The organism is Streptomyces sp. NBC_00207 (assembly GCF_045160965.1).
Lineage (GTDB): Bacteria > Actinomycetota > Actinomycetes > Streptomycetales > Streptomycetaceae > Streptomyces.
Genome location: NZ_CP130715.1, coordinates 1286813 through 1342726 on the forward strand (window position 1 = coordinate 1286813; position 55914 = coordinate 1342726).

A 55914-nucleotide genomic window follows, 5' to 3' on the forward strand; every position below is an offset into this window, starting at 1 on the left:
CGGACCGTGGGGCTCGCCCCGCGGATCGCCTTCGCCGACCAGCGCACCACCGCCCGCACCACGGACATCGTGATCAACGCGACGCCCGGCAACAGCTCCCTGGAGCGCCTCACCGACCTGCGCACCGAGCTCTCCGGAAAGATCCTCATCGACGTCTCCAACGCAACCCACGACGCCGCCGACGGCCTGCCCGGCGACCTGTGCTATCCCGGCAGCAGCCTCGCCGAGAAGCTCCAGGCCGCGCTCCCCGACACCCATGTGGTCAAGACCCTCAACACCATGCTTTTCATGGTCATGACCGCTCCCGAGTCCCTGACCACCCCGCCCACCGCCTATCTCTCGGGCGACGACGAACAAGCGAAGAGGACCGTCACCGGCCTGCTCGGCGACCTGGGCTGGCAGCCCGAACGGATCGAGGACCTCGGCGACATCACCACGGCCCGCGCCACCGAGGCCATGATCCTGGCCGTGCCCCACATCCTGCGCCGGCACGGCTTCAAGCCCTTCGCCGTCTCTCTCGCCCGCTGACCCGGTTGCGAAGTGCTTCCTGCCCGGCCTGTTGGACGGGCACCGGGGCGTGTCAGACTCCGGACGAGGGCGTGGCGGGCAGTGCCCCCACGCCCCGCTCCGTCGCACCCGCTCCAGTACTGGCGGCCGCGCCCCTCCTGCGTCGCAGGAGTCGGCGTCCGTGCTGCCACTCACACCCGGGGAGCGAGCGGTGTGCGGGCCGGTTTACACACCGTGCCCGCGGGGCGTGATCGTCCGGTAATCCGGTCTTCCTACCGTCTTGGACGTGGGGATCTTCCCACTCCTGCCGCAGCTCACCCGGCTTGTGCCGGGCGAGGTCGGCGGTCCTGGGGAAGGAGTCTCGGTGACGACGCCGGATGCGAAGGCGGAGAGCGTACGGACGGTCTGCTCGTACTGCGGAGTCGGCTGCGGCATCGTGCTCGACATCGGCCGGGACCCCGCCACCGGCCGGCGGACCGCCAAGAAGACCTCCGGGGACAAGCTCCACCCGACGAACTTCGGGCGGCTCTGCACGAAGGGCTCGACCAGCGCCGACATGATGGCCGCCACCGGGCGGGCCGCCACGGCACTGGTCCGCGCCGGGCGCGGCGCCGCGCCCGTGGAGACGCCGGTGGACTCGGCGATCGCGTCCGTGGCCGGGCGGCTGCGCGCGATCCTCGACGAGCACGGCCCCGACGCCCTGTCCTTCTACGTCTCGGGCCAGATGTCGCTCGAGGCCCAGTACCTGGTCAACAAGCTGGCGAAGGGCTTCGTACGGACGAACCAGATCGAATCCAACTCCCGCCTGTGCATGGCGAGCGCCGGCTCCGGCTACAAGCTGTCCCTGGGCGCGGACGGGCCTCCCGGCTCCTACCAGGACTTCGACCACGCCGAGGCCTTCTTCGTGATCGGCGCGAACATGGCCGACTGCCATCCGATCCTGTTCCTGCGGATGATGGACCGGGTCAAGGCGGCCGGCGCGAAGCTCATCGTCGTCGACCCGCGGCGCAACGCCACGGCCGACAAGGCCGACCTGTTCCTGCAGATCAAGCCGGGCACGGACCTGGCTCTGCTGAACGGGCTGCTGCACCTGCTGGTGGCGAACGGGCACACCGACGAGGCGTTCATCGCCGAGTTCACGGACGGCTGGGAGGAGATGCCCGGCTTCCTGGCGGACTACCCGCCGGCGAGGGTCGCGGAGATCACGGGGATTCCGGAAGCCGACATCCGGCAGGCCGCGCAGTGGATCGGCGAGGCGCGTGAGTGGATGAGCTGCTGGACGATGGGGCTCAACCAGTCCACGCACGGCACCTGGAACACCAACGCCCTCGTCAATCTGCACCTCGCCACCGGGACGATCTGCCGTCCCGGCTCCGGACCGTTCTCGCTCACCGGCCAGCCCAACGCGATGGGCGGACGCGAGATGGGCTACATGGGCCCCGGCCTTCCCGGGCAGCGGAGCGTCCTCGTAGCGGAAGAGCGCGCCTTCATCGAGGACCTGTGGGGCATCGAGGCCGGCACGCTGCGCACCGAGGTCGGGCGCGGGACGGTGGAGATGTTCGAGCAGATGGCCACGGGCGACATCAAGGCGTGCTGGATCATCTGCACCAATCCGGTCGCCTCGGTGGCCAACCGCAGGACGGTCATCGCCGGTCTGGAGGCCGCGGAACTGGTCATCACGCAGGACGTGTTCGCCGAGACCGAGACGAATGCGTACGCCGACGTGGTGCTGCCCGCCACGCTGTGGGCGGAGTCCGACGGCGTCATGATCAACTCCGAGCGGAACCTCACCCTCGTCCAGGGCGTCGTCGACCCGCCCGGGCAGGCGCTGCCCGACTGGCAGCTGATCGCCCGCGTCGCCTGCGAGATGGGCTTCGCCGAGGCCTTCACCTACGCGAGCGCCGAGGATGTCTTCGAGGAGCTCAAGCGGGCATGGAATCCCAAGACGGGCTGGGACCTGCGCGGAGTCAGCTACGGGCGGCTGCGCGAGACCCCCGTGCAGTGGCCGGCCCCGTCCGCGGACGGCGGCGACCGCAACCCGATCCGCTACCTCAACGACGGCATCAGCCAGACCCTGCTGGAACGGGCGGACGGCACCCGGCCCCGGCTCGCGTTCCCCACGGCCACCGGTCGCGCCCAGTTCTTCGGCCGCCCCCACCTGCCGGCCTCCGAGCTCCCCGACGACGACTTTCCGTTCGTCCTGAACACCGGTCGCCTGCAGCACCAGTGGCACACCCTCACCAAAACCGGAAAGGTCGCCAAGCTGGGCAGGCTCAACCCGGGGCCGTTCGTCGAACTGCACCCCGACGACGCCGCCGCCCTGGACGCCGAGGACGGGGACCACATCGAGGTCGCCTCCCGGCGCGGCCGCGCCGTCCTGCCCGCCGTCGTCACGGACCGCGTACGGCCGGGGAACTGCTTCGCGCCTTTCCACTGGAACGACCTGTTCGGGGAGTACCTCAGCATCAACGCCGTCACCAACGACGCCGTCGACCCGATCTCGTTCCAGCCCGAGTTCAAGGCCTGCGCCGTGGCGCTGCGCGTGGTGGCCGCGCCGGAGCCGAATGAGACCGCTGCCGAGTCCGAAGCCACCACCGAACCCGTACCCGTGGCCGCTTCCGCGCCCGTCCCGGCGCAGCAGCCGCAGGCGGGAGGCGTGGCAACCGCCGTCGCCGCCCTCACCACCCTCTTCGCCCTGACCGATGTCACCGGACCGGCTCTGGAGGAACGGGAGCGCACGTACCTGTCCGGTTTCCTGTCCGGCGTTGCCATGGCGCCGCCCGGAGGGGTCCCCGTACTGCCTGCGACCGCGCCCTTCGCCCCCGCCACGGCCCTGTGGGTGGACGGAGTGCTGGCCGGCATGTTCTCGCGCGCCACGGCCTCCACCGCGCAGGCCGCGGCGACCCTCCCGGCGGCCCCCGACCCGGTGGCCGATTCCGTTCCCGTAGCAGCCACATCCCGGAAGCTGATCGTGCTGTGGGCTTCGCAGACCGGGAACGCCGAGGAGTTCGCCGCCACAGCGGCCGCTCGCCTCAGCGAGCTCGGCCATGCCCCGGTCCTGCTCTCCATGGCGGACGTCGCCCCCGGGCAGCTCGCCGCCGATACCGACCTGCTGATCGTGACCAGCACCTTCGGCGACGGCGACAGCCCCGACAACGGCGCCGGTTTCTGGCAGGGTCTCGCCGCTCCCGACGCCGCCCGCCTGAACGGCCTCCGCTACGCCGTGGTGGCGTTCGGCGACTCCGGCTACGACGACTTCTGCGGCCACGGCCGCCGCCTGGACGAGCGCCTCGCCGAACTCGGCGCCGACCGACTGCACCCTCGTATCGATTGCGAACCCGACTACGAAGAAGCCGCCGCGCAGTGGCTCGACCAGGTCTCCACCGCTCTCGCTGCAGCCGTCGACCCGCAGTCCGCCACAACCACGGCGAGCCCAGCACCCGCGACGGTCGCTGCCGCGGGGGCGACTCTCCCTCCGGCCCGGTCCGGCGCCGCATCCACCGCCACCCGGCCCGCCACATCCGGCGGGTACTCCAAAGCGTCTCCGTTCGCGACCCTCCTGATCGGGAACCGGCTGCTCAGCCTGCCCGGATCACAGAAGGAGGTGCGGCAGTTCGCCTTCGACACCCGCGGCGGCGAGCTCGCCTACGAGGCCGGCGACGCCCTCGGCGTGTGGCCGGTCAACGGCTCCGGGCTCGTGGCCGAATGGCTGGCCCTCACCGGTCTGGACCCCGACGAGCCGATCGCCCTTCCCGACAGCGACGACATGCTCTTGGAAGAGGCCCTGCGGACCCGCTTCGACATCGCCCGCATCACCCCGGACCTGCTCAGGTTCGTCTTTGCCCGCACGGGAGACCGGGATCTCCAACGGCTGCTGCGCCCGGACAACAAGGGCGAGCTGGCCAAGTGGAGTTGGGGCCGGCAGGCCGCGGACGTCATCGGCGCCTTCCCCGTCCGGGCCTCGGCCGCCGAGTGGACCGGGGTCCTCAAACGACTCCAGCCGCGCTTGTACTCCATCTCCTCCAGCCCGCTGGCGCACCCGGGCGAGGTCCGCCTGACGGTGTCCGTCGTCCGCTACGCCAACGACACGGGCCGGGACCGGAAGGGCGTCTGCTCCACCTACCTCGCGGACTGCGCCGACGACGGCCCCGTCCAGGTGTTCGTCCAGCGCTCACCGCACTTCCGCCCGCCCTCCGGCTCCGCCACACCCATGATCATGGTCGGTCCCGGCACCGGCGTCGCACCGTTCATCGGCTTCCTGGAAGACCGTCGAGCCCAGGGGCACACCGGCCCCAACTGGCTCCTCTTCGGCGAACAGCGCGAGGCCACCGACTTCTACTACCGCCAGGAACTGGAGGGCTTCCTCGCCTCCGGTCACCTGGACCGCCTCGATGTCGCCTTCTCCCGCGACCAGCGCAACAAGATCTACGTGCAGGACCGGATGCGCGAGCACGGCCCGCGCCTGTGGCGGTGGCTGCAGGACGGCGCCCACTTCTACGTCTGCGGCGACGCCGGCCGCATGGCCAAGGACGTGGACCGGGCCCTGCACGAGATCGTCGCCACGCACGGCGGCATGGACGAGGAGTCGGCTGCCGCGTACGTACGACAGCTGGCCGGCGACAGACGCTACGTCCGGGACGTCTACTGACCGACCCCACGTCGGCGCGAGGTTGTCGCTACGTCCAATTTCCCCTGCGCATGCGCTGCGACCCTTGGGGTTTCTGACAAGCATTTGCCAGGTGATTGTCGAATTTTCACCGCAGATGCAGGATGAGACCTGAAGGTGTCCGGTGGAGGAGGCGGCAGGTGAGCGACCGAGAGCAGGGCGATAGGCTCCGCAGCTGGCTTCGGGGCATCGAGGTCTTCGCAGGGCCTCTTCCCGACTTCGCGCCCGAGCAGGCCCCGGAGGACCCGGTGCGTCTGTTCCTGTCCTGGCTGTCCGACGCCGTGGCGGACGGGTTGCGCGATCCGCACGCCATGAACCTGTCCACTGTTGACGAGGCCGGCGATCCCGACGCACGTGTGCTGATCCTCAAGGGCGTGGACGGTGGCGGCTGGCAGTTCGCCGGGCACGGCTTCAGCCCCAAGGGGCACCAGTTGGCCGTGCACCCGCGGGCAGCGCTCACCTTCTACTGGCCCGAGCACGGCCGTCAGGTCCGCTTGCGCGGGCCGGTGACGCCCGGGTCCGCGCAGGACAACGCCGAAGACTTCGTCGCCCGGTCGGCCACCGCACGCGCCGAGGGCCTGCTGGCCCGCCAGAGCCAGTACCTGGCGGACCCGGCTGAACGTGATCAGGCCCTGGAGAAGGCGCTGGCGATGGTCGAGAAGGAACCGTCGCTCGTCGACTCCGCCTGGACGCTCTACACCCTGTCGCCGATGGAGGTGGAGTTCTGGCAGGGAGCGAAGAACCGCGTCCACACCAGGCTGCGCTACGAGCGGACCCCGAACGGCTGGGAACGGCTCCGACTCTGGTCCTGAGCCCCCATCCCCCATCCCCATCCCCTCATCCCCGTCATCCGTCCCCCATGCCCGGCCGGCACAACCGCGGGCGTGCGGGCACCCCTCCCCACCATCCCTGCTCACAAGGCGAGGTGACCCATGACGACACGTACCCAGGACGGCAGCGCCGGCGACGTCGACTACGGCGCGATCGGCGGCGGGTACTCCGCGTACCGCCGGCCGGACGAGCAGATCGCCCGGTTCATCGCCGGGGCCCTGGGTGACGCCCGTACGGTGCTCAATGTCGGCGCGGGCGCCGGGTCGTACGAGAGCGCGGCGCGCACGGTGACGGCGGTCGAGCCGTCCGAGTCGATGCGCGCACGGTGACGGCGGTCGAGCCGTCCGAGTCGATGCGCGCCCAGCGGCCGGCGCGACTGGCCGGGGCGATCGACGCCGTGGCCGAGGATCTGCCGTTCGCGGACGGGGTGTTCGACGCGGCGATGACGCTGTTCAGCGTGCACCAGTGGTCCGACGTACGGGCGGGCCTGCGCGAGATGCGGCGCGTCACCCGCGGCCCCGTCGTCATCCTGACCTGCGACCCCTCCCTCGTACGCGACTTCTGGCTGTACCGGTACGCGCCCGAGGTGCTGGACACCGAGGCCCGCCGCTACCCGACCGTGGAGGGGCTGGCGTCGGCCCTCGGCGGCACGGGCGTCGTGCAGACCGTGCCGATCCCACTGCACTGCACGGACGGGTTCAACGAGGCGTACTACGGACGCCCCGAGATGCTGCTGGATCCGGCCGCCCGTCAGGCGTGCTCGGCGTGGAGCTTCGTCGACGACCGGGTCCGCGAGCACTTCGACCACTCCTTGCGCAGCGATCTGAATTCCGGCGCCTGGGACGCGGAGTTCGGCCATCCGCGCCATCAGTCCACCTACGAAGGGTCGCTCGTCATCGTGCGCGCGACCCCCTGACCCAGCAGTACGAGAAAGAGACACGACACGATGGCGATACCCGACCGGATGGACGAACGCCTGCGGGCACTGAACCTGGTGGAAGGCCAGCGGAAAGCCCAAACCCTGTTCGCCGAGGCCACCCGCCGGGGGCTGATGGCGGCCGGCCGCAGCGAGTACGAAGTGACCGACCGGATCGGGGACCTGGCCAGGGAGCTGTGGGGCACACGCGTGCGGTGGCCCGGACGCATCGTCCGCTCCGGCCCGCACGCCGTGCTCCCGAGCGGCGAGGAACCGTCCACCGACCGTGTCATCGGCGCGGGCGACACGGTCACGGCCCACTTCGGCCCGCTCCTCGCCGGGCACGGCACGGACTACACCCGTACCACCGTGCTCGGCGACGACCCGGCCAGGCTCCGGCTCCGTGAGGACCTGCCGGCGATCTTCGCGGCGGGCCGGGCGGTGTTCCGTTCGGATGCGCGGATCACGGGTCGGCAGCTTTACGCCGAACTCGGGGCCCTCGCCGACAAGGCGGGCTGGAGCCCGGGCCGGCCGGCACGCGGGCCACCTGGCGGGCGAGGCGCCCGCCGCGAACCCGATGTGCGCGCGGCCGGACGCCTGCATCGGGCCGGACAACGACCAGCCGCTGCGCCGCACGACATCGGACGGGTGGCGGGCCCACTGGCTCCTGGAGATCCACCTGGTCGACGAGCATGCGGGCTTCGCCGGCTCGCACAAGGCGCTCCTCGATCTGGTGTGAGGCTCCGCAACGGTCGGCTCGGCGTGAGAACCAGTGGCGCCGGACCGCCGTCGCTCCGGTCGGGCGCGGGCGTCAGCCTTCCAGGAGTGCCTGGGCTACGTAGGCTCCGGGGCGGATGCCGCCCGGTACGGCGAACAGCGCGGACGTCTCGTGGACCAGGTAGCGGCCGAGGGCGTCGCCACGGGAGAGCCGTTGCTGGACGGGGATGAAACCGGTGCGCGGATCGGGCTGCCAGGCCATGAACAGCAGGCCGGCGTCCGGAGTGCCGTCCGCGCGCAGGCCGTCGTGGTACGACCAGCTGCGCCGCACCATCGTGGCGCCGTTGTTGGAGTCGGGGGCGGCGAGCCGGATGTGGGCGTTGGTGGCGATCACCGGGACGCCGTCGGACCGTGCGGCGGAGAGGTCGACGGGGGTGCGTTCGGTGCCGCCTGTCAGCGGGGCGCCGTCGGCGGCGCGCCGCCCCAGGGCCTGTTCGCGGTGGGTGGGCGGCAGGGTGTCCCAATGGTCCAGGAGCATGCGGATGCGCCGGATCACCACGTACGAGCCGCCCGCGAGCCATGGCGGGACGTCCGGCCCGTGGAGCAGGGCGCGGGCGGGCTCGGGGTTGTTCGTGCCGTCGATCTGTCCCATCAGGTTGCGGCGGCCGTCGGCGGCCGTGAAGCCGGTCATGGCCCAGCGGAGTCCGGCCTCGCCACGCGCCAGGCGCTGGAGGGTCCGCAGGGTGTGCGCGGTGACGAAGGCGTCGTCGGCGCCGATCTGTACGAGGAGGTCGCCGTCGCTGCGGGCGGGGTCCAGCTGGTCCTCGGGGAAGGCGGGCAGCGGCGCGAGGGCCTCGGGGCGGGCCGCCGCCAGGCCGGTGCGGTCGAAGAAGTTCGGGCCGAACCCGAAGGTGACCGTGAGCCTGGCCGAGGCGCTGCCCTCCAGCGCCCCGGTCTCGGCGGCCCGGGAGCCGGGCGGCTCCAGCTCGGGGGGGCACGGCCGCGCCCCGGGCCAGGTGCTCGGCGGCGGACGTCCAGCGCAGGAGCAGCGCGGCGGCGCGTCCTCGGTCGGTACGGGTGCCGAAGTCGAAGGCGGCCACCCGGACGTGCTGCTGGCGGGACGTCAGGATTCCCGCCTGGTGGGGTCCCTGGAAGGGGATGACGGCGGCCGCGGTTGCCCGGCCGTCGCTGCGGAGCGCCGCGGCGGTGACGGTCGCGCCGCCGGCCAGGGCCGCGAGACCGCCTCCGGCGAGCAGGGCCCGCCGGGAGACCCGTCGGCGGGCCGTCGCGACCGGGCTGCCGGTCAGCGCCGGTGACGCGGCAGGGGCGGCGAATCCCTCTTCGTCAGCGGAGCTCTGCAGTGGATCCAGTCCGCCCTTCGCTGTGGCCTGCTCGTCAGCCGCCGACACCTTCAGGCTCCGCCCGCGGCGTCGACAGTGGTGTCGACCGTGCCGACCCAGAGCTGGTTCAGCTCGGAGACGTAGCGTCCGCCCTTGGTGTCCTGCGGGACCACGAGGCGCGGGCCCTGCGCGTCGTCGAATGGCTTGCCGTCCTCCGAAACGGCCAGCAGGATCTCGGACTTGGCGAAGCCGGGGTCGAGTTCCGCCCAGGCGAAGACAGCCCGGTAGTCCCCTCCGCCGGTCGCCGCGACGACACCGCGCAGCTGGCCGTTCTTCTTCGACGCGTCGAAGCGGGGCTGGGCGTCCTTGAGGACGTCGTGGAGCAGGACGCCCTGGTAGGTGTGCTTCTGCTGTCCCTTGGCACTGCTGTACTCGACCTCCACGGACTTCTGGGGCAGGCCGCGCAGCGAGGCGAGGGTGACGGTGTACGGCTTGTCGACCTGGCCCGCGACGCGCACTTCCCCCGGCTTCTGGGCAGGTGCCGGGGACGCCGCGGTCGAGGGGCCCGCGCCTGCGGCGGGTGACGATTGCGCGGGCGAGCCGGTCGCCTTCTCCGGGGTGCTGTCGCCGCATCCGGCGAGCACCAGGACCGCGACCACGGCGACTGCGGGCAACGATGCACGACGGTTCACGACGAGACTCCTCTTCTCAGGCTGGGCGGCCCCGATCGCAGCCCGGGGCGATCGACGGTGACCGCGCGGTTGCATGCCTGATCGCGTAGCCCAGCTGGCAAATGCATGGAGAAAGATATCGGACAAACGGCATCTGCCGATGGCTACCTGAAGGTTCTGCGGAACCTCCAGGCGGGGAACGGCGCCATGGTCGGAATCGACCACGGGTCGGCGATGTTGCGGCAGCCGTCGTAGTGGGTGGTCAGGTCAGCATGACCAGCACCATCACCGGCCGCAGCCGCCCACAGCGGAGACGGAGGGAGAAAAATCCTGACGGCACGTCAATTCCTGTTGCCGGACGCGAAGACGTACACGGTCTTACGCAACGCCCGCTGCAGCACCGAACGCATGGATGACGGCGCTTCTGTCATCGACGGCCGTTACGGTGGCCCGCATGAACGAGAACACCTACTGGACCTCTGCGCCGGACCGGATCGTGCGCGGCTCGATGAGCCTGTGCCATCTGACAGTGTTCGAGGGGCCGTTCAACGTCGACGCCCGTAACCTGCCCCCCAACGACCCTGCGCGCGCACGCGCGTTCGTCGAGTCGTTCGAGGGCATCGAGGCCGTCCTGGAGGACCTCGGGCCGCGCTCCGCGCAGACCCCGCTCCCCTCGGCAGCACGGTCCGATCTGGACATCGTGCACGCTGCCGCGTGGGGCGGCATGTTGAGCATCGCGACCCCCGCCTTCGCGACCGACGGCAACGACGAGCCTCTCCGGTCGGCGGCGAAGGAGTTGCGGGAGCGGTTCCCGGATGCGCGGATCGTGGGACGGGTCTCCTACCACGGGGGGATGGAACACACGGAGAACATCGTGTGGTTGCCGGACGGAGCGATGTTCCACGCATCGGGATGGCCGGATGACGAGCCGTTCGTCATCTCGGGCGATCCGCGTGCGGTGATCGCGTCCCTGGATCTCAGGGGGTGGATGGTGGACAACGCCGGCGTCGACCTGGACGCGCCCGCGAACGAGGTCTACTGGGCGGGCCTGGGGGGCTTGGCGCTCGGGCATTCGGATCCGTGGGGGTGGGAGGAGATGGAGACGACGGCGTTCCGTGTGCGGCACTCCGAAGACGCGGTCAGGGACATGGAGGGCCTGTACTTCGTCTAGGTGTGGGTCTCGGGACCTTGGTTACGCGAAGTCCTCGAAGGTGAGCTGCTGCGGGATGTCCGCGAGTGGTTCGGGCGGCTGGCCGAAGACGATCTGGTGGCGTCCCGTTATGCCTCTCCACCTTCCCGTTCGTGCGCGGCGTGTACGGCCTGGTCCGCTTGTGCTTCGTACCGGTCGCGCCGAAGGCGTCAGCCCAGGTCGTAGACCGGTAGCACGCGCCGTTCTCGGTGAGGCAGCCGCGGATCTGTGTGATGCCGTGGGCGGCGAAGAAGGAATCGGCCGGTTCCAGAAGGCGACCGCGGCGACGACCTTCTCATCGTCCAGGGCCGCGGTGTAGGCGAGCCGGGAGTGGCCGTCGAGCGCCGAATGCAGGTACGCGTATCCGACCTTGCCGGTTCCGGGACCGGTGCATTGGGAGGCGCGGGCGGACTCGGCGCCGACGCCGTGCATCCGCCAGCCGCCGCCGATCGGATGCGTCCGAGCTTCTTGATGTCGACGTGGACCAAGTCGCCGACCCTGTCGTGCTCGTAGCGGATGACCCCGCGCAACTGCTCGCCGGTCGGTGGATCCAGGTCCCGGAGCCGGCCCAGTCCTCGCCTCACCAGAATGCGGTGCACGGTCGCCGGCGCGAGTGTGACGCCGTGCAGCCGCTGTAGGTCGGCGGCGAGCCGGGCTGGTCCGTGCTTGGTCTGCCGCCGCAGCGCCTCCACCAGGTCGGCGATGTCCTCGGGCGTGCGGGCGGGACTGGTGGCGGGGCGGGAGGAGTGGTCGAGAGTCCGTTCTCGCCGTGCGCGCGCCAGCGGGCGTACCACTTCGCCAGGCAGCAGCGGGAGATCCCGGCTCCCGCAGCGACGTGCCCGATCGGAAGTCCGGCGGCGACCCGCAGACCAAGCGCAGGCATCCTTCGGGGGGCAGTGGTGCGTTCCGATGTCCCCTGCTGGTGGCGCTCCTGGACTCGGCGGCCGCATTCACCGGGAGCCCTGGGATCTCAGGGCTCCCGCGTGAGCGGCTGTGCGTGGCGTCAGCGTGCGAACTTTTCCATGGCCGCCGGGGTGACGGGGGTGAAGAAGTTGACGAGGTTGCCGTCGGGGTCGCGGAACAGCAGCGACCGGTTGCCCCAGGGCATCGTGGTGGGCTCGTTGACGAAGTCGGTCACGAAGCCGGTCAGGTTCTGGTGAACGCGGTCCACGTCGTCGACGAGGAACTCGGTGATCACGCTGTGGTTGTCCGCCGGGCGCGCAGAGTCCGGGGCGAACAGCGGGACGGTGCGGGTGCCGGCGATCGCGAGGGTGGCGCCCGAGGTCTGGAGTTCGGCGAAGTCCTCGGTGGCCCACGTCGCCCGCGCCCCTGTGGCTCGCTCGTAGAAGTCGACGAGGCGTGCGACGTCGCCGGTGATGATGCGGATCGAGACGAAGTTCATGGGAATCTCCTTGGCTGTGCTGGAGGCGTGCTCGTCGCAGGCTAGGAGAAATAGTGGACAGAATCGGTCCTGTATTCGCGTTAGGCTGCCAACATGCCTCGACCAACCGGCCGCGTGCTGACACTCCTGGAGCTGCTGCAGTCGGGCGGCATCCGGACGGTGGCCGAACTCGCCGACCGGCTCGGCGTCGAAGGGCGCACCGTGCGCCGGTATGTGAATCAACTGATCGACCTCGACGTGCCCGTGGAATCGGTGCGCGGCCGCTACGGCGGGTACCGGCTGGCTCCCGGGTGCCGCTTGCCTCCGCTCATGCTCAGCGACGACGAGGCGCTGGCCGTGGTGCTCGGCCTGGTCGCGGGCCGCCGAGCAGGGTTGACGACGACGGAGCGCACGGCAAGCGAGACGGCGTCGGCGAAGATCCGGCGGGTACTGCCCAAGCACATCGCCCGTCGGCTCGACACACTCCTGGCAGCGCTCGCCTTCACGGATGCGCCCGGCGAGTTCGACACCCCCGACGCTGGGGTCCTGCTCACGATCGCCGATGCGGTGCGCCACTACCGACCGGTCTCGATCCGCTACACCGACCGTGACGGACGGCGAAGCGAACGCACGCTGCACGCGTACGGGATCGTCGCCCATGCGGGCCGGTGGTACGTCACGGGCAGGGACGCCCAGATCGGCAAGGACCGAACCTTCCGGCTCGATCGCATCGCAGACGCGCGGACCCTGCCCGGCTCATTCGCAGCGCCAGTGGGTCCCGGTCCGGAACAGCGCGTGTTGTCCGGGTTCGCCACGGCCGAGTACCAGCATGAGGTGACCTTGCGGATCCACGGGACAGTTGAGCAGATCCGCGCCCACCTTCCGGCCAGCGTCGCGAGCCTGGGGGAGCACGAGTCCGCGGCCGGCGAGGACCGTGCGACCGAGCGCTGGCTGCGCGTCGAGCTGCGGGCGGAGCGGCTCGACTGGGTACCCCCGGTACTCGCCTCACTCGACCGGCCGTTCGTCATCGAGCGCCCCGATGAACTCCGCGACCTCGTCATCGCGCTCGCCGATCGCCTCACGTCCTACGCCGCCGAGCCTGACCGCGAGCAACCACTGTCATGCGATGGCATATCTAGGCGTGAGTCGGCGGGTTCCCCTGGGACCGAGGGTCCCAGCGTGTGAACTGTCGGCCTGCGCAATGGTGTTGACAGTTCACCGACACGCTTTAACTCGTCTTTACTTGTGGTGGGCGGGGGCTATGGTGGTCGAGTGGCGCGTACATGTCACAGGGGCCCACGCGCCGCCCACCCATCAGCCGCGCGCCTGTCCCTAGACCCAGACCTCGTCCTCGTTGCGGTAGTGGGGCCATGACCTCCAGGATAGTTGGCCCAGGGGACCCGCTACGGATCAACCGCGGTGGTGTCCAGGTCGATGCCCAGAACCCCGCCGCTGACCGAGCCGTCGGCGGAGGCCGCAGAGGAGGAGCGGATGCTCCTGCCTACCGTGACCGCCCGCCCCGAGACCCTGGCTCGGATGCGGTGGCTCCACGATGGCGACTTCTCCGCCCCCACGCACGCCGCCCTGATCGTCGGAAGACCGCATTACCGGGCCCGCCCTGCGGGCACGGCGTGTAAACCGGCCGTGAGTGGCGTTCAAGGCCCCTGTCATCGGCCATCGGCCGTCGCCAGCCGCCCGAAAACCAGTGGAACCGTGCTTCCGTGGTCCGTTACCGTGCTCGCACCCGCAGTCGCCCCAGGCAAGGACGTGCCGTTGTACACCAAGTGAGACCCCCCGAGCGCTGAACCGTCGCGCGTCGCACCTGTGCGCCGTGCTCCCTTTCGCTGCGGTCTTCTCACTGGAACCGGTGTATCTCCATGTCCCGAACCTGGGTGGTCGTTCCCACCTGCCTGCCGATCGATCTCCGCCGTTGCCACAGGTGCCCCTCCGGGCGCTTCCGGACACACGGCACATCTCGCGTCAACGCCAACCACAAACTCCTCGACGCCTGGCTCCTCGCCCTGTGCACCGGGTGCGGAGACACCGCCAAACCTGCCATCCTGAACCTGCTGCCCGGCAACGCTTCCGGACCGGCCGCCGAACTGCTCCACGTGCCGGTCCTACGGCGCCGCGGCCTGGGTGTCACGGGTCGAAGCGACCGTCCGGCGTGGCAGTCGCCGTACGGTCCGCCGTCGCACCGGGCGCACCGCGGCAGGTGGGCCCCCGTGCCGGGCGTGGCCAATCCTCGCTCCTCCTTGCCGCGCGAATACCTGTGCGGCCGGTGCGACTGATCGTCGAAGGTTTCGGCTGTGCGCTAGCCGAGGTCGGCAGGCTGCTCACCGAGGGGAACCTCGTGTCGACGGTCCGCCTGAACGGCTAGCGCTCGGGCGATTTCACCTTCAGGCTCAATGACTGAGTGATGGAGCGGGAGTGGCCCCACCTCCCTGCGAGCTGCCGGATTGCTCCTTCTCCAAGCTCGTTGTGAGGTAGGGCCGGGCCGGCACGTGTGGTCGATGACGACCTTCGGCGGGAGGGCCAGGTCGTGGAAGGGGGACTCGTCGGAGTCCATCTGGTAGCCCGCCGTGTTCGGGTGGACCAGCAGGTCGCCGACTCGGGGCGCGGTTCGGAACGGGATCTTCCGCCACGTGAGCATGTCCGACTCCAGGCAGGTGGCCGCCCCGACGCTCGCCGGGAAGGTGCCGACCGGGCCGACCGTGTCCTGCGCGAGGAGGAAGGGGTCGGGCAGGTACTCGCTGTTGAACCACTGCTCGGACAGGCTCAGGCTCGTGCCGTCCACCGTCAGGATCCGGTAGCCGTCCCGGTCCTTGACTCCCTGGATGCGGAACACCGTGGCGCCGGCCTGGTGGAGCAGGGCCCGGCCGGGCTCCAGGAGGAGTTGGACGCCTGCATCCCTGAGAAGGGCCGCGAGGGGCTGTTCGCAGCTCTCGGTCCGGGTGGCCAGGAGGGCGGCGAGGGCCTCGGCGCCTGCCACCGGGGAGTGGTACGGGTAGAAGTCGCCGGTGTGGAAGGTCTTGCCGGCGTGGTGATGGCCGCAACACCGTGCTCCGGTAAGCGAACGCCGCACGCTGGCAGGACACCATTCATGAGAACCGGGCCCGGCCCAGCAGACTGGACCCCTACAAGCCCTACCTGGAGCGGCGATTCGCCGAGGGATGCACCAGCGTCACCCGACTGCACAGAGAGCTGGTTGCCGAGCAAGCTCCCGTCACCTACGGCATGGTCCGCGCGCACATCGCCACATTGCGTGGGGCTCCGTCCGCCGCACCGCCTCGGCCGCCGACGGTGCGACAGGTGACCGGCTGGCTCACCCGGCACCCCACGACCCTGGCCGACGAAAACCGGGCTGGCCTGAAGGAGGTCCTGGCCCGCTGCCCCGAACTGGACACTGCCGCCGGACACTGCCGCGACTTCGGCGAGATACTCACCGATCGCCTCGGCTCCACCCTCCCCACCTGGATCGACGCAGTCGACGCCAGCCAGCTACCTGGCCTCAGCGGCTTCGCACACCACCTGCTCCGAGACCTCGACGCCGTGACAGCCGGGCTCACTCTCGACTGGAGCTCCGGCAGCATCGAGGGCGCCGTCAACCGCATCAAGAAGATCAAGAGGCAGCTCTACGGTCGGGCCGGATTAGAACTACTCCGCAAGATGATCCTGCTCCAGTGACACCCCGCAACGACTCCCTAAGATCTGTTCCAGAACCAAGAACTGGCAACGGTCCCGGGGTGCTGACCGCTCCTGAACCCGCCCGCTCTGAAGCCGTGATCCGCCCCGCTATGACCGGCCTGATGGCCCGCCGCCTCACCGGGGAAGCCACCATCTCGTGGTGTGACGCGGTATAACCGGATCACATACCAATTACGGGATGAAACATCGGGAGGAAGCGACCTCTGAGAGTGCTTGCCCCTGCCATCGCTCAAATGAAGTCGGAGGCGTGACCGTACGCCCAGTGGCGGAAGGTGCGAGCTGGAGTTCCCGTTATCTGGTCGAGTGTGAGGTAGGCATCGTCCTCCGGGGCCCTCGTGTCATGGGGATCATCTGTGATGCCTTCGATGCCGTCGTAGCTTTCGAACCCGAACAGGAAGTCTGCGTTCGCAGCCGCGAAGCCCCCTTGGGCTCGGTAGAAGTCGCGGGCGTGTTCGGCGGAGACCTCATCGAGCATGATCTGTTCTCCGATCGCCTCTGCGATCACTGCAACCTGTTCGCGTTTGGTGAGACTTTCCGGTCCAATGATCGTGTCGATCCGTCCGAGGCGGTGTGGGTCGAGCAGGTTGGCCAGGACGACGTCGGCAACGTCGGCCTCATGGATGGGATGCCCGATCTGATCAGGAAAGGGCTCCACAGCTCGGCGACTTACCTTGATCGCTGGTCCCCAAATGAGGAGTGAGTTTGTCGCAAACTCACCGGGACGCACGATGCTCCAATCCAGTCCTGAGTCCATGACGGCCTGCTCGACGACGGCGTTGTACGTCGTGTCGTAGCCGGCCGTTACGGCGGCGGAGGAGACCACAACCACGTGCTCGACGCCCGCCTGTTTTGCGCGAGAGACGACCGCCTCAACGGTCTCAGGGACCGCGATCAGGACGAGTTGCGCGGCACCGTCGAATGCGTGCCTCAGTGTGGACGGGTCGTCCAGGTCGCCGAAGACCACGTCCGCACCTTCGGGGAGTGAGGCACGTTGCGGGTGTCGCGAGATTCCGCGCACCGTGTGACCGGCATCAAGCAGCCCTGCGACGACCGGGTGGCCGATCGTCCCAGTGGCCCCGGTGACAACAATGGGAGGGGGCTTCTTTAAGTGAGACATAGTTTCTCACTATAAGACGTCGACGTATCATGATGCATCCGAGAAGCGGCCGCAGTCCGGACATGCAAAGCCGGTCGCGCGGCCTCTCGCCGCCACCTCGATCGTCCCGAACGCGGCCGTCACCGCCTCGACATCCACCTCGTCGATACCGGCGAATACCAGTGAATCCCAGAACGGTGCAGCGGTCTGCATGACCAGCACCATCACCGTCCACAACCGACCCGCTGCAGCGGCCGAAGAACGCCTGAGGGAGCGTCAATTCTGATCGTCGGACGCCAAGGCGTACGCGGTCTCACACGAACCCGACTCCTCGCACTCGAACATCGGGGTAGCGCTCCGCGACGACTCCCCAAGATCTGTGCCAGAACCGCGTTTTGAGACCGACGGTGGCCCGGCATCGAGAGAACACCGCCAAGAACTGGCAGCACCTACTTGTCGGCAGACGCGCGCCCTACCGTACTTGTCCGCGTTCCTGGCGACGCAGACGCAACGTGTGCGGCGGGCAGATACAGCGGGTCGGCGAAGCCTCTTCCCGGGCTCTGCCGGAGGCCTCCCGGGCAGCCCCGGGCCCTGCGAGGATGCTCGTCATGGAAGTAGCACTGACGCGACAGGAAGTCTCGGACGCGGTCAGCGGCCAGGGATGGCGCCTTCTGCTGGGCACCTTGCGAACGTCTGTATCGGTCGGGTCGCTGGCGATGGCAACGGAGGTGGCGACAACTGCCGTCACAGCATGCGGTGACGATGCCGACAGGCACCTTCACATCGACCTCCGGCCCCGAAAGGTCGTCCTCACCCTGCAATCGTCGGACCACGCCGCGGTGACCAACGGCGAAATCGAGCTCGCGCACCGGATCTCCGCTGCCGTTCATGAGAGGGGACTCAGGACGGAACCCGACATCGGTACAGCGGCGCCGCGGTCGGTGCAGCTCCTGGAGATCGCGATCGACGCACTCGACGTCGCCGCGATCCGGCCGTTCTGGCGGGCGGTCCTGGGCTACGCGGATGAGGCGGGAGCCGACGGGCCCCACGATCCGCTCGTCGATCCCCTCGGGCAGGGCCCGGCGGTCTGGTTCCAGCAGATGGAGCTCGCGCGTCCGCAGCGCAACCGCATCCACGTCGACGTCAGTGCCCCGCACGACGAGGCACCCCGACGGATCGAGGCCGCGCTGGCGGCCGGTGGCCGACTCGTCTCCGCGGCCCATGCCCCGGCCTTCTGGGTACTCGCCGACCTCGAAGGCAACGAGGCCTGTGTGTCCACCTGGCAGGGCCGGGACGGCTGACCCACACCCCCCCGTCCGACGGGCACCCCACGGGATATGCCTGGGGCCGCTTGGCTTGATGCAAGAAGCGAACCGCTGTCAGAGCTCGGGCTCTGGCACAACTTCTGTGGACCTGCCGCGATGCGGCAGGTCCGTGCGCTGGACCAAGTCCAGGTCGGCTGCAGTGCCGACGGGATTTGAACCCGCGGACAGATGGGAGCAGGTCCGCCCCGTCTCCGTCAGTCGCCGTGGGAGGGACCTCGCCCACGTCGATCGCAATGGGCCGCTCTGCCACGGCACCGCAACCTGCGGGAATGCGCGCACTCCCGCTGCGACTCAGGGTAGAGACACCGTTCGCTGCGGACGAAATCTTTATCCGGGAAGCCGGAGACCACTGCCATGGGTCCACAGAGGTTGTGCCAGTGGCAGTTTGGGTTCTGGCTCACTTTCCGTGGAGGGCTGACTGAGTGTGATGTCAGTGGAGTGTGGTGGGATGGCCGGACTCTGCTGCCGTGACCTGCTGGGAGACCGACCTCATGCCCGTGTACTCGTCTCTCACTCACGCCCTGGCCGCGGCCTTGGTCGATGTCCTGTGGTTCATCGAGGGAAGTGAAGACGAGCAGGTGGATCCGGACGACGCCGTCAAGGTCCTGGAGGGTGTCGCCCACCTGGTCAGCAAGCTGTCGAGCGACCAACGGAGCGAACTGATCGATCTGCTCGGGACGATGACCGAAGCCGAGTCCGACCCCGCGCGGCGGGAGTTCCTGGAAGGGTTTCCGGAAGGCTTCGGGCTCCTTGATGATGCGGTCTGACCTGTGCATCACGAGTAGAACAGGACACACCAGGCGCCAGATGTTCGGCCGAGCCGGCTTCGACCTGCTGCGCAAACGAATACCGCTGGCGGGCTGAGCTCGACGTCGTTACATACTGATCCAGCAGTACAGCCGGTGACCGCGAGCAGCCGCCCTCTCTGCAAGGGCAGCGAGATCTTCCAGGAAGCCCATGAGTCCGCTTGGGTCCGACTGAGCGTTGAAGACACCCGACGCGGACCAAGCACGTGCCACTTCGCCCAACTGCTTCCGGTCGAAATGGGCGAGCGAGTCACAGAATGAATCAGTGAGGGACAAGCTGACCACCTCGCTGTCACCCACCATTCCGACCAAATGACTGTCTGCGCAGCCCGTCGCCCAGCGGCACACTGCCGGCGACGACGCGCCCAGAGTCCGGCCGGGCGCAGGACGGCTCGGAACCCCTCGGCCCGGGAGCCGAGCGCAAGAAGGCCGCACACGCCCTGGTCCACGAGTTGCTCGCCCAGGGCCACTCACGCCGGGCGATCGCCCGGCACCTGTGCTGGGGCCTCAATACCGTGCTCCGGTACGCGAGCGCCGTAGGCTGGCAGGACACCATCCGCGAGAACCGGCCCCGGTCCAGCGGCTGCACCCGTACAAGCCCTACCTGGAAAGACGATTCGGCCGACATGCCGCCCCGGCCTCCGAGGGTGCGGCAGGTGACCGGCCGACTCACCCGCCACCCCACCGCCCTGACCGAGGAGGACCGTGCCAGCCTCAAAGACGTTCTGGCACGCTGTCCCGAACTGGACGCGGCCGCCGGGCATGTCCGCGACTTCGGCGAGATACTCAGCGGCCGCCTCGGCGCCACGCTCCCTCGCTGGGTCGACTCAGTCGATGCCAGCCAGCTACCCGGCCTCACCGGCTTCGCACTCCACCTGCTCCGGGACCTCGACGCCGTGACAGCCTGGCCCTGGACTGGAGCTCCGGCAGCATCGAGGGCGCTGTGAACCGCATCAAGAAGATCAAGAGACAGCTCTACGACCGAGCCGGATTAGAACTACCCCGCAAAATGATCCTGCTCCAGTAACTCCACGCGACGATGCCGACCTGCCCCTGGTCGGTGCTTTCTGGGCACCTGCGTACAGCCCGTGGTCGCCGCCGGAAGTCTTGGCCCCGGTTGAGTCTCCCGTGGGGGGAGACATCAAGCTGGGGGCATGGACAGCGACACGCTCTATTCCATCGGAGAACTCTCCCGCCGGACCGGCCTGACGGTGAAGACCATCCGGTTCTATTCCGACAAGGGCATCGTCCCGCCAACCGACCGGAGCCCGGCGGGTTACCGGCTCTACGGCCTCGACGCACTCGCGCGCCTGGACCTGGCCCGCACGCTGCGTGATCTCGGGCTCGATCTGGCGACCGTGCGCAAGGTGCTGGACCGGGAGGCATCCATACCGGAAGTCACGGAAGCACACGCCAACGCCTTGGACGTGCAGATCCAGACTCTCCGCCTGCGCCGGGCAGTACTCCGCGCAGTCGCCAGACGCGGCCCCACCACCAAGGAGATGGACCTCATGCACCGACTCGCCACGCTCTCCCAAGCCGAACGACGCCGACTGGTATCCGAATTCATCGATGACGCCTTCACAGGTCTTCGCGCGAACCCCGAGTTCGTGACCTTGATGCGATCCGCCATGCCCGAGCTCCCCGACGATCCCACGCCCGAACAGGTCGAGGCCTGGGTGGAACTCGCCGGACTCTGCCAGAACGCTGACTTCCGTGCCGCGATACGCCGCACAGCTGAGGACCAGGCGGAAGAGCCTTCCCAGCAGGACATCAGCACTCTGCACGATGCCCTCAACCAAGCGATGCGTGAGCGAATCGCCGAGGCCGTATCCGCCGGCCTCCTGCCGGCCTCCGCCAAAGGTGCATCCCCTACCGACGCGCTGGGCGGCCTCTACGCCGACGCATACGAGCGTGCCGACGAAAGCGATCTGCGCCGCTGGCTCCTCGCCCGCCTGCAGACAACCGCCGACCCACACGCCGAGCGCTACTGGCAGCTCCTGGCAACGATCAATGGATGGCCCGCATCACCGACGCTCGCTCCCGTCTACTACTGGTTCACCGCCGCCTTCGCCAAGAGCGCTGACGACCATCACAAAGGTCTGATGCGATGAGGACGCGCGACCTGAAGTTCGGCTTGTACGCAGACGAGCAGGGGCTGACATGGGTCAAGGAACTCGTTGAGGACGCTGTGGGCTCCCGGACCGCCCGGATCATCAGTGAGACCGTCGCACACACCTTTATCGGGGGCGAGCTGTCGACCAGTGGCGTGTACGGCTTTCTGGCGGAACAGTGGGCTGTGGAACACCCTGCGCAGAGCAGCGGAGCACGGGAACTGATCGAGCTGCGCGTCCACTTGGTGTGCTCCCTGCGGACATGGCGGGCGATCCGCAAGACAGTGATCAAGACTTTGTGTCCAGAGGGAACGGCGCCCCACGCCTGCCGTGTTCCGTGGATGGCTGCCTGAAGTGGTTCGCGGTGCACGGTGTTGCACGAGATGGCCGCCGTGTGGATCGCGGTTACACCAATTCCGGTCCCGCAGGCCCTATCACCGCGGGGCAGGACAGGCAAACGGCCTGGCCATAGCCATCAGCGCTGGGCGGATCGTCACCGCGCCGCGGGCTGACGCCAACGTCCAGGCGTGAGTCGTACGGCGTTGGCGAGGTCGTGACAAGGAGATCGCTGGTGCTCCCCTACCCTCTGCACCGCTCCCCAAGATCTGTGCCAGAACCCGACTCTCACCGATAGAGCCAACTTGCCAACCATCGCGCTCAAGGGCCGGATGGCTGGTTCTGGCCGCGCTTCCGTGACGGCTACGTCAGGCTCAGTGAGCCGACCGTCGCGCGTCGAGCCAGCGCGCCTGGGCGACATTGCCGGGGCCTATGGTCAGGCTCGCCCTGGCCGCCTCGTAGAAGCCGTCTCGGCGGTAGTCAGCGCGTTGTACCGTAGCGCCCCAGTCGAAGTCCTCACCGGCCGTGCCGCGTGCTGCCAGTCCAAGTGACATCACCGCCATCCGCCACTCTCGCGCAGCCGCCACCGTGTTGGCGTCGCCCATCAGCAGCACTGCCTCCCACGCCTTGGTGTGCTGAGCGTCCGCTTGCGCCAATAGCTCGAGTCCTGTTGTGCGATCGATCGGAAGTGAGCGCGACTCGGGTCGGGACGGCGCCGTGACTCGGGTCGCGAGTAACTGGACCTCTTTGAGCGTGCGAGCGCATTCGGCATAGGCGTCCAGTCGACGCTCATCCCACCGCGCTGACAGGGCGCGATCCCATTGCGCCCTGTCGTTGAGGCGCGTCGTCAGGAGTGTTCCGATGGTGCCGATGAGGACGCCGATCAGTGCCGGCAACTGACTGAGGAAGGTAGTCACCTCCGTAGCGTGCCCAACCTGAGGTGTTCCGGGAAGGCTCGGCTCGCGGCCGCCCCCGAGTACCTCCAGTGGTAGAGTCCCGAACCGCTCAAGCCATCACGCGGCGGCCGCACGGTCTCGGCGCAGGGCACTTCTCTGACGTAGCCATTACGGAAGCGCGGCCAGAACCGGATAGCTCGCTCGGTCACACAAACGCTCAGCGACGGACCCGGGGCATGCCCAGGCCGATCCAGGAGATGATCTCCCGCTGGATCTCGTTGTTGCCGCCGCCGAAGGTGAAGATGACGGCGCTGCGGTAGCCGCGTTCGAGTTCGCCGTGCAGGACCGCGCCGGCGGAGCCGTCCTTGAGGGAGCCGGCCGCGCCGACGATCTCCATCAGCCAGGCGTACGCGTCCCGGCGGGCCTCGGAGCCGTACACCTTGACCGCGGAGGCGTCCTGCGGGGTGAGGGTGCCGGCCTGGACGGCGTTCACCATCTGCCAGTTGAGCAGCTTCATCGCGTCGAGCCGGGCGTGCGTGCGTGCGAGGCGGCCGCGGACCCAGCCGAGGTCGATGACCCGGCGGCCGTCGGCGAGTTTGGTCGCGGCGGCCCAGCGCTGGACGTCGTGCAGGGCGCGGATGGCCATGGTGCCGTGCGCGGCCAGGGTCACGCGTTCGTGGTTGAGCTGGTTGGTGATCAGGCGCCAGCCCTTGTTCTCCGCGCCGACCCGGCGGCTCGCGGGGACGCGGATGTTCTCGTAGTAGCTGGCAGTGGTGTCGTGCGAGGCGAGGGTGTTGATCAGGGTGCAGGAGTAGCCGGGGTCCGAGGTCGGCACGAGGAGCATGGTGATGCCCTTGTGTGCGGGGGCGTCCGGGTCGGTGCGCACGGCGAGCCAGACCCAGTCGGCGGTGTCGCCGTTGGTGGTCCAGATCTTCTGGCCGTTGACGACGTACGTGCCGTTCTCCTCGTCGCCCTCGCGGACGGCCTTGCACTTGAGCGCCGCGAGGTCGGTGCCGGCGTCGGGCTCGCTGTAGCCGATGGCGAAGTCGATCTCCCCTGCGAGGATCTTCGGCAGGAAGTACGCCTTCTGCTCGTCGGTGCCGAACTGCATGATGGTCGGCCCGACCGTGTTGAGGGCCATCAGCGGCAGCGGTACGACGGCCTGCGCGGCCTCGTCGAAGAAGATGAACTGGTCCATCGGGGACATCCCGCGGCCGCCGTACTCCTTGGGCCAGCCGACCCCGAGCCAGCCGTCCGCCCCGAGTCGGCGGATCGTCTCGCGGTAGTACCGCTTCTGGGCGGCCGGGTCCTCGTAGCGGGCGTAGACGTCGTCCGGGACGAGCTCGGCGAAGTAGGCACGCAGCTCAGTGCGCAACTGCTGCTGCTCAGGCGTGTATTCGAGGTGCACGGCCCCTCCGGGAGTCTCGCGGTCCAGCCGGTTCGCTGTGGCGGCGGTCAGAGTAGAACCAGTTTCAGAAATTCGGAAGGGCCGGGGATCCGCGGGAGGGCCGGGGATTCGGGGACCCGCGTGCCGGCGGTTCCGCGGCGCCGTTCATACTCTCGGCTATGACGAGCCCACGGAGCAGAGCGGAATTCTTCGTCGAGCCCGAGCGGGACGGCCGTTTCAGCGGCCCCGCGACCGGCGACGAACGGCGCATGCTGGTCGCCTTCCTGGCGGACCACCGTGCAACTCTGGAACTGAAGTGCGCAGGCCTGGAAGGGGAGTTGGCGCGGCGGTCCGTGGAACCGTCCACGCTCTCCCTGCTGGGACTGGTCCGGCACCTCGCCGATATGGAGCGCCGCTGGTTCAGGAACGTCCTGGCCGGGCAGGACGCGCCGCCGTTGTACTCCTCCCCGGCCGATCCGGACGGGGACTTCGACGGCGCCGAGGCCGACCCCGCGGCCGTCGAGGCGGCCTGGGAGGCCTGGCGCCGGGAGGTGGCCTTCGCCGAACGCTTCGTGACCGAGGCGCCCGACCTCGACGTCGAGGCCGTGGACGATTGGCGCGGGAAGGTGTCCCTGCGCTGGGTCCTCATCCACATGGTCGAGGAGTACGCCCGGCACAACGGGCACGCCGACCTGCTCCGCGAGCGGATCGACGGAGCCATCGGCATCTGATCCACCGGCATCTGATCCACCGGCATCCGAGCCATCAGCATCCGGGCCATCGGGCACCTCGCCGTGCTCCCGCCGCGCTGATCCCCCTGCCCCGCCGGGCCCGGCCGGATGAGCACCCCGATGCGCTCCTCCGGCCGGGCACCGAGGAACCGGCCGTCCTCCGGCACCGCCGCCCTCAGGAAGGCTGGACCTCGTCGAAGAGGGCGAGGGCTTGGGAAGGGTCCGGGCTCACGAGGCGTTCCAGACCGGCCGTCGTGATCTGCGCCCACCTGCCGGCCCGTTCCCACATCCGTTCCTCGAAGGCGCGGACGGCCTCGTCCAGATCTCCAGGGCCGGGGGCGGCGGCGATGGACCCGGCGAGTTCGGCGCCTTCCAGCATCGCGAGGTTCGCGCCCGCCCCCAACGGGGGCATCAGGTGGGCCGCGTCGCCCAGTAGCGTCACCCCGGGGACGTGGGCCCAGGTGTGGGACACGGGAAGGACGTAGAGGGGGCGGTGGACGAAGGCCGCGCCGTGGCGGAGGAGTTCGAGGACGGGGTCGGCCCAGCCGTCGAACAGAGCCAGCAGGCTTGACCGCACGGCCTCGGCGTCGGCCGGGTCCAGGCCCGCGCGCTGGTTCCGGCCCGTATGCCGGTCCGGGTTCGTGTGCCAGTCCAGCGGCACGCGGAACTGGGCGTACACCTTGACGTGGCCGCCGCTGTTGCGCTGGGCGACGAGCGCGCGGTTCACGCCGTACACGGCCACGGAACCGTCGCCGACCAGCCGGGCGAGATCGGGGTGACGGGTGTCGACGTCGTCCAGAGAGGTCTCGACCAGGGTGACTCCGGTGTACTGCGGCGTCGCGGCCGAGACCGCCGGGCGGACCCGGGACCAGGCGCCGTCCGCGCCGATCACGAGGTCGAACGCCTCCTGCCGCCCGTCCGCGAAGTGGACCAGCACGCCGTCCCGGCTCGCCGGCACCACCTCCGTCACGCCCCGCCCCCACTGGACGTCCAGGGGCCCGAGTAACAGGTCACGGAGCTGCCCGCGGTCGATCTCGGGATTGGCCCGGTCACCCGGCCGGGGTTGCCAGTCGCGCAGGACGGTCCCGTCCGGGTCCAGGATGCGCATGGCCTGCCCCTCGGGGCGGGACAGCGCCTGGAACTCCGCCAGCACCCCCGCCTTCTCCAGCGCGAGCTGCCCCAGCCCCTCGTGCAGGTCCAGCGTGCCGCCCGCGGGGCGGGCGTCGCGGGCGGGATCGCGTTCGAGGACGGTGACAGGGCGACCATGGCGGTGCAGGACGCGGGCGAAGGCGAGGCCGGCGGGGCCACTGCCGATCACGGCGATACGAGGTCTCATGCCGATACAACGTACGGCCCCGCACCGGGCCGGTCCGCCCTGTCACCGAACCGGGACGACGGCGTGAGCCGGCGGCCGGACGATCCGCGCCGTGCTCGGTCGCGGCCCGGTCCTCCTGTGACCGGAGGTCCTGACGCCCGGTCAAGACGGCTCCGGGGTCAGGGGGATGGAGCGGAACGTCCGCCGCCGCCCGTCAGGTGTAGAGGTAGACGAGGTCGAAGCGGACGAGGTCCCGGGCCTCGTCGATGTGGTACTCGCCCGAGGGGAGGGCGCCCGACTGCGGGCGGTTCGCGTGCGCGTCGAACCGGGGGCTGTGCTGCCAGGCGGCATCGGCGGGCAGGTACTGCCCCAGCGGGGCGGGCAGCTCGGACGGGGGTGCGGCGGGTGCGAAGGCGTACTCGGCGTTGCGCACGATCGCGGCCCCGCCGCCGGCCGCGAGGCGGGCGACACCGACCAGGCGGATCCGGGAGTCCGGGCTCGGGATGGTCCGGTCCCCGGCGCTCTCGTCGATGTCGTAGCCCAGCCAGTGCGCCTCGGTCAGTTCGCCTACGTAGGTCCCGAAGCGGGACTGCAGGGGCTTGAGGTCGGTGCGGACCCGGATCTTGGACGGGTCCGGCTGCGGCCACGCGGCGTACGCCGTGAGGCCGCCCACGGCCAGCAGCGGGAGGCCGGCGATCAGCAGGAACCTGCGCCGATTCGTACGTGCCGGCTGCGCTTCCACGACCGCCCCCGCCCCTGATGCCCGTCAGTTCAGGGCGCTGATCATAGCCGCCGCCGTCGCCGTCATCGCCGTACGGGCGGCCGTCAGGTACGGCCGGGGGTCCGCCGGGGTCAGGTGGGTGCGGATGGCCTCGGTCATGGCCAGGTTCAGCGCGGTGCCGATGTTGACCTTGCGGATGCCTCCGGCGACGGCCGCCGCGAGCTCGGCGTCCGGCAGCCCGGAGGAGCCGTGCAGGACGAGCGGCACGTCCACCGTCTTGGCGAGCCGGGCCAGCAGCACGTGGTCCAGGGCCGCGGTCCGGCTGGTCATCGCGTGGCTGCTGCCGATGGCGACGGCCAGCGCGTCCACCCCCGAGTCGGCGACGAACCGCCGTGCCTCGTCCGGGTCGGTACGGGCGCCGGGCGCGTGCGGATCCAGCGGGGCGGCGCCGTTCTTGCCGCCGACCTCGCCCAGCTCGGCCTCGATCCACAGCCCGTTGGCGTGCGCCCAGTCGGCGGCGGAGCGCGTCGCCTCCAGGTTCTCCCCGTACGGGAGGTGCGCGGCGTCGTACATCACCGAGCTGTACCCGGCGTCGCAGGCCTGCCGGAGCAGTTCCGCGCTCTTGATGTGGTCCAGGTGCAGGCCGACGCCGACCCCGGCGGCTTCCGCGCAGGCGACGGCCGCGCGGGAGATGGGCAGCAGCTGCCCGCCGCGGAACTTCACGGCGTTCTCGCTCAGTTGCAGGATGACCGGCAGCCCGGCGGCCTCGGCCCCGGCCACGACGGCTTCGGCGTGTTCCAGGGTGATGATGTTGAAGGCGGCGACGGCGCGGCCCGCGCGGGCCGCTTCCAGGACGAGGGGACCCGCGGGGACGAGGCTCATCGGACCGCCTCCTCGCCGGTGGTGAGGATCACCGAGCGGGTGAGATGGCGCGGCGCGTCCGGATCCAGCTGCTGGTGGGCGGCGACGGCGAGGGCGAGGCGGTGCACGCGGACCAGTTCGGCGAGCGGGTCGAGCCGTCCGGCCACCCACTGGGCGCCGGTGGCCCGTACCTGCGCGGCGAGCCCCTCGGGGGCCTCGTCGAGCGACCAGGTGGCGGTGCCGGGTCCGGAGACGCTGATCGGCCCGTGCCGGTACTCCATCGCCGGGTAGGACTCCGCCCAGGACAGCGAGGCCTCCCGCATCTTCAGCGCGGCCTCGTTGGCCAGCCCGACGCTCCAGCCGCGGCCGAGGAAGGTGAACTGTCCCCGGCTCGCCAGCTCGCCGGGCAGCGGCTCGGCGAGGGCGGTACGGGCGTCGGCGACCACGGCGGGGGTGTGCAGCCCGACGTGGGCGCGCAGCAGGGTGAGGGCGGTGGTCGCGAAGCGGGTCTGCACGACGGACTGTTCGTCGGCGAAGTCGAGGACGACGAGCTCGTCCGCGAGGGTCATCACCGGGGTGGCGGGATCGCCGATGACCGCGGTCGTGGGCACGCCCGCGTCGCGGAGCGCCCCCAGCAGGTCCAGTACCTCGGTGGTGGTGCCGGACCGGGTCAGGGCGACGACCCGGTCGTAGCGGCGGTGGCGGGGGAACTCCGAGGCGGGGAAGGCGTCGGTCTCGCCCTGCCCGGCCTCCTCGCGCAGCACGGCGGCCGCCTGGGCCATGAAGTGCGAGGTCCCGCACCCGACGATCGCGGTACGCTCCCCCGGCTGTGGCAGCACCGCCCGCTGGGCCGGGGCCAGTTCGGCGGCCCGTTCCCAGCATGCGGGCTGCGTGCCCAACTCGTACGCGACGTGACTCATACAGGCTCCCTCGTGCGACAGGCGGGTCTGAATGCGTGTTCCTGCAAGGTATCGGGCAGTTTCACGCAACTTCAAGCATCCACGGGCTGATCGACTGAGTTAGTGTCGCCGGGTGGACCGACCGGGGCCGAGGGAACTCACCGGCGAGCGCCGTGGAACGAATGTCGCAGAACACCGAAGGGGGCGGACGATGACGCGCAAGGAGCGCTGGCAGACACTGCTGGACCTGCTCGTGGAGCGGGGTGAGCTGGAGGTGGAGCCGGCGGCGGAGGCCCTCGGCGTGTCGGCCGCGACCATTCGGCGCGACCTCGACCAGCTCGCCGAACAGCAGCTCCTGGTCCGCACCCGCGGCGGGGCGGTCCTGCACGGGGTCTCCTACGAACTTCCGCTGCGCTACCGGACCTCGCGCCGAGCCGCCGAGAAGCGCCGGATCAGCGAGGCGGTGGCGGCTCTGGTCGCCCCGGGCGAGGTGATCGGCCTGACGGGCGGCACCACGACCACCGAGGTGGCGAGGGCCCTGGCCGGCCGGCCGGACCTGGCCCAGGGCTCGCCGGCGCTCACCGTGGTGACCAACGCCCTCAACATCGCGGGCGAGCTGGTGATCCGGCCGCAGTTCAAGATCGTGCTGACGGGGGGCGTCGCCCGCCCCCAGTCGTACGAGCTGACGGGGCCCCTCGCCGAGCAGGTGCTGGGGCAACTCGCCGTGGACACCGCGGTGCTCGGCGTGGACGGCTTCGACCCGGCGGACGGCGCGGCGACCCGGCACGAGGACGAGGCCTCGGTCAACCGCCTGCTGTGCGAGCGGGCCCGCCGGGTGGTCGTCGCGGCCGACTCCAGCAAGCTGGGCGTGCGCGCCTTCGCCCGGATCTGCGCCACCTCGTCGGTGGACGTGCTGGTGACGGACACCGGCCTGGCGGCTGCGGTGGCCCGGGAGTTCGAGGCCGCGGGCGTGCAGGTGCTACGGGTGTGAGCGGCGGCCCCGGCAGGGCTGCGCGGCCGTCCGGCACGGGTGGATCCCCTCCCGGTGCGGCTGGATCACCACCCGCCCGGGTCGAGCGCCGGCCGGTCCGGCGGCTCCGTAGACTCCCTGGATGGACAGCCATCCCCTGAGCCTCACCGTCCTCGGCAGTGCCACTCCGTATCCGGGCCCGGACAACCCCTGTTCCGGCTACCTGGTGTCCGGCGGCGGCACGCGCGTCTGGATGGACGCCGGCACGGGGACGCTCGGACCGCTCCAGCGGTACGTCGGGCTGGGCGAGCTGGATGCGGTCTGGATCTCGCACCTGCACGCCGACCACAGCGCGGACCTCCTCACCGCGTACTACGGCCTGCTCTTCGCCGACGTCGAACGGGCGGCGCCACTGCCCCTGTTCGGCCCGCCGGGCATCGCGGACCGGCTGGCGGGCTTCCTCACCAACGGCGCCGCGCGCAGCCCCGTCGAGTCCGCCTTCGCCGTCCACGAGCTGCACGACGGACACCGGGCGCGGATCGGGGCACTCGCCCTCACGAGCAGCGCCGTCGCACATGGGATGCCCGCCTTCGCGGTCCGCGTCGAGGCCGGCGGCCGCTCGCTGGTCTACTCCGGGGACACCGCGCCGTGCACCGCGCTGACGGCCCTCGCCGAGGGGTGCGACCTGCTGTTGTGCGAGGCGGAGAGCGCCGGCCGGCCGTCGCCCGACGAGGGCGGACACCTCCACCACACGCCCGAGGAGGCCGGTACGACGGCCGCGGCCGCACGCGCCGGCCGTCTGGTGGTCACGCACGTGGGCCGCGGTCTCACCCCGGACGAGGCGGTGTCCCGCGCCTCGGCGCACTACGCCGGCCCCGTCGACCACGCGGCGCCCGGGACCGTCTTCACCCTCGCCGGACCCGCCTGACCTGCCCGAGCCGCCCCGCATCCGCCCGCATCGGCGGTACGGCGTACCGCGCTCAGTGCGCCGGGAGCCGCTCCGACTCGCGGACCAGGGCGGCCAGCACGGGGGCGATCAGCGGATGGGTCTCGCCGCCGCGGCGGGTGGCGGCGAAGACCCGGCGGGTGGCGGCCGGGCCGGTCACCGGTCGGACCTGGACCTCCTTGAGGTCCATGCCCCGCAGCGCCGAGCGCGGTACGAGGGCCACCCCGGCCCCGGCGCCCACCAGCGCCGTCACGGCGCGGAAGTCGTCGGAGGAGTGGACGAACCGGGGCTGGAAGCCCGCCAGTTCGCAGGCGAGCAGCGTCACGGCGTGGCACGGGTTGCCGGGGTACTGGCCCACCCAGTCCGAGTCGGACAGGTCGGCCAGCGACACCGCGGGCGCGTCGGCCAGCGGGTGCCCCGAGGGCAGCACGGCGTCGAAGGGCTCCGCGTACAGCGGGAGGACCGACAGCCGGGCGTCGTCCGCCCCGGGCCCGCCCCGGTACTCGACCGCGAGAGCCACGTCCGCCTCGCCGTCCAGGAGCAGCGGCAGGCTCTGGTCGCCCTCCGCGTCCCGCACCCGCAGCCTGATGCCGGGCTGCTCCAGTGCGAGCCGGGCGATCGCCGGAGCCAGGACCTCCGCGATCCCCGTCGCGAAGGCGGCCACGGTGACCTCGCCCGCCGAGCCGCCGGCGTACGCGGCGAGTTCGGCCTCCGCCCGCTCCAACTGCGCCAGCACCTCGTGGGCATGGCCGAGGAGGATCTCACCGGCAGCGGTGAGCCGTACGCCCCGACCGCTGCGGGTGAGCAGCGCGTGGCCCGTCTCCTGTTCCAGCGCCGCGAGCTGCTGGGAGACGGCCGAGGGGGTGAGGTACAGGGCTGCGGCCGCGGCGGTCACCGTACGGTGGTCCGCCACGGCCCGCAGGATGCGCAGCCGGCGGGGGTCGATCACCCCTCCATTGTCGCAGGCCACACGGGTCCCTCGGGCCGCAGAGGCCGCTTTCGCCACCCCCACCGCCCTTGCCGCCCGGACCGCTCCGACCTCACAAGCCCCTCGAGCCCCTCGGCGACTCGGGCGACTCGGACCCGGGGCGGTCTGCGCCGGTCAGGCCTTCTCGGCCGCCAGCGCCGCACGGGCGTCGATGAAGGCGGCCACCGCGCGCTCCACGTCGGCCGTCGAGTGGGCCGCCGAGAGCTGCACGCGGATGCGCGCCGCGCCCATCGGCACCACCGGGTAGGAGAAGCCGATCACGTAGACCCCGCGCTCCAGGAGCAGCTCCGCCATCCGGGCCGCCTCCGCCGCGTCGCCGATCATCACGGGGGCGATGGCGTGGTCGCCGGGGAGGATCTCGAAGCCCGCCTCGGTCATCTTCGTGCGGAAGAGCGCGGTGTTGGCGGCGAGCTGCTCCCGCAGGTCGCCGGCCGACTCCAGCAGATCGAGGACCTTGAGGGAGGCCGCGGCGATGACCGGGGCGAGGGAGTTGGAGAAGAGGTACGGGCGCGAGCGCTGGCGCAGCAGCTCCACGATCTCGGCGCGCGCCGCGACGTAACCGCCGGAGGCGCCGCCGAGGGCCTTGCCGAGGGTGCCGGTGATGATGTCGATGCGGTCCATGACCCCGTGCAGTTCCGGGGTGCCGCGGCCGCCGGGGCCGACGAAGCCGACGGCGTGCGAGTCGTCGACCATGACCATGGCGTCGTAGCGCTCCGCCAGGTCGCAGATCTCGGCGAGCGGTGCCACGTAGCCGTCCATGGAGAAGACGCCGTCGGTGACGATCAGCTTGCGGCGGGCGCCGCCCTCGGTGGCTTCCTTAAGGCGGGCTTCGAGCTCGGCCATGTCGCGGTTCGCGTAGCGGAAGCGCTTGGCCTTGCTCAGCCGGATGCCGTCGATGATCGAGGCGTGGTTGAGGGCGTCGGAGATGACCGCGTCCTCGGCGCCGAGGAGGGTCTCGAAGACTCCGCCGTTGGCGTCGAAGCAGGAGGAGTAGAGGATCGTGTCCTCCTGGCCGAGGAAGGCCGACAGCCGCGCCTCCAGCTCCTTGTGCACCTCCTGGGTGCCGCAGATGAAGCGGACGGAGGCCATGCCGTAGCCCCAGCGGTCCAGTGCTTCCTTCGCGGCGGCGACGACCTCGGGGTGGTCGGCGAGTCCCAGGTAGTTGTTGGCGCAGAAGTTGAGGACCTCTCCCGCCGTGCCGCCCGCGGTGACGGCGACGGCCGCGCTCTGCGGGGTGCCGATGACGCGCTCGGGCTTGTGCAGGCCGGCGGCACGGATCTCGTCGAGGGTGGTGCGCAGGTCCTCGCGGACGGACTCGAACATGGGTGCGTTCTCCTTGTGCGGCGGAGTCGGACGAAGAGGAGGGGGCCGGGCCCCGCGGAGGGGGGAGGGCGTGCGGGGCCCGGCCGGAGGGAGATGGTTCAGTGGGCCCGGTCCGGCGGTTACGCCGTCCAGTCCAGGATGATCTTGCCGCTGCGGGCGGTCGCCGCCTCGTCGAAGGCGGCCTCGAAGTCGCGGTGCGAGTAGCGGCCGGTGATCACGGGGCTGAGGTCGAGCCCGCCCTCCAGCAGCACCGTCATCGCGTACCAGGTCTCGAACATCTCGCGGCCGTAGATGCCCTTGATGGTGATCATCGAGGTGACGACCTTCGCCCAGTCCACCGGGAACTCCTGCGCGGGCAGGCCCAGCATGGCGATCTTGCCGCCGTGCGTCATGTTGTCGATCATGTCGCGCATGGCCTCGGCGCGGCCGGACATCTCCAGGCCGACGTCGAAGCCCTCGCGCAGGCCGAGCTGGGCCTGCGCCGCGGCGATCGAGGACTCGGCGACGTTCACCGCGAGGGTGGCGCCCGCCTTGCGTGCGATCTCCAGCCGCTCGGGGCTCACGTCGGTGATGACGACGTTGCGGGCGCCGGCGTGCTTGGCCACGGCCGCCGCCATGATCCCGATCGGGCCGGCGCCGGTGATCAGCACGTCCTCGCCCACCATCGGGAAGGACAGGGCCGTGTGCACGGCGTTGCCGAAGGGGTCGAAGATCGCGGCGACGTCCAGGTTCACGGTGGTGCGGTGCACCCAGACGTTCTGCGCGGGCAGCACCACGTACTCGGCGAAGGCGCCGTCCCGGCCGACGCCGAGCCCGATCGTGCTGCGGCACAGGTGGCGGCGGCCGGCCAGGCAGTTGCGGCACCTGCCGCACACCAGGTGGCCCTCGCCGCTGACCAGGGCGCCGATCTCGATGTCGCGGACGTCCGCGCCGAGCGCCGCGACCTCGCCGACGAACTCGTGGCCGAGGACGAGCGGGGTCTTGACCGCGCCCTGCGCCCAACCGTCCCAGGCCCGGATGTGGAGGTCGGTTCCGCAGATGCCGGTGCGCAGCACCTTGATCAGCACATCGCCGGGGCCGTACTCGGGCTCGGGGACGTCCATGAGCCACAATCCGGGCTCGGCCTTGTGCTTGACGAGTGCCTTCATGGGGTGGCTCCAGGCATGCGGAAGGGGGCGCCGCGGGCGTGCGGGCCCGGACGGCGTCGGTGACGGGCACCAATCTGCCGATCGGCGCGGTGATCAGTCCATCGAGACTTTCTTAAGCGGGTCGACAGCGCAGCTTCACGCCTATGCTCCTCAGGTGACGGGGCAGGGTCCCGCGCCGGCGGCGGCGCGGGGAAAAGGGGAGGTGAGGGGCGTGCCGAGTCTGCGCAGCAGGGCGCTGTCGGCGGCGCTGATGGCGGCGGGACGGCGAAGACGGTTCGCGAGCGCCGAGGCGGTACGGACCAGGGTGGCGCAGTCCGCCCGCCGGCCCGCCTCCCATCTGCCGCCGCGTTCGCTGGGCCGGGTCGCGGACATCTCGCGGACCTTCGTCGGGGCCTGGCCCGTCTACGACGTCTCCCCGCTCGGGAGGGAGCCCGCGGCGCAGGTGCTGTACGTGCACGGCGGCGGGTACATCAACGAACTGGTCCGCCCCCACTGGGCGCTGATCCGGACCCTGGTCACCCGGGCGCGGGCGCGGGTCGTCGTACCGGCGTACATCCTCGCTCCGCGCGGTACCGCCGACCGGAACGTCCCGGTGGCCGCCGATCTGCTGAGCGGCCTGATCGCGGGCGGCGGTGGCGGCGGGACGGTGCTCATCGGGGACTCGGCGGGGGCCGGGCTGGCGCTGGCGGCCGCGCAGCGGCTGCGCGACCGGACCGGCGCGCAGCCCTCCAGGATCGTGCTGATCTCGCCCTGGCTGGACGTGACCATGAGCCATCCGGACCAGGCGGCCATCGAGGCGGCCGATCCGATGCTGGGCCGTCCCGGGCTGCGGGAGGCCGGCCGGCTGTACGCGGGGACCCTGGCCGCCGACGATCCCCGGGTGAGCCCGCTGCACGGGAGTTTCGCGGGGCTGGCGCCGCTGACGGTGTTCGCCGGGACCCGGGACGTGCTGATCACGGACAGCAGGGAGCTGCTGCGCCGGGCCCGTGCGGACGGCGTCGAGGTGGAGTTCCACGAGGCGGCGGGGCTGCCGCACGCGTACCCGCTGCTGCCGGTGCCGGAGGGGCGGGCGGCGCGGGACCGGATCGTCGAGCTGATCAGGGCGACGGCGGAGCTGTGACCCGGCGGCGGAGCCGTGCCCTGCCCGCCCGTGACCGCGGAACAAGGTGCGCTACGCCGTGCAGGTCATCAGCGAGCTGATCGGCCAGGCCCGGTACGCCGTCCAGTACGCCTCGTCGCGCACGGCGTCGGCGGGCGGGGTCCGGTTCGGCTGCCATCCGACGGTGGCGAAGCCCGCTTCGACGGCCGCCTCGGCGAGGTCGGCGTGGGCCCACTCGCGGAACTCGAAGGGCACCGGCGGCTCGGTCAGGAAGTGCGCCTTCAGCAGCGGTGCGTCGCCGTCCGGGATCCGGTCGAGGATGCGGACCCCGTACGGCGACCAGTCCACGCGCGGGAAGGCCCCCGCGTTGGGCACGATCGCCAGCAGCCGCCCGCCGGCGCGCAGGTTGGCGCGGACGGACCGGAACATCGCGTGCAGGGACCTGCGGTCGGGCGCGTAGCTGAAGACGTACGCGGCGGTGGCGAGGTCGAAGGGGCCGAGGTGGGGAAGGCCGGCGGCGTCGGCGACGTGGTACTCGACGTCCGGCCGGTCCTTCGTGGCCTCGTGCTCCCGGGCCAGCCGGATCATCTCCTCCGAGACGTCCACGCCGACGGTCCGGCGGGCCCCGCCCCGGGCCAGCAGCCGGGTGTTGTAGCCGTATCCGCAGGCCAGGTCGAGGGCGTCGAGCCCGCGGACCCCGCCGAGCGCGTCGAGGGCTCCGTGCAGTGTGTAGGTGTCGGCCGCCGAGAAGGCCGCCGTGGTCTTGGACTCCGCGTAACGCTCGCCGATGGTGTCGTACTGGAACCGCATGCTCTGCCTTCCGGGGGCCTGCCGGGGGTGGGACGCGTGCGTATCGTGCCCCGCGGCGCGACCGGGGGCGGCCCGTGCACCCGTACGTCCCCCGGACGAGGGAGGCGGTCGGCCTATCGCGGGCGCTCGGGCCCCTTCCGGCCGGTCGGGACCAGCTCGCGGGCGCAGCCGCGCAGCCAGGCGTGCGCCGGGTCGGCGTCGTGGCGCGGGTGCCAGGCCATGCCGAAGGGCAGGGGCGGCAGGGCGAGCGGTATCTCGAAGGTCTCCAGCCCCAGCGCGGCGGCGAGCGGCGCGACCTGGGTGGTCAGCAGTCCGACGAGGTCGCTCTCGCGCAGGACGAACAGGGAGGCGGGGAAGGTGCCCACGCTGCCCACCACGCGCCGGGACAGACCCTGTTCGGCGAGGGCGGCGTCCACCGGGCCCTCGAGGCGGCCGCGCCGGGAGGCGGTCAGGTGCTCGGCCGCGGCGAACCGGCGCACCGTGAGGCGGCCGCGGAGCAGCGGGTGCCCGCGGCGTACGACGCCCAGCATGCGCTCCTCGGACAGGTGCTCGACGCGCACTTCGGGGGAACGGGTGTCGACGACGCCGAGTTCCAGGTCGGCGACGCCTTCGCGCAGCGCCGGGACGTCCACGTGGCTCTCGGGGAGGAAGCGCAGCCGCACTCCCGGCGCCTCGCGGGTCACCCGGGTGAAGAGCGTGGCCCCGTAGACGGCGGTGAAGGCGTCGTTGGCCAGCACGGTGAAGGTGCGGGTGAGGGTGGGCAGGTCCACCTCCGCGCCGGTGAGGAAGAGGGCGCGGGCCCGTTCCACGACGGCGCGGACCTCGCCCTGCACGGCGAGCGCGTGCGGGGTGGGCACCATGACCCGGCCGGCCCGGACCAGGACGGGGTCGCCGAGGGCCTTGCGGATCCTGCCGAGGGTGCGGCTCATGGCGGGCTCGGACAGGTGCATGCGGGCCGCCGCCCGGGACACGCTCGCCTCCTCCAGGAGGACGTCCAGAGCGACGAGGAGATTCAGATCGAGCCCGGATTGCGTCACACGCATGGATCCCTTGCATAAGTTGCACTGGAAAGCAGGTCGGCTCAACCCTACGGTGATCCGAGGGCGATGGCCGTTGCCGGCCTTCCCTTCCCCTTCTTCTTTCTTTCTTCCTTCCGCCGTACCGCCACCGACTCCGAGGAGGAGCCGTGCTCCGCCATGCCGTCGCGCAGGGTCCCACCGTCCCCGCGCCCTCCCTCACCCGGCCCGCCCTGCTCGCCCTGTGCGCCTGCGTGCTGGTCGCCCAGGGGATGGTCGCTGCCGTGAACCTGCTGATCCCGCAGCTCGCCGCGTCCGACCTGCATCCGGATCCCGGCGAACTGCTGTGGTCGGTGGACGCGTACGTCATCGTCTTCGCCGCGCTGCTGATCCCCGCCGGGGCGCTCGGCGACCGCTACGGACGCAAGGGCGCCCTGCTCGCCGGGCTCGGCCTGTTCGCCGCGGGCGGGGCGGCCAGCGCGCTCGCCCAGGCCCCGGCCGTGCTGATCGCCGGGCGCGGTGTGTGCGGGGCGGGCGCGGCCCTGATCATGCCCGCCACCATGTCCGTGCTGGTCCACCTGAGTCCGCCCGAGCGCCGCGGCCGCGCCCTCGCCACCTGGACGCTGTCCGCGGGCCTCGGGGGCCTTGCGGGCAATGTCGGCGGCGGCCTGGCCGGGGAGTACCTGACCTGGCGGGCCCTGTTCTGGGCCGTCGTCCCGCTCGCCGCGCTGCTCGCGCTCGCCGTCGCCCGTGCGGTTCCCCGTACTCCGTCGCAGCCCGCCGCCGCCGTCGACCCCTTCGGGGCGGCACTGCTCGCGGGTGCGCTGCTCGCCGTGGTCTACGGGATCATCGAGGGGCCCGCGTACGGCTGGGCCTCGGTGCAGGTGCTGACCGCCTTCGGCGCGGGTGCGGGGCTGCTCGCCGCGTTCACCGGCCACACGCTGCGCGCCGCCCGGCCGCTGCTCGACCCGCGGATCTTCGCCTCGCGGAGGCTGCGTGCCGGGACGCTCGGCATCGGGACCGGCTTCTTCGGGCTCTTCGCCCTGTTCTTCGTCAATGCCCAGTACCTCCAGTACGCGAAGGGCTTCTCCCCCGCCGAGACCGGGTTCGCGATCGTCCCGCTGACCGTCGGCATGGCCCTGGTTCCCAGGTTCGGCGCCCGGCTGCAGGAGCGCACCGGGCCGCGGCTGCCGGTCGGCGCCGGGCTCGGCCTGATCGGGGCGGGGCTGCTGCTGGTCTCCACCGCGGACGCGGGCACCCCGTACCCCCTGTACGCGCTCTCCCTGCTGGTGCTGTCCGTGGGCACGGGCCTGTCCGCCCCCTCGCTGACGCTGACGGTGGTCGCCGAGCTGCCCTCCCACCAGGCCGGGCTCGGCTCCGGGCTGAACACCGCGGCCCGGGAGATCGGCGCCGCCCTCGGGGTGGCGGTGGTCGGGACCGTGCTGGCCTCGCGCTTCCACGGGAACCCGCAGGATCCGGCCCAGGTCGCCGCCTTCACCGACGCGATGGGGGCCGCGCTGCGCACGGTGGCCGTGGCGCTGTTGTGCGCGTCGGCCGCGGTGGTGGCCGGGTACCGGGCCGCAGGGCGGCGCGGGCGCGGCCGGGATGCAGTGGCCGCCGCGGAGGGCGCATCCTGACTGTGTGATCGCGAGAGCGGACAGCGGCGGCGTCCCGGCCACTGATGGCATAACTCAGGCGCTCGCCCGGGCGACCGTGCGCGCCGTGGAGGCCGTGGGTGGGTACGCGGGCGGTGTCTACATGCGCTCGCCCACCGCCGGCCTCCTGCTGCTGGCGGTGTTCATGGGACTGCCGCTGCCGCTGTTCCGCCCGTGGTGGCGGATCCAGGTGAACCGCCCGTACCCGCCCGCCGAGGCCTACCGCACCGGGCAGGCCGTGCACCTGGCCGACGCGGAGTCGGCCGTGGGCCGCTTCCCGCAGCTCGTGGCCAGCCTGCCGTTCCCCTTCGCCTCGCTGTACGAGCCGGTGACCGCCGGGACGCAGCGGTTCGGCGTGCTGCTGGTGCTGCGCCCGGCGACCCCCGGCGTCCCGGTCGGGGCCGCCGACCGGGCGCGGTTGCGGGAGGCGGCGGACCGGCTGGCCCAGGACCTCGCAGAGCTTGCGGCGGCCGGGACGCCCGTGGAGTGGGAGGGCGACCCGGTGGCGGTGCCGACGCCGCCGCCCGACACCGGGTCCGTGGGTGCCCGCGCGGCCCTCGACCGGCTCGCACTGGCAGTGCTCTCCCTGGACCGGCAGGGCAGGATCGGTTTCGTCAACAGGGCGGCCGAGGAACTGCTCGGCCTCGCCGGCCCGCAGCTGTACGGGAAGGTGCTGTGGGAGGCCCTGCCGTGGTTGGGGCACCACGCCTACGACGACCACTTCCGGGCCGTCTTCATGTCCGGCGAGCCGGCGCGCTTCCCGGCCCGTCGCGGCCGCCACCCGCCCGGGGAGTGGCTGTCGGTGGACCTGCATCCCGCCCCCGACGGCGTGACCCTGACGATCGGCAGCACCGAGAAGCCCGCCTACGCACCCACGTCGGTGGTCCAGCCGGATGCGGCCCTGGGTTCGCCCGTCGACCAGGCCTCCGCGCTGTACCGGCCGGTGGCCCTCGCCATCGCGCTGTCGGAGGCGGTCACGGCCCGGCAGGTGTCGGCCGTGGTCACCGAGGAGCTGCTGCCGGCCTTCGGCGGCCGCCAGCTGGCGATCTACCTGCTCGACGAGCGGCACCTCTACCTCGCCTGGGAGACCGGTTTCCCGCGGGGTTTCCTCAACCGGTTCGACGGGGTCTCGCTCGATGTGCGGCTGCCGGGCGTGGAGACGCTGACCACGGGCCGGCCGATGTTCTTCGAGTCGATGGAGCATCTCGCCGCCGCCTATCCCGGCATTCCGCTGGACGCCCACGTCGGCGCCCGCGCCTTCCTGCCGCTGATCGCCTCCGGCCGGCCGGTCGGCTCGTGCATCCTGGGCTTCGACGCGCCCCGCGGCTTCAGCGCGGAGGAGCGTACGGTCCTCACGGCGCTGGCCGGCCTGATCGCACAGGCCCTGGCGCGGGCCCGGCGCTACGACAGCGAGGCGGCCCTCGCGCGCGGGCTCCAGGCGGCCCTGCTGCCGCACCGGCTGCCGGTGCGCGAGAACGTGGACACGGTCGGGCGGTATCTCGCGGGCACCGCGGGGATGGACGTCGGCGGCGACTGGTACGACGTCATCGAGACGGGCCGGAGCCTGCTCGCCCTGGTCATCGGGGACGTCCAGGGTCACGGGGTGGCGGCCGCGGCGACCATGGGCCAGCTCCGCAGCGCGGTACGGGCCTTCGCGCTCAGCGGCAGCACGCCGGAGCAGGTGATGAGGGGCACCAACCAGCTGCTCATCGACCTGGATCCGGGCCAGTTCGCCAGCTGCTGCTACGTGCTGCTCGACCCGGCGTCAGGTGCCGTCCGGGCCGTCCGGGCCGGCCACCCCCAGCCGCTGCTGCGCCACCCCGACGGCCGGACCGAGGTGCTGGACCTGGCGGGCGGGGTCGTGCTCGGCATCGACCCGGACGCCTCGTACCCGGTCACGGAACTGCGGCTGGAGACGGGCTCGGTGCTCGCGCTCTACACGGACGGGCTCGTGGAGACGGCGGGCATCGACATCGACGTCGGGGTCGAGCGGCTGCGGCTGGCCCTGGCCGCGGCCCGGCCGTCCCCGCTGACCGAGACCGCCGACCGGCTGGTCGCCGAGGCCGGCGACACCGCCGACCGGCCGGACGACATCGCCCTGCTGCTGGCGTCCCGCAAGAGCGAGGACGCGTAGGACACGTCAGCCCCGGACCCGTGAGCCTGGGTCCGTGGACCGGTCCCTGCCGCCCGCCAGGATCAGCGCGGTGTTCACCAGACCGACGTGGCTGAACGCCTGCGGGAAGTTGCCGAGTTGGCGTCCGGCGAGGGGGTCGTACTCCTCCGCTAGCAGTCCCACGTCGTTGCGTACGGCCAGCAGCCGCTCGAAGAGCTCGCGGGCCTCCTTCTCGCGGCCCGTCAGGTACAGGGCGTCGGCCAGCCAGAACGAGCAGGCCAGGAAGGCGCCTTCGTCGCCGGGCAGTCCGTCGACGGAGGGGCCTTCGGTGGTGTAGCGGCGGACCAGTCCGCTGCGGCCGAGCTCCTCCCGGACCGCGTCGACCGTCCCGACGACGCGCGGGTCGTCGGGCGGCAGGAAGCCGACCCGCGGGATGAGCAGGGTGGCCGCGTCGAGCTCGGCGGAGCCGTAGTACTGGGTGAAGGTGCCCCGCCCGGGGTCGTAGCCGCGCTCGCACACGTCGCGGTGCACCTCGTCGCGCATGGTCCGCCAGCGCTCCACGTCGCCGGGCATCGAGGGGTCGTTCTCCAGGGCGCGCACGGCCCGGTCGGCGGCGACCCACGCCATCACCTTGGAGTGCACGAAGTGCCGGCGCGGTCCGCGCACCTCCCACAGGCCCTCGTCGGGCCGGCGCCAGTTGCGCTCCAGGAAGTCGAGGAGGGCGAGCTGGATCCGCCAGGCGTGCCGCTCGGAGGGGAGCCCGGAGGACCGGGCCAGGTGCAGGGAGTCGATGACCTCGCCGTACACGTCGAGCTGGAGCTGGTCGACGGCGGCGTTGCCGACCCGGACCGGGGCGGAGGAGTCGTAGCCGCTCAGCCACGGCAGCTCGCTCTCGGGGATCCGGCGCTCGCCGGCGATCCCGTACATGATCTGGAGGTCTGCGGGGTCGCCCGCGACCGCGCGCAGCAGCCATTCCCGCCAGGCGCGGGCCTCGTCGAGGAAGCCGGTGGACAGGAGCGAGCCGAGGGTGAGGGTGGCGTCCCGGAGCCAGCAGTAACGGTAGTCCCAGTTGCGGACGCCGCCGAGCTCCTCGGGGAGGGAGGTGGTGGAGGCGGCGACGATGCCGCCGGTCGGGGCGTAGGTGAGGGCCTTGAGGGTGATCAGGGAGCGGGTCACGGCCTCCTCGTAGGGGCCCTCGTAGCGGCACTGCGCGCTCCACTCGCGCCAGTCCGCGAGGCCCTGCTCCAGCGCCTCGAAGGGGTCGCAGGGCTCGGGGCGCGGCTCGTGCGAGGGGTGCCAGGTGAGGACGAAGGCGACGCGCCGGCCGGCGGTGACCGGGAACTGGGAGCGGGTGCTGTTGGCCTCGCCCCAGGTGCGGACCGGGGGGACGCTGCGGAACCATGCGGAGTCGGGCCCGGCGACGGCGACCCGGTCCTCCTCCACGCGGCGCACCCAGGGGACGACGTGACCGTAGTCGAAGCGCAGGCGCAGGGTGCTGTGCATCCGCACGGTGCCGCTGATGCCCTCGACGATGCGGACGACGTCGGGGGCCCCGTCGCGCTGCGGCATGAAGTCGATGACCTTGGCGGTGCCGCCGTCGGTCACCCAGTACGACTCCAGGACGAGCGTGCCGTCCACGTAGGCGCGGCGGGTGCACGGCTCTCCGTCGGCGGCGTCGACGGGGGCGATGCGCCAGTGGCCGTTCTCCTCGTCGCCGAGGAGTTTGGCGAAGCAGGCGGCCGAGTCGAAGCGGGGCAGGCACAGCCAGTCGATGGACCCGTCACGGCCGACCAGTCCGCTGGTCATCAGGTCGCCGATGAGTGCGTAGTCTTCGATGGGTTGTGTCATTGGTGCGCTCTTCCCGCGAATGCCCGGGGCCAATCAGCTCGGGCCCCGGACACCCCCGTGCGCGCTACGTCAGGCTCTGGGGACCGATCTAGTCGCGTACGAGGAGCAGCACCGCGGCGAGGACCACGCCGAGGGCGACGGCGAGGGCGCCGTGCACCAGCCGGTGGGCGCGCAGGACGGGCAGGAAGCGGTCGACGGCGTACCGGCCGGGGCCGGTGAGGGCGAGGGCCGCGGCGCCCGCGGTCAGCAGCAGTTCGTACTCGATGCCCTTGGGGGCGAAGAAGGCTCCGGCGCCGTGGACGGCGATCGCGTTGATGAGGGTGCCGACGATCGCGGCGCCGGCGAGCGGGGTGAGGAGTCCGAGGGCGAGGCCGAGGCCGCCCAGGGTCTCGGTCAGCCCGGCGAGGACGGCCATGGCGTCACCGGCGGGGTAGCCGCTGGCCGTGAAGAACTGGCCGGTGCCGCTGATGCCGCCGCCTTCGAACCAGCCGAAGAGCTTCTGGGTGCCGTGGGCGGCCATGGTGAGGCCGAGGACGAGGCGCAGGAGGAGCAGGCCGGTGTCGTGGCCCGGGGTGGAGAGGGCGGTGGGCTCGGGGCGTACGGCCGGTGCGGCGGCCTGCGGCTTCGTCGTGGTGACGGAGGGGCTGGTCATGGGGGGTCCTTCCGGTCGGGCGGCCCGCTGGAGCTGGCAGGAAGTTGTTCAAATTCGAACCGCTGAGCACCGACCCTAACCATTGATTCAAATTGGAACAACCCGTGTAGGCTGGAGCCATGTCTGAACCGAGATGGCTGGACGACCGCGAGATGCGGGCCTGGAGCGGCTTCCTGGCCGCATCGGCCCTGGTGAACCGCCGTCTCGACCAACAGCTCAAGGACGAGGCCGGGCTCTCGCACCCCCAGTACGAGATCCTCGTGCGGCTCGCCGCGGCACCCGGACGCGAGCTGCGGATGACCGAGCTCGCCAACGGCCTGATCAACTCCAAGAGCGGGCTGACCTACCAGGTCACCCAGATGGAGAAGGCCGGACTGGTCCGCCGCCGCAGCTGCCCTTCCGACGTCCGCGGCGTGTTCGCCGTCCTCACCGAGGCCGGCAGCGCCAAGCTGGAAGAGGCCGCGCCGGGGCACGTGGCGACGGTCCGGGAGATCCTCGTCGACGTCCTGACCCCCGGGCAGCTCGACGCGCTCGCCGACGGGCTGGGCGAGGTCGGCCGCAGACTGCGCGAACAGGGCGCCTGAGCGGATCCGACCGCCGCCCGGGTAGCGGGAGCCGGTTTCGGGGTATAGGGGCGGCATGGACGGAAAGGTCTGGCTCACCTTGCTCACGGTCATCGCGGTGGGACTCGCGATCGCCGCTGCCGTGCTGCTCGCACGGGTCTTCAAGGCGCGACGGCTGCTGCTCGACGCGGGGATCCCGCTGCGCGACAAGGCCCTGTTCTGGGTCGCCGTGATCTACACCGTCTCGCCGGTGGACCTGATTCCGGACCCGGTGTACCTGGACGACATCGGCCTTCTGCTGCTGGCACTGCGCTCGCTGCACGCGGCGGCAGGGGCCGTCCGCACGACGAAGGAGCCGGACGCCGTCGCATGAGGCCGCGGCGGTAGGGGACGGCGCCGTACGGGCTCAGCGGTGCTGGTCGAAGAGGACCGGATTGCCGTCCGGGTCGAGGACGAGGAAGCTGCCCGGACCGGAGCCGGACTCGTCCGCCTCCGTCACGAACTCCACGCCGCCCGCCTTCAGCTCCCGCTGCAGCTCGCGGACGTCGGTGAACGAGTCGAGCGGCTGCGCGTTCGCGTCCCAGCCCGGGTTGAAGGTCAGCATGTTCTTCTCGAACATGCCCTGGAAGAGCCCGATCACGTGGTCGCCGTTCTTGAGGATCAGCCAGTTCTGCGCGGGGTCCCCGCCGAAGGCGGTGAAGCCCAGCTTCTCGTAGAACGCCCTGGACGCCTCGATGTCGCGGACGGCCAGACTCACGGAGAACGCGCCCAGATCCATGCCCATCAGCCTGGACGGGCCCGGGTGGGGCCGCAACCCCGAGGGCGGGGCCCGTAAGGCGGCGGTCAGCGGACGCCTCTGGTCCGGAACTGCACGCTGATGCGGGGCCCGACCGCCCGCACCGACTTGGGCACCGCGTGCTCCATGGTGCGCTGGCAGGAGCCGCCCATGACGACGAGGTCGCCGTGGCCCAGGGGCAGTCGCAGCAGGGTGGCTCCGCCGTCGCGGGGACGGAAGGCGAGGTCGCGCGGGTCGCCGACGGAGACGATGGCGACCATGATGTCCTCGGTGGAGGAACGGCCGGTCCGGTCTCCGTGCCAGGCGACGCTGTCGCGGCCGTCGCGGTAGAGGCACAGGCCGGCGGTGATGAAGGGTTCGCCGAGCTCGGCGGCGTAGTGGCGGGTCAGCGCCTCGCGGGCTTCCGTGAGCGAGGGGTGCGGGAGGGCCTCGCCCTCGGCGTAGAAGGCGAGCAGCCTGGGCACCTCCACCTCGCGCTCGTACATCTGCCGCCGCTCGGCGAGCCAGGGCACGTCGGCGGCCAGCCGCTCGAAGAGCGCATCGGCGCCGCTCAGCCAGCCCGGCAGGTGGTCCACCCAGGCCCCGGCGCCGAGCTCGGTGCGCCGCATGCCGCCCAGGGGGCCGAGCCTGATCTCGTCACCCTGGTCGAAGAGGGAGCCCTGAAGGCCCTGGACTGCACGCATGACCCCAGCCTAACCCCATGAACCGAACGTATGCACGAATACGGGGGCGGTCCGGCCTCGCCCCGCCCCGCAGCCCCTGCCCCGCCCCGGCAGCAGCAGGGCAGGGGCTGCGGCATGCCTGCTCAACTGCCTCCCGCGCGGATGACGTACGACCGGGAGAGGAGGGTGACGGCGACCGAGACGGCCGCGACGAGGGCGATCGCCGCGCCGGGGGCGAGGTACTGCGCCAGGCCGCCGGCGAGCGCGGCGCCCAGGCCCTGCCAGGTCATCCGGCCGGCCGACTCGACTCCCTGGACCTGCCCGCGGACCCGGTCCGGCGTCAGGTCCAGGAGCTGCTCCTGGAGGGGCAGGGTCGCCGCGAATCCGGCACTGGCGAGGAACACCGCGACCGCCACGACCGGGAGGGGCGGGTGGAACGCGAACAGCAGGAAGGGGACGGCGAGCAGCAGCCGCAGGGCGAAGGCGTGGCGGCGGCGCCCGTCGGCGCTCAGCAGCCGGCCGACGGCCAGGTCCCCGAGGAGCATGCCGGCCGACCCGGCGGCCAGGAGGGTGCCGGCGTGGCCGGGGTCGTAGGAGATGAACAGGGCCTCGCAGCCGACGATCAGGCCGTTGGGGACCCAGAGGTTCAGCAGCAGGGCCCGCCGGCCGGGGTGGGAGAACAACTCGGCGTTCGTCGTCCAGGTCCGGCGCAGTCCGGGGCGGCGGGTGAGCCGGATCGAGCGCTCGCGGACGGTGGCCGCCACCACGGCGAGTCCGAGGGCGGTCAGGGCGGCGGCGACGAGGAAGAGCCCGTGCGGGCTCAGGTACGACAGCAGTACGGCGCCGGCGGCGTAGCCGAGGATCGCCGTACCGCCCGAGGTGATGTTCATGAGCGAACGCGCGGGTGCGTAGGCGGTGTTCGGCACGATCTCGGCGAGCAGCCCCAGCCGGGTGCCGGTCCCCAGGGACTGGAAGAAGCCCAGCATCAGCAGCAGCCCGAACCGGGCGGCCAGCGGCAGCCCCGGAACGGCCTGGGTGCAGACACCGGCCAGCGAGGCGAACTGGAGGCCGACGATGGTCCGGCGGGGCCGGTTCCCGTCCGCGACCGACATCAGCGTCAGCGCGCCGAGCACCGTCGCGAACGTGGCGCCGTACATGCTCACGGCCGTCAGGAAGGGGGAACGGGTCTGCTGGTCGACGAGGGTGCCGAGGGCGAAGCCCGACAGGGTGCTCGCAGCGACGGTCAGGGTGAAGCCGGCGTAGAGGCCGGTGAACTCCCGGTTGCGGAGCAGGTCGCGGTAGCCGGTGGTGGGCCGGGAAGTGCTGGAAGACGGATCGGAGGAAGGAGAGGCAGAAGAGGCAGGAGAGGGAGAAGGGGAGGGAGAGGAAGGAAGGGAAGAAGGCATGAAAAAAGCCTCCGGACACATGCACGGGGCACGCACGCCGAAGGCCAACACGGGGATTCTAGCAGTCTTTTCCGTACCACTCCTTGGACACCCCCCGCCCCCGGCAGGGGTTTGGGGCGGAATCTTCCCTGCAGCTGCGTGTGATCAGTGACTCACGCACTTGGCCGAATGCCCGCCACACGGTAGCGTCACCGCGACATTTGCATATAGCGACGACGGCGAGACGGAAGCCCGGTGTGAATCCGGCATGGTCGCGCCACTGTGTGCTGCGGTGACATCCCCTCCGGGGGGCGCCGTGGCGAGTCAGACCCGAGGACCGTCGTCCTGCACCACCGTATGGGACGCGTTGTTCCCCGAGGAGGTTCCATCATGGCCGAGGCTGTCGCTTCCGCTGCCGTTTCCACCCCCGCCGGCTCCCTGTCGGCTCCGCTGCCCGTGCGCGCGGTCCTGCCCTGGGCGCTCTTCGTCGGTCTCCTGATGCTCGTCGCCCTGTACTTCGTGGGTGCCGAGCAGGGCGCCACGGCAGTGTTCGCCGGCGAGGGCGTGCACGAGTGGGTCCACGACGGTCGTCATCTGCTCGGCTTCCCCTGCCACTGAGAGGCCACGCACATGTACGCCTCGACTGTCAGAGGTCTGTTGGTCCGCGGCATGCTCGCGGGCCTGATCGCCGGGCTGTTCGCCTTCGCGGTCGCCTACGTGGTGGGTGAGCCGCCGGTACGGGGCTCCATCGCCGTGGAGGAGGCCCAGGCCGCCCATGACGCGGCGGGCGGCGCGAGCGCCCACGCCGGGCACGGCGGCGACGCCGCACCGGCCGAAGCCGCCGAAGAGGAGGAGGAACTGGTCAGCCGGCCGGTGCAGTCCACCTTCGGTCTGGCCACCGGCGTCCTGGTCTACGGGGTCGCGCTGGGCGGCATCGCCTCGCTCGCGTTCTCGTTCGCCCTCGGCCGCGTCGGCGGGTTCAGCCCGCGGGCCACGGCGGCGCTCACCGCCGCGGGTGCCTTCGCGACCGTCTACCTGGTGCCGTTCCTCAAGTACCCGGCCACCCCGCCGGCGGTGGGCAATCCGGACACCATCGGACAGCGCACCACGCTGTTCTTCCTGATGATCCTGCTGAGCGTGCTGCTCGGCGTCGGCGCGATCATCCTCGGGCGACGGCTGGCACCGCGTCTGGGCAACTGGAACGCGACGCTGGCCGCGGGCGGCGCCTTCGTCGTCGCCGCCGCCCTGGCGTTCGTGTTCCTGCCGGACAACAGCGACGCGGTACAGCCCGGTTTCCCCGCCGCCCTGCTGTGGGAGTTCCGGGTCGCCTCGCTGGCCGTCCAGTTGGTGCTGTGGGCGGTGTTCGCCGTCGTCTTCGGCGTCCTGGCGCAGCGGCTCCTGGCCTCGCGCACGGACGGCACGCAGGCCACGGCTCAGCAGACGGCGCCCGCCCTCGGCTGATCCCGCCCGCCCCGCCTGCACAACGGGCCCCGTCACCCCCGGCCGGGGGCGGCGGGGCCCGTGGCATTGCACCCCGGTCGCCCTACGATGTGCGCATGAGCGCAGGCACGGATCTGGCAGGTGCACAGGTTTCGCAGGAGCGGGGTGACCGGCTGGAGGTCGCCGCGTCCGTGCTGGCCCTGCTCGCGGACCGCACCCGCCTGGCGCTGATGGAGCGGCTCGCCCGCGGCGAGGCCGATGTCACCACCCTCACCGAGGCGTGCGGGGCGGCCCGGCCCTCGGTCAGCCAGCACCTCGCCAAGCTCCGCCTCGCCGGGCTGGTCACCACCCGCAAGGACGGTCGCCGGGTCGTCTACGCCGTACGCCACGGGCATCTGCGGCGGCTGGTGGACGAGGCCCTGAACGCCGCCGACCACCAGCTCGGTTCCCTGCCCCCGCACGACTGAGACGGCGACCGGCCGGACCGCCACTCGTTCGCCGGTCCAATACGTGCACAGGTGCGCACATGTTGGCTACGCTGACGTGGAGTCATCGATCCGCCGACCGGACGGGGCCGCCCGTGCTGTCCGTACTGCGCAACGGCACCTACCGCCGCCTGTTCACCGCCCAGGTCGTCGCCCTGGTCGGAACCGGTCTCGCCACCGTCGCGCTGAGCCTTCTCGCCTACGACCTCGCGGGCGCCGACGCCCCGGCGGTCCTCGGCACCGCGCTCGCGATCAAGATGATCGCCTACGTCGGCATCGCCCCGCTGATCGGCGCGGTCGCCGGCCGGATCCCCCGCCGCACCCTCATGGCGGCGATGGACCTCACCCGCGCCGGCGTCGCCTCGGCCCTCCCCTTCGTCACCGAGGTCTGGCAGATCCACGTCCTGATCTTCCTGCTCCAGGCGGCGTCGGCCGCCTTCACGCCGACCTTCCAGGCGACCCTCCCCGAGGTCCTCCCCGCCGAACACGACTACACCCGGGCCCTGTCGATGACCCGGCTCGCCTACGACCTGGAGAGCCTCTTCAGTCCGGTCCTGGCCACGGCCCTGCTGACACTGGTCTCCTACGACTGGCTGTTCGCCGGCACGGCCCTCGGCTTCCTCGCCTCCGCCGCGCTCGTCGTCGCCACCGTGCTGCCCCGGCCCGCCCCCGCCGAACCGGCCGGCGGCCTCCGCACCCGGGCTGCCTTCGGCATGCGCCTCTTCCTGGCCACTCCCCGGCTGCGCGCCCTGCTCGCCCTCGACCTCGCCGTCGCCGCCGCGGGCGCCCTCGTCTTCGTCGGCACCGTCGCCCTGGTCCGCGGCCACTTCGACCGCCCGGCCGGCGCCGTCTCGCTGGCACTCGGCGCGTACGGCGCCGGATCCATGCTGGCCGCGCTGGCCCTGCCCCGGCTCCTGCAGCGCGCCGCCGACCGTACGGTGATGCTCCGCGCCGCCTTCGCCCTCCCGGCACTGCTGGCCGCCGCGGCGGCCGTCACCTCGACCACCCCCGGCTCCTGGTCCTGGCCCGCGCTCCTCGCGGTCTGGGCCGCGCTCGGCGCCGCCTGCTCCGCCGTCCTGACCCCGGGGGGCCGCCTGATCCGGCGCTCCACCGCCGGCACGGACCTGCCCGCCGCCTTCGCCGCCCGGTTCTCGCTCTCCCACGGCTGCTGGCTGCTCACCTACCCGCTGGCCGGGTGGCTCGGCGCGGGGGCGGGCCTGCCGCCGACCGCCCTGGTCCTGGCGGCCGTCGCCCTCGTTTCCACCACGGCCGCGGCCGTGATCTGGCCCGCCCGTGACCCGTACCGGCTGGAACACGTCCACCCCGACCTGCCCTCCGGCCACCCCCACCTCGCCGACGCCCGCCCGTCCGGCGGCGGCTGGCGGCACGACCACCACTACGTCATCGACCGGCACCACCACCGCTGGCCCTGACGGACCCGCAGGTGCGCCGAAAACCCCTGGCCGGTCGCCGCCCGGGGGGTTACGATCACCGCGATGACCACTCATTCTGCTCACAGATCGGGGGTCCCGTCCGCGCAAGGTGAGTGCTGATGCTCACTCAGACCGCGTATGGGGATTCCCGCCTTTCCTTCTGGCTGCGCGTACGCGAGTACGCCGTGCCGCCGTCCATGATCGAGGCCGCGACCGCCCGCCGTTCCGTCGGGGACTGGGCCGGGGCCTGCGCCGCCGCAGGCGTGGATGTCGATCTCAATCTGCGTTCCGTGGCGCGCTCGTACGGCCACGACCTCACGGCCCGGATCCGGGCCGATCTCCGGCATCTGGCGCCCGACCTGCTGCGCTGGCACATGCCGCGCATCGCTCCCGACGGGCTGCTGCGCCCGGACCTGACCCTCTCGCTGGCCCGGTACGAGGTCGCGGAGCAGGACGGGCCGCGGGCGGGGGCACGTCGGGTCCACCTCGTCGCCCGGACCGCTCCGGCCTGGGCGGACGCCGGTCAGCGGATCAGCCTCGCGCTGTGGGACGGATCCGGCGCCTGCGGTGATCCGCGCCCCCGCGCCCGCCCCGAACGGCGGTTCCGCCTCGACCTGCACCGCCACTTGTGGGACGCCCGCAGGACCGACGAGCTGAGGGCCCGGTCCGGGGCCGGACGGCCGCCCGACGACGGGTGCCCGGAAGACCCGGAACTGCGGGGGATGCTCCCACCCGGGCACCACTGTGCCGTCGACCGGTGGAGCGACGAGGCCCGGATCCTGCTCCGCGCCGAGGCGCGGCCCCCCGGGGCCGTCACCGTACGGTTCGGCGCCCGGCGGCGACTGGTCCTGGACCTCGTCGCGGCCGGGGACCGGGACGACGGGCCCCTCGCCCTGCGGGTCGGGGCCGCGCCCGCCGACGGCAGCGTCTCCGCACTGCCGGTTCTGCCCGACGCGGCGGTCCGGGTGCTGCCCGACCTGGACCTGCTCCGCGCCGGTGCGCTCGATGCCGGGCGGCTGCACCCCCTGGTCGCCGCCGCGCTCGTACCGGGTCACGCGCCGCCCGGTCCGTCCCGGATCCCGGACCGGGCGGGGCAACCGCGCCTCGTCGAGTGCCGGGGAGCCCGGCACCGGATCGGTCTGGTCGACGGGGTGCTGGCCCCGCTCGACCACGACCCGGCCGAGATCCGCCGGGAGGAACTGCTGGCCGCGCTGACCGGTACTCCACTCCCCTGCCTGCAGGCCATCGACGCGGCGCACCGTCATCCGGACTGCCTCACCGGCGTGCGCGAACGCCTGGACCACGGTGACACCGCCGGTGCGCTGGCCGTCGTCGAGGGCCTGCTGGGTCCCGGCGCACTGCTGCGCGCCGGCGCCCTGCGCGATGCCCTGGAGGCGGCCGCCCTGCGGCGGATCACCTACGGACTGTTCCGGGCCGGCCTGGCCGGCCCCGGACCCGGCCGCATCGACCGGGGGGCCCGCCGACCCCGGCGGTACCGCTCGCACCCGCGCCAAGCCCTGCGCTGAGCCGGGGACTTCCCTCCCCCGCACCCGTTCCGCCCTCACGAACCCACAAGGTGACCGAACATGCCCGCAACCGTTCCGTTCGCTGCGACCGACATCGCCAACACCCCTTCGTCCCGAGCCGGTTCCCCCGCAGACCCCGCCGACCCGGCCGGCGCATCCCAGCTCGACATCGCCGGCGAGCTGCTGTCTCTGCTCCGCGACACCACCACCGAACCGCGCCCCGACGCACAACTGGAGGCGCTGACCCTGGCCGTGGCCGCCGATCTGCCCGTACTCCTGTGGGGCGAGCCGGGAATCGGGAAGACGGCGGCCCTGACCCAGCTCGCGGAGTCCCTGGACCTTCCGCTGACCACGGTCATCGCCAGCGTCCACGAACCGTCCGACTTCTCCGGGCTGCCCGTCCTGGGCGACGACCCCGCAGTGCAGGGCGTCCCGATGGCCCCGCCGGACTGGGCCGTCCGACTCGTACGGGCCGGCCGGGGTCTGCTGTTCCTGGACGAGCTGTCCACCGCACCGCCGGCCGTCCAGGCCGCCCTGCTGCGCCTCGTACTCGAACGGCGGATCGGCGCCCTGCAACTGCCGCCCGGGGTACGGATCGTGGCGGCCGCCAACCCGCGGTCCTCGGCTGCCGACGGCTGGGAGCTGAGCCCGCCCCTGGCCAACCGGTTCGTCCACCTGCAGTGGACCCACGACCACGAGGTCGTGGTGCGCGGACTGGGCGGGACGTGGCCCCGGGCGAGCCTGCCGCGCCTCGACGCGCAGGCGCTGCCGGCGGCCGTGGAGCACGCCCGCCGCGCGGTGTGCGGGTTCCTCGCCGCCCGCCCCACGCTCGTGCACCGGCTGCCCAGCAGCGAGACGCGGCGGGGCGGGCCCTGGCCGTCCCCGCGCAGCTGGGACATGACGCTGAGTCTGATCGCCTTCGCGACCGCCGCCGGCTCCTCCAGGGAGGTGCTCTCCCTGCTCGTCCGGGGCACCGTGGGGGACGGTCCGGCGCTGGAGCTGCTGGCGGGCATGGACCGGATGGACCTCCCCGACCCCGAGGACCTGCTCGCCGACCCGGCGGGTGCCGTCCTGCCCGAGCGGGGGGATCTGCGCCAGGCCGCGCTCGACGCGGTGGTGGCGGCCGTCCGCAAGCGGCCGGAGAAGTCCCGCTGGGACGCCGCGTGGGCGCTGCTGGTCCGGGCGCTGGAGACCGGGGCCCCGGACCTGCTGGTCGTCCCCGCGACCACGCTCGCCACGCTGCGCCAGGAGGACTGGGACGTTCCGGCCTCGATCGAGCGGCTCGCCGGGGTGGTGACCGTGTCGCGGCGGGCGGACCGGGCGGCGGACCGGGCCGCGGCGCGGACCGCGGTCCCCGTGCAGGCCGGCCGGTGAGGCCTGACGCACCGGGGACAAAGGGGACACCCGATCTCGGCCCCGGCCCCGCCCTCGACTTCGACAAGCTCTTCGCCGCCCGGCTGCAGGCCGCCCGGGTCCGGCCGTACCTGGCGACGGCTCTGTTCGCCCTGCACACCGTGGAGTCGCGGCGGGTGCCGACGATGGGCGTCGACCGGCACTGGCGGTGCTACGTCTCTCCCTCCTTCGTGGACCGGACGCCGGTGGAGGAGCTCGCCGGGGTCTGGGTGCACGAGGTGTCGCACCTCCTGCGCGACCATCACGGGCGCGGTGACCGGTACGCACGGGCGCACGGGCTGACCGGCCCGGGAGAGCGGCTGCGGATGAACATCGCCGCGGACTGCGAGATCAACGACGACGCCTTCGGGGACGGTCTGGTCGGGCCTGAGAACGCCGTGACGCCGGAGGCCCTGGGGCTGCCCGCCGGTCAGCTGATGGAGGACTACCTGCGCCAGTTCCGGCTCTCGGCGCATACGCAGGGCCTGGCGTGGCTGGACTGCGGCAGCGGCTCCGACGGCCTGGACCGGGAGTGGGAGCTGGGCCCGGACGGTGCTCACGGGCTCAGCGCGCAGGAACGGGACGCGGTCCGGTTCCGGGTGGCCCAGGGCATCAACGGCCGTCCGGGAAGCGCCCCGAAGGGGTGGCAGCGGTGGGCGGACGAGGCGTTCCATCCGCCGCAGCCGTGGCGCGACCTGCTGGGGGCGGCGATCCGGTCGGCGACCTCCGGCTCGGGCGCGGGCGAGGACTACAGCTACGGCCGTCCCTCCCGGCGTTCGGCCGGGGTGCCCGGGGCGGTTCTGCCGAGCCTGCGGCGCAGGCCGCCCCGGGTCACCGTGGTCATCGACACCTCGGGGTCGGTCAGCGACGCCGAACTGGGCAGTGCGCTGCTGGAGGTCGCCGCGATCTCCCGCGCCGTGGGCGGCCGGCGGGACCTGGTCACCGTGGTGCCGTGCGACGCGGCGGCCCGGATCGTGCACCCGTTGTGCCGCGGCGAGGGCATCCCGCTGCTGGGCGGTGGGGGTACGAATCTGCGTGCCGGGTTCGCCAAGGCGCTCCGGACGGGGCCGCGGCCGGACGTGATCGTGGTCCTTACCGATGGCCAGACCCCCTGGCCGGACACCCGGCCGCCGTGCCGGACGGTGGTGGGGCTCTTCCCCCGCGGGCGGTCGGCCCAGTGGGACGAGGACGATCCCGACTACGTGCCCGACTCGCCGCCCGAGTGGGCCCGGGTGGTGACCATCGAGTCGTGAGGGCGGGCCGGTCCCCGCCGGTCCAGGAAGGCCGTGGTGGTCGCCGCGAACCGGTCGGGGTCGTCGATCCACGGGTAGTGGCCCGCTCCGGGCTGTACGACGAGCGTGGCGTCGGGGAACAGCTCCGCGAACCGGGTCACCGTCCGGGGAGGGCTGTTCAGGTCGAACTCCCCGACGACCAGCAGTACGGGCACTTCGAGGGCGGCGAGCGCCGCACGGGTGGTCTCCGGGTCGAAGGCGCCCTCGGCCGCGAAGAGGGCGACGGCCTCGCCGTTGGCCGGCCGGCCGGCCGCGTGGTGCTGCTGCGCAGCGGCGTCCCACCGGCCGCAGAAGAAGGGCGCGACGGCCTCCCGGTCGGTTCCGGAACCAGCGCCTTCGGCGATCGCCTCCAGTGCGGCGAAGGCCACGGGGAACCACGGCTCGTCCCTCCTGAGCAGCGCGAGTTCGCGGCGCGTCTCCGCGGTGACGTTGATGCCGACGGCCCGGACGCCGGGGCCGATGAGGGCGAGTCTTCGGATGTTCTCCGGGTACCGGGCCGCGTACCGCGCCGCGAGGTTCGCGCCGCCCGAGTGCGCCAGCAGGTCGACCCGGGACAGCCCGAGGTGTTCGCGCAGGGCCTCGACGTCGCCGACCATGCGGTCGCAGCGGTAGGAGCCGGTGTCCTCGGGCACCGCGGAGCGGCCGGTGCCGCGAAGGTCCAGGAAGATGAGCCGGCGGTGCGCGGACAGGCCGCCGAGGTCGCCGAGGTAGCGGGAGTCCGAGGGCCCCCCGGGCAGGCAGACGAGCGGCTCGCCGTCCCGGTCACGCGGTAGGCGAGCCGGGTTCCGTCAGGCGCGGAGAAAGTGGGCATGCCGCGGATCCTGCCAGCCATAACCTGGTTGTACAACCAGGTTATGACGAGCCGGCAGGGAGGTGTATAACCGAGTCATGACAGGGGAAGAGGACCTGCGCGGCGACTCCCGGGCGTTGACCGAGGAGCAGGCCGAGCGGATGTTCGCCGGCATGAACGAGGTCATCCGCGCCGGGGAGGAGATGCGCAGGCTGCGCACCGAGATGATCCGGGTGCTGGCCGGGCTGGGCTGGACCCAGGACCGGATCGCCCGGCTCGCCGACATGAGCCAGCCCGCCGTGTCCAAGCAGGCCGCGAAGCACCGTACGGACGAGCCGCCGACGCCGATGGTGCTCTCGCTCGACCAGCACGACACCCCGTGGCTCGAAGGACGCCTGTGGGGCCTCGCCGAGGAGATCTCCGAGACCCTCGGCGACACCGCCCGCTGCTCCCGCTACGTGGACGCCGTCGCCCGGGGAAGGAAGCGCTTCACGCCCCGGAACGTCGACGAGCTGCGGCGTCTGGTCGAAGAGGACCTGACGCTGCACCGGGAGGAGATGCCCGCCGGCTACCGGAAGGCCTACGACCGGATCAGCCGCGGCCTCGACGTCCCGCCGAAGACCGCCGCCACCTCCCCGGCCACCGCGTCGGCCTCGGTGCGGCGCGCGCTAGCCCACCGGATCCAGCGCGACCACCTCAGCAGCGCCCCGAACGGCGGCTGGACCGGCGGTTAGACCGGCTTGAGGGCGGCGGCGCCGAAGGAGACGTCGAAGCGGTCGCACCAGATGGCGAGGCTGGTGTAGTCGGCCAGGTTCACCTCGGGCGGAACGGCGTAGTTCTGGTCGCCCTTGTTCCCCTTGAGATCACCGAGGCTGACGTGCTTGCCGTCGTCGAAGACGCGCCAGCCGGCGATGCCCTCCACGACCGGGGCGTCGGTCAGCCAGACCTTCAGGTCGGGGCCGTTGCTCGTGTCCAGGTCCTCCACGCGGAGGATGTGCGACCCGTCGGCGAGGCGGAGGAGTTTGACGGTGCCGGTGGTGGCGTGTTCGTGGCTGATCAGGGTGCCCTGGGCCACCGTTCGCGGTGCGGCGGGCGGGTTCGCCGGCGTGCTGGCGTCCGGGGCGGCCGAGACGGAGGGGACGGCCTCGTTCACCGTGTCCTCCACCCAC

The 55914-nt window shown here is 71.9% G+C and carries 53 protein-coding genes, 1 tRNA gene and 3 pseudogenes (2 of these 57 only partly in view); 31 read left to right on the plus strand and 26 right to left on the minus strand.

What is annotated here, in order from left to right; genetic code table 11:
• The 6 genes from OG472_RS06500 to OG472_RS06525 all read left to right on the plus strand — a co-directional run.
• Positions 1 to 528 carry the 3' portion of an NADPH-dependent F420 reductase gene (locus tag OG472_RS06500; RefSeq protein ID WP_405941110.1) on the plus strand. 117 nt of this gene lie to the left of the window's left edge, so the window shows 528 of its 645 coding nt (coding positions 118–645); its start codon lies off the left edge, out of view; it ends in the stop codon at positions 526 to 528.
• 343 nt (positions 529 to 871) lie between these two features.
• Positions 872 to 5155: a molybdopterin-dependent oxidoreductase gene (locus OG472_RS06505; RefSeq protein ID WP_405941111.1), complete on the plus strand. Its 4284-nt coding sequence runs from the start codon at positions 872 to 874 to the stop codon at positions 5153 to 5155.
• Between the two features lie 158 nt (positions 5156 to 5313).
• The gene (locus tag OG472_RS06510; protein ID WP_405941112.1) at positions 5314 to 5985 is read left to right on the plus strand and encodes a pyridoxal 5'-phosphate synthase; all 672 of its coding nucleotides are present in this window, start codon (positions 5314 to 5316) and stop codon (positions 5983 to 5985) included.
• Positions 5986 to 6105: 120 nt separating this feature from the next.
• Positions 6106 to 6333, plus strand: a complete 228-nt coding sequence (locus OG472_RS06515) for a hypothetical protein (RefSeq protein WP_405828407.1) — start codon at positions 6106 to 6108, stop codon at positions 6331 to 6333.
• Positions 6330 to 6920, plus strand: a complete 591-nt coding sequence (locus OG472_RS06520; protein ID WP_405941113.1) for a class I SAM-dependent methyltransferase — start codon at positions 6330 to 6332, stop codon at positions 6918 to 6920. The genes OG472_RS06515 and OG472_RS06520 overlap by 4 nt, the downstream gene beginning before the upstream one ends.
• Positions 6921 to 7055: 135 nt before the next feature.
• Entirely contained in the window at positions 7056 to 7868 is an 813-nt protein-coding gene (locus tag OG472_RS06525) for a M24 family metallopeptidase (RefSeq protein ID WP_405943146.1), read from the plus strand.
• Here the strand turns inward: OG472_RS06525 and OG472_RS06530 are convergent.
• Together OG472_RS06530 and OG472_RS06535 are read right to left on the minus strand one after the other, a co-directional pair.
• Positions 7837 to 8622 (minus strand): annotated as a pseudogene (locus OG472_RS06530) (Dyp-type peroxidase); the annotation flags it as partial. The gene OG472_RS06525 and the pseudogene OG472_RS06530 sit on opposite strands and share 32 nt — an antisense overlap.
• Before the next feature lie 426 nt (positions 8623 to 9048).
• Entirely contained in the window at positions 9049 to 9669 is a 621-nt protein-coding gene (locus tag OG472_RS06535) for a molybdopterin-dependent oxidoreductase (RefSeq protein WP_405828415.1), read from the minus strand.
• Positions 9670 to 10102: 433 nt separating this feature from the next.
• On the opposite strand from OG472_RS06535, the gene OG472_RS06540 reads away from it, so the two are divergent.
• Positions 10103 to 10819, plus strand: coding sequence for a DUF6333 family protein (locus tag OG472_RS06540; RefSeq protein WP_405941114.1), 717 nt, complete (start codon positions 10103 to 10105; stop codon positions 10817 to 10819).
• Between the two features lie 598 nt (positions 10820 to 11417).
• Here OG472_RS06540 and OG472_RS06545 read toward each other — a convergent pair.
• Both OG472_RS06545 and OG472_RS06550 read right to left on the minus strand, forming a co-directional pair.
• Complete coding sequence (locus tag OG472_RS06545; protein WP_405941115.1) at positions 11418 to 11720, minus strand: helix-turn-helix domain-containing protein; 303 nt, start codon at positions 11718 to 11720, stop codon at positions 11418 to 11420.
• Positions 11721 to 11840: 120 nt separating this feature from the next.
• The gene (locus OG472_RS06550; RefSeq protein ID WP_405941116.1) at positions 11841 to 12239 is read right to left on the minus strand and encodes a VOC family protein; all 399 of its coding nucleotides are present in this window, start codon (positions 12237 to 12239) and stop codon (positions 11841 to 11843) included.
• Positions 12240 to 12332: 93 nt separating this feature from the next.
• Between OG472_RS06550 and OG472_RS06555 the strand changes: the two genes are divergently transcribed.
• Both OG472_RS06555 and OG472_RS06560 read left to right on the plus strand, forming a co-directional pair.
• A complete protein-coding gene (locus OG472_RS06555; RefSeq protein ID WP_405941117.1) occupies positions 12333 to 13403 on the plus strand; it encodes a helix-turn-helix transcriptional regulator in 1071 nt (356 codons plus the stop codon).
• A 692-nt stretch (positions 13404 to 14095) separates the two neighbouring features.
• Positions 14096 to 14598 (plus strand): annotated as a pseudogene (locus tag OG472_RS06560) (DUF1062 domain-containing protein).
• On the opposite strand, the gene OG472_RS06565 reads toward OG472_RS06560, so the two are convergent.
• Positions 14533 to 15303: a hypothetical protein gene (locus tag OG472_RS06565; RefSeq protein WP_405941118.1), complete on the minus strand. Its 771-nt coding sequence runs from the start codon at positions 15301 to 15303 to the stop codon at positions 14533 to 14535. The pseudogene OG472_RS06560 and the gene OG472_RS06565 sit on opposite strands and share 66 nt — an antisense overlap.
• A 227-nt stretch (positions 15304 to 15530) precedes the next feature.
• Here OG472_RS06565 and OG472_RS06570 point away from each other — a divergent pair, with 227 nt between their 5' ends.
• Positions 15531 to 15905 carry a transposase gene (locus OG472_RS06570; protein ID WP_401603583.1) on the plus strand — a complete coding sequence of 125 codons (375 nt, stop codon included), beginning with the start codon at positions 15531 to 15533 and terminating at the stop codon, positions 15903 to 15905.
• 250 nt (positions 15906 to 16155) lie between these two features.
• On the opposite strand, the gene OG472_RS06575 is transcribed toward OG472_RS06570, so the two are convergent.
• On the minus strand, positions 16156 to 17043 hold the full coding sequence (locus OG472_RS06575; RefSeq protein ID WP_405941119.1) for an SDR family oxidoreductase: 888 nt from the start codon (positions 17041 to 17043) through the stop codon (positions 16156 to 16158).
• Positions 17044 to 17070: 27 nt separating this feature from the next.
• Positions 17071 to 17235: a hypothetical protein gene (locus OG472_RS06580; protein WP_405828427.1), complete on the minus strand. Its 165-nt coding sequence runs from the start codon at positions 17233 to 17235 to the stop codon at positions 17071 to 17073.
• A 386-nt stretch (positions 17236 to 17621) separates the two neighbouring features.
• On the opposite strand from OG472_RS06580, the gene OG472_RS06585 reads away from it, so the two are divergent.
• A complete protein-coding gene (locus OG472_RS06585; protein ID WP_405941120.1) occupies positions 17622 to 18323 on the plus strand; it encodes a VOC family protein in 702 nt (233 codons plus the stop codon).
• Positions 18324 to 18484: 161 nt separating this feature from the next.
• On the opposite strand, the gene OG472_RS06590 is transcribed toward OG472_RS06585, so the two are convergent.
• Positions 18485 to 18603: transfer RNA gene (locus OG472_RS06590), tRNA-Gly, on the minus strand.
• Positions 18604 to 18814: 211 nt separating this feature from the next.
• Here OG472_RS06590 and OG472_RS06595 point away from each other — a divergent pair.
• The 4 genes from OG472_RS06595 to OG472_RS06610 all read left to right on the plus strand — a co-directional run bounded on the left by OG472_RS06595 (position 18815) and on the right by OG472_RS06610 (position 21620).
• Positions 18815 to 19114: a hypothetical protein gene (locus OG472_RS06595; RefSeq protein WP_405941121.1), complete on the plus strand. Its 300-nt coding sequence runs from the start codon at positions 18815 to 18817 to the stop codon at positions 19112 to 19114.
• Positions 19115 to 19809: 695 nt separating this feature from the next.
• Positions 19810 to 20100: a hypothetical protein gene (locus OG472_RS06600; protein WP_405828431.1), complete on the plus strand. Its 291-nt coding sequence runs from the start codon at positions 19810 to 19812 to the stop codon at positions 20098 to 20100.
• A 207-nt stretch (positions 20101 to 20307) separates the two neighbouring features.
• Positions 20308 to 21267, plus strand: a complete 960-nt coding sequence (locus OG472_RS06605) for a MerR family transcriptional regulator (RefSeq protein ID WP_405941122.1) — start codon at positions 20308 to 20310, stop codon at positions 21265 to 21267.
• On the plus strand, positions 21264 to 21620 hold the full coding sequence (locus OG472_RS06610; RefSeq protein WP_405941123.1) for a hypothetical protein: 357 nt from the start codon (positions 21264 to 21266) through the stop codon (positions 21618 to 21620). Before OG472_RS06605 ends, OG472_RS06610 begins: the two co-directional genes overlap by 4 nt.
• Before the next feature lie 357 nt (positions 21621 to 21977).
• Here OG472_RS06610 and OG472_RS06615 read toward each other — a convergent pair whose 3' ends face one another.
• Entirely contained in the window at positions 21978 to 22520 is a 543-nt protein-coding gene (locus OG472_RS06615; RefSeq protein WP_401603596.1) for a hypothetical protein, read from the minus strand.
• 196 nt (positions 22521 to 22716) lie between these two features.
• A complete protein-coding gene (locus tag OG472_RS06620) occupies positions 22717 to 23907 on the minus strand; it encodes an acyl-CoA dehydrogenase family protein (protein WP_319721258.1) in 1191 nt (396 codons plus the stop codon).
• A gap of 158 nt (positions 23908 to 24065) precedes the next feature.
• Between OG472_RS06620 and OG472_RS06625 the strand changes: the two genes are divergently transcribed.
• On the plus strand, positions 24066 to 24617 hold the full coding sequence (locus tag OG472_RS06625) for a DinB family protein (RefSeq protein WP_401603599.1): 552 nt from the start codon (positions 24066 to 24068) through the stop codon (positions 24615 to 24617).
• A 175-nt stretch (positions 24618 to 24792) separates the two neighbouring features.
• Here OG472_RS06625 and OG472_RS06630 read toward each other — a convergent pair whose 3' ends face one another.
• The 4 genes from OG472_RS06630 to OG472_RS06645 form a co-directional block, all read right to left on the minus strand.
• Positions 24793 to 25953: an FAD-dependent oxidoreductase gene (locus tag OG472_RS06630; RefSeq protein WP_401603602.1), complete on the minus strand. Its 1161-nt coding sequence runs from the start codon at positions 25951 to 25953 to the stop codon at positions 24793 to 24795.
• A 193-nt stretch (positions 25954 to 26146) separates the two neighbouring features.
• On the minus strand, positions 26147 to 26674 hold the full coding sequence (locus OG472_RS06635) for a hypothetical protein (RefSeq protein WP_405941124.1): 528 nt from the start codon (positions 26672 to 26674) through the stop codon (positions 26147 to 26149).
• A gap of 24 nt (positions 26675 to 26698) precedes the next feature.
• A complete protein-coding gene (locus OG472_RS06640; RefSeq protein WP_401603606.1) occupies positions 26699 to 27535 on the minus strand; it encodes a class II fructose-bisphosphate aldolase in 837 nt (278 codons plus the stop codon).
• Positions 27532 to 28434, minus strand: a complete 903-nt coding sequence (locus OG472_RS06645) for an SIS domain-containing protein (RefSeq protein WP_401603608.1) — start codon at positions 28432 to 28434, stop codon at positions 27532 to 27534. The genes OG472_RS06640 and OG472_RS06645 overlap by 4 nt, the downstream gene beginning before the upstream one ends.
• A gap of 190 nt (positions 28435 to 28624) precedes the next feature.
• Between OG472_RS06645 and OG472_RS06650 the strand changes: the two genes are divergently transcribed.
• Together OG472_RS06650 and OG472_RS06655 are read left to right on the plus strand one after the other, a co-directional pair.
• Positions 28625 to 29404: a DeoR/GlpR family DNA-binding transcription regulator gene (locus OG472_RS06650; protein ID WP_405828445.1), complete on the plus strand. Its 780-nt coding sequence runs from the start codon at positions 28625 to 28627 to the stop codon at positions 29402 to 29404.
• A gap of 121 nt (positions 29405 to 29525) precedes the next feature.
• A complete protein-coding gene (locus OG472_RS06655; RefSeq protein ID WP_405941125.1) occupies positions 29526 to 30311 on the plus strand; it encodes an MBL fold metallo-hydrolase in 786 nt (261 codons plus the stop codon).
• Positions 30312 to 30363: 52 nt separating this feature from the next.
• On the opposite strand, the gene OG472_RS06660 is transcribed toward OG472_RS06655, so the two are convergent.
• From OG472_RS06660 to tdh, 3 genes are all read right to left on the minus strand, one after another.
• Positions 30364 to 31278, minus strand: coding sequence for a LysR substrate-binding domain-containing protein (locus tag OG472_RS06660; RefSeq protein WP_401603615.1), 915 nt, complete (start codon positions 31276 to 31278; stop codon positions 30364 to 30366).
• Between the two features lie 153 nt (positions 31279 to 31431).
• Positions 31432 to 32640 (minus strand): glycine C-acetyltransferase, encoded by a 1209-nt coding sequence (locus tag OG472_RS06665; RefSeq protein ID WP_383564244.1) that lies wholly within the window; start codon positions 32638 to 32640, stop codon positions 31432 to 31434.
• Between the two features lie 119 nt (positions 32641 to 32759).
• Positions 32760 to 33788 (minus strand): L-threonine 3-dehydrogenase, encoded by a 1029-nt coding sequence (tdh, locus tag OG472_RS06670; RefSeq protein WP_405828449.1) that lies wholly within the window; start codon positions 33786 to 33788, stop codon positions 32760 to 32762.
• A 211-nt stretch (positions 33789 to 33999) separates the two neighbouring features.
• Between tdh and OG472_RS06675 the strand changes: the two genes are divergently transcribed.
• Complete coding sequence (locus tag OG472_RS06675) at positions 34000 to 34908, plus strand: alpha/beta hydrolase fold domain-containing protein (RefSeq protein ID WP_401603617.1); 909 nt, start codon at positions 34000 to 34002, stop codon at positions 34906 to 34908.
• A gap of 51 nt (positions 34909 to 34959) precedes the next feature.
• Here OG472_RS06675 and OG472_RS06680 read toward each other — a convergent pair whose 3' ends face one another.
• Entirely contained in the window at positions 34960 to 35697 is a 738-nt protein-coding gene (locus tag OG472_RS06680) for a class I SAM-dependent methyltransferase (RefSeq protein WP_383564238.1), read from the minus strand.
• 113 nt (positions 35698 to 35810) lie between these two features.
• A complete protein-coding gene (locus OG472_RS06685) occupies positions 35811 to 36740 on the minus strand; it encodes a LysR family transcriptional regulator (protein ID WP_405828455.1) in 930 nt (309 codons plus the stop codon).
• A 143-nt stretch (positions 36741 to 36883) separates the two neighbouring features.
• Between OG472_RS06685 and OG472_RS06690 the strand changes: the two genes are divergently transcribed.
• Both OG472_RS06690 and OG472_RS06695 read left to right on the plus strand, forming a co-directional pair.
• Positions 36884 to 38350, plus strand: coding sequence for an MFS transporter (locus OG472_RS06690; RefSeq protein WP_405941126.1), 1467 nt, complete (start codon positions 36884 to 36886; stop codon positions 38348 to 38350).
• Complete coding sequence (locus OG472_RS06695; protein ID WP_405941127.1) at positions 38319 to 40502, plus strand: SpoIIE family protein phosphatase; 2184 nt, start codon at positions 38319 to 38321, stop codon at positions 40500 to 40502. The genes OG472_RS06690 and OG472_RS06695 overlap by 32 nt, the downstream gene beginning before the upstream one ends.
• 6 nt (positions 40503 to 40508) lie before the next feature.
• Here OG472_RS06695 and OG472_RS06700 read toward each other — a convergent pair whose 3' ends face one another.
• A complete protein-coding gene (locus OG472_RS06700) occupies positions 40509 to 42329 on the minus strand; it encodes a glycoside hydrolase family 15 protein (RefSeq protein ID WP_405828460.1) in 1821 nt (606 codons plus the stop codon).
• 88 nt (positions 42330 to 42417) lie between these two features.
• The gene (locus OG472_RS06705) at positions 42418 to 42981 is read right to left on the minus strand and encodes a DoxX family protein (RefSeq protein WP_405828462.1); all 564 of its coding nucleotides are present in this window, start codon (positions 42979 to 42981) and stop codon (positions 42418 to 42420) included.
• Between the two features lie 119 nt (positions 42982 to 43100).
• Here OG472_RS06705 and OG472_RS06710 point away from each other — a divergent pair, with 119 nt between their 5' ends.
• Complete coding sequence (locus tag OG472_RS06710; protein ID WP_401603627.1) at positions 43101 to 43565, plus strand: MarR family winged helix-turn-helix transcriptional regulator; 465 nt, start codon at positions 43101 to 43103, stop codon at positions 43563 to 43565.
• Between the two features lie 55 nt (positions 43566 to 43620).
• Positions 43621 to 43917 (plus strand): DUF1232 domain-containing protein, encoded by a 297-nt coding sequence (locus tag OG472_RS06715; protein ID WP_401603629.1) that lies wholly within the window; start codon positions 43621 to 43623, stop codon positions 43915 to 43917.
• A gap of 33 nt (positions 43918 to 43950) precedes the next feature.
• Here OG472_RS06715 and OG472_RS06720 read toward each other — a convergent pair whose 3' ends face one another.
• From OG472_RS06720 to OG472_RS06730, 3 genes are all read right to left on the minus strand, one after another.
• The gene (locus tag OG472_RS06720; RefSeq protein ID WP_401603632.1) at positions 43951 to 44322 is read right to left on the minus strand and encodes a VOC family protein; all 372 of its coding nucleotides are present in this window, start codon (positions 44320 to 44322) and stop codon (positions 43951 to 43953) included.
• Positions 44323 to 44387: 65 nt separating this feature from the next.
• A complete protein-coding gene (locus OG472_RS06725; protein ID WP_405941128.1) occupies positions 44388 to 45023 on the minus strand; it encodes an alpha-ketoglutarate-dependent dioxygenase AlkB in 636 nt (211 codons plus the stop codon).
• Between the two features lie 122 nt (positions 45024 to 45145).
• On the minus strand, positions 45146 to 46408 hold the full coding sequence (locus tag OG472_RS06730; RefSeq protein WP_405828466.1) for an MFS transporter: 1263 nt from the start codon (positions 46406 to 46408) through the stop codon (positions 45146 to 45148).
• Positions 46409 to 46777: 369 nt separating this feature from the next.
• Here OG472_RS06730 and OG472_RS06735 point away from each other — a divergent pair, with 369 nt between their 5' ends.
• The 7 genes from OG472_RS06735 (at position 46778) to OG472_RS06765 (ending at position 53916) form a co-directional block, all read left to right on the plus strand.
• Positions 46778 to 47005, plus strand: coding sequence for a CbtB-domain containing protein (locus OG472_RS06735; protein WP_030708804.1), 228 nt, complete (start codon positions 46778 to 46780; stop codon positions 47003 to 47005).
• A 12-nt stretch (positions 47006 to 47017) separates the two neighbouring features.
• Positions 47018 to 47848 carry a CbtA family protein gene (locus OG472_RS06740; RefSeq protein ID WP_405828468.1) on the plus strand — a complete coding sequence of 277 codons (831 nt, stop codon included), beginning with the start codon at positions 47018 to 47020 and terminating at the stop codon, positions 47846 to 47848.
• Between the two features lie 95 nt (positions 47849 to 47943).
• Entirely contained in the window at positions 47944 to 48294 is a 351-nt protein-coding gene (locus OG472_RS06745) for a metalloregulator ArsR/SmtB family transcription factor (protein ID WP_319721281.1), read from the plus strand.
• A 113-nt stretch (positions 48295 to 48407) separates the two neighbouring features.
• The gene (locus tag OG472_RS06750; protein WP_405834788.1) at positions 48408 to 49745 is read left to right on the plus strand and encodes an MFS transporter; all 1338 of its coding nucleotides are present in this window, start codon (positions 48408 to 48410) and stop codon (positions 49743 to 49745) included.
• 119 nt (positions 49746 to 49864) lie between these two features.
• The gene (locus tag OG472_RS06755) at positions 49865 to 51271 is read left to right on the plus strand and encodes a hypothetical protein (protein ID WP_401603640.1); all 1407 of its coding nucleotides are present in this window, start codon (positions 49865 to 49867) and stop codon (positions 51269 to 51271) included.
• A gap of 60 nt (positions 51272 to 51331) precedes the next feature.
• Positions 51332 to 52645, plus strand: coding sequence for an AAA family ATPase (locus OG472_RS06760; RefSeq protein ID WP_405941129.1), 1314 nt, complete (start codon positions 51332 to 51334; stop codon positions 52643 to 52645).
• A complete protein-coding gene (locus OG472_RS06765) occupies positions 52642 to 53916 on the plus strand; it encodes a DUF2201 family putative metallopeptidase (protein ID WP_405828472.1) in 1275 nt (424 codons plus the stop codon). Before OG472_RS06760 ends, OG472_RS06765 begins: the two co-directional genes overlap by 4 nt.
• Here the strand turns inward: OG472_RS06765 and OG472_RS06770 are convergent.
• Positions 53862 to 54766: pseudogene (locus OG472_RS06770) on the minus strand (alpha/beta fold hydrolase). The gene OG472_RS06765 and the pseudogene OG472_RS06770 overlap by 55 nt on opposite strands.
• Before the next feature lie 77 nt (positions 54767 to 54843).
• Here OG472_RS06770 and OG472_RS06775 point away from each other — a divergent pair.
• Complete coding sequence (locus OG472_RS06775; RefSeq protein ID WP_405828474.1) at positions 54844 to 55479, plus strand: sigma-70 family RNA polymerase sigma factor; 636 nt, start codon at positions 54844 to 54846, stop codon at positions 55477 to 55479.
• Here OG472_RS06775 and OG472_RS06780 read toward each other — a convergent pair.
• A protein-coding gene (locus OG472_RS06780) for a DM13 domain-containing protein (RefSeq protein WP_401603649.1) crosses the window boundary here: on the minus strand, positions 55476 to 55914 show its 3' portion. The gene runs 107 nt beyond the window's last position; the window shows 439 of its 546 coding nt (coding positions 108–546); its start codon lies off the right edge, out of view — the gene reads right to left on this strand; it ends in the stop codon at positions 55476 to 55478. The genes OG472_RS06775 and OG472_RS06780 overlap by 4 nt on opposite strands.

Bases quoted from the DNA above. Each gene is read 5' to 3' on its own strand.
- OG472_RS06580 (WP_405828427.1), bottom strand. From the start codon at position 17,235: ATGCAGACCGCTGCACCGTTCTGGGATTCACTGGTATTCGCCGGTATC.
- OG472_RS06715 (WP_401603629.1), top strand. From the start codon at position 43,621: ATGGACGGAAAGGTCTGGCTCACCTTGCTCACGGTCATCGCGGTGGGA.
- OG472_RS06550 (WP_405941116.1), bottom strand. From the start codon at position 12,239: ATGAACTTCGTCTCGATCCGCATCATCACCGGCGACGTCGCACGCCTC.
- OG472_RS06745 (WP_319721281.1), top strand. From the start codon at position 47,944: ATGAGCGCAGGCACGGATCTGGCAGGTGCACAGGTTTCGCAGGAGCGG.
- OG472_RS06555 (WP_405941117.1), top strand. From the start codon at position 12,333: ATGCCTCGACCAACCGGCCGCGTGCTGACACTCCTGGAGCTGCTGCAG.
- OG472_RS06730 (WP_405828466.1), bottom strand. From the start codon at position 46,408: ATGCCTTCTTCCCTTCCTTCCTCTCCCTCCCCTTCTCCCTCTCCTGCC.
- OG472_RS06680 (WP_383564238.1), bottom strand. From the start codon at position 35,697: ATGCGGTTCCAGTACGACACCATCGGCGAGCGTTACGCGGAGTCCAAG.
- OG472_RS06710 (WP_401603627.1), top strand. From the start codon at position 43,101: ATGTCTGAACCGAGATGGCTGGACGACCGCGAGATGCGGGCCTGGAGC.
- OG472_RS06585 (WP_405941120.1), top strand. From the start codon at position 17,622: ATGCTCGTCATGGAAGTAGCACTGACGCGACAGGAAGTCTCGGACGCG.
- OG472_RS06545 (WP_405941115.1), bottom strand. From the start codon at position 11,720: ATGCCTGCGCTTGGTCTGCGGGTCGCCGCCGGACTTCCGATCGGGCAC.
- OG472_RS06525 (WP_405943146.1), top strand. From the start codon at position 7,056: ATGGCGGCCGGCCGCAGCGAGTACGAAGTGACCGACCGGATCGGGGAC.
- OG472_RS06605 (WP_405941122.1), top strand. From the start codon at position 20,308: ATGGACAGCGACACGCTCTATTCCATCGGAGAACTCTCCCGCCGGACC.
- OG472_RS06645 (WP_401603608.1), bottom strand. From the start codon at position 28,434: ATGAGTCACGTCGCGTACGAGTTGGGCACGCAGCCCGCATGCTGGGAA.
- OG472_RS06705 (WP_405828462.1), bottom strand. From the start codon at position 42,981: ATGACCAGCCCCTCCGTCACCACGACGAAGCCGCAGGCCGCCGCACCG.
- OG472_RS06720 (WP_401603632.1), bottom strand. From the start codon at position 44,322: ATGGATCTGGGCGCGTTCTCCGTGAGTCTGGCCGTCCGCGACATCGAG.
- OG472_RS06665 (WP_383564244.1), bottom strand. From the start codon at position 32,640: ATGTTCGAGTCCGTCCGCGAGGACCTGCGCACCACCCTCGACGAGATC.
- OG472_RS06755 (WP_401603640.1), top strand. From the start codon at position 49,865: ATGCTCACTCAGACCGCGTATGGGGATTCCCGCCTTTCCTTCTGGCTG.
- OG472_RS06625 (WP_401603599.1), top strand. From the start codon at position 24,066: ATGACGAGCCCACGGAGCAGAGCGGAATTCTTCGTCGAGCCCGAGCGG.
- OG472_RS06610 (WP_405941123.1), top strand. From the start codon at position 21,264: ATGAGGACGCGCGACCTGAAGTTCGGCTTGTACGCAGACGAGCAGGGG.
- OG472_RS06775 (WP_405828474.1), top strand. From the start codon at position 54,844: ATGACAGGGGAAGAGGACCTGCGCGGCGACTCCCGGGCGTTGACCGAG.
- OG472_RS06655 (WP_405941125.1), top strand. From the start codon at position 29,526: ATGGACAGCCATCCCCTGAGCCTCACCGTCCTCGGCAGTGCCACTCCG.
- OG472_RS06540 (WP_405941114.1), top strand. From the start codon at position 10,103: ATGAACGAGAACACCTACTGGACCTCTGCGCCGGACCGGATCGTGCGC.
- OG472_RS06700 (WP_405828460.1), bottom strand. From the start codon at position 42,329: ATGACACAACCCATCGAAGACTACGCACTCATCGGCGACCTGATGACC.
- OG472_RS06650 (WP_405828445.1), top strand. From the start codon at position 28,625: ATGACGCGCAAGGAGCGCTGGCAGACACTGCTGGACCTGCTCGTGGAG.
- OG472_RS06760 (WP_405941129.1), top strand. From the start codon at position 51,332: ATGCCCGCAACCGTTCCGTTCGCTGCGACCGACATCGCCAACACCCCT.
- OG472_RS06735 (WP_030708804.1), top strand. From the start codon at position 46,778: ATGGCCGAGGCTGTCGCTTCCGCTGCCGTTTCCACCCCCGCCGGCTCC.
- OG472_RS06515 (WP_405828407.1), top strand. From the start codon at position 6,106: ATGACGACACGTACCCAGGACGGCAGCGCCGGCGACGTCGACTACGGC.
- OG472_RS06725 (WP_405941128.1), bottom strand. From the start codon at position 45,023: ATGCGTGCAGTCCAGGGCCTTCAGGGCTCCCTCTTCGACCAGGGTGAC.
- OG472_RS06630 (WP_401603602.1), bottom strand. From the start codon at position 25,953: ATGAGACCTCGTATCGCCGTGATCGGCAGTGGCCCCGCCGGCCTCGCC.
- OG472_RS06685 (WP_405828455.1), bottom strand. From the start codon at position 36,740: ATGCGTGTGACGCAATCCGGGCTCGATCTGAATCTCCTCGTCGCTCTG.
- OG472_RS06740 (WP_405828468.1), top strand. From the start codon at position 47,018: ATGTACGCCTCGACTGTCAGAGGTCTGTTGGTCCGCGGCATGCTCGCG.
- OG472_RS06575 (WP_405941119.1), bottom strand. From the start codon at position 17,043: ATGTCTCACTTAAAGAAGCCCCCTCCCATTGTTGTCACCGGGGCCACT.
- OG472_RS06695 (WP_405941127.1), top strand. From the start codon at position 38,319: ATGCAGTGGCCGCCGCGGAGGGCGCATCCTGACTGTGTGATCGCGAGA.
- OG472_RS06640 (WP_401603606.1), bottom strand. From the start codon at position 27,535: ATGAGCCTCGTCCCCGCGGGTCCCCTCGTCCTGGAAGCGGCCCGCGCG.
- tdh (WP_405828449.1), bottom strand. From the start codon at position 33,788: ATGAAGGCACTCGTCAAGCACAAGGCCGAGCCCGGATTGTGGCTCATG.